At 58.3% G+C, this 57,671-nt stretch carries 53 protein-coding genes (2 of these 53 cut by a window edge); 33 read left to right on the top strand and 20 right to left on the bottom strand.

Features of this window, described 5'->3' with window-relative positions:
- The 7 genes from FHW77_RS00800 to FHW77_RS00770 all read left to right on the top strand — a co-directional run.
- Nucleotides 1–777 carry the 3' portion of an NAD(P)/FAD-dependent oxidoreductase gene (locus FHW77_RS00800; protein ID WP_022563112.1) on the top strand. It extends 597 nt beyond the left edge of the window, so the window shows 777 of its 1,374 coding nt (coding positions 598–1,374); its start codon lies beyond the left edge, outside the window; it ends in the stop codon at nt 775–777.
- On the top strand, nt 774–1,592 hold the full coding sequence (locus FHW77_RS00795; RefSeq protein WP_022563113.1) for a DUF1365 domain-containing protein: 819 nt from the start codon (nt 774–776) through the stop codon (nt 1,590–1,592). Before FHW77_RS00800 ends, FHW77_RS00795 begins: the two co-directional genes overlap by 4 nt.
- Nucleotides 1,579–2,811: an SAM-dependent methyltransferase gene (locus FHW77_RS00790; protein WP_022563114.1), complete on the top strand. Its 1,233-nt coding sequence runs from the start codon at nt 1,579–1,581 to the stop codon at nt 2,809–2,811. Before FHW77_RS00795 ends, FHW77_RS00790 begins: the two co-directional genes overlap by 14 nt.
- Before the next feature lie 27 nt (nt 2,812–2,838).
- Nucleotides 2,839–3,216 (top strand): DUF2147 domain-containing protein, encoded by a 378-nt coding sequence (locus tag FHW77_RS00785; protein ID WP_004445928.1) that lies wholly within the window; start codon nt 2,839–2,841, stop codon nt 3,214–3,216.
- A gap of 73 nt (nt 3,217–3,289) precedes the next feature.
- The gene (locus tag FHW77_RS00780) at nt 3,290–3,721 is read left to right on the top strand and encodes a DUF2177 family protein (RefSeq protein ID WP_004445929.1); all 432 of its coding nucleotides are present in this window, start codon (nt 3,290–3,292) and stop codon (nt 3,719–3,721) included.
- A 125-nt stretch (nt 3,722–3,846) separates the two neighbouring features.
- Complete coding sequence (locus FHW77_RS00775) at nt 3,847–4,389, top strand: sigma-70 family RNA polymerase sigma factor (RefSeq protein ID WP_037092120.1); 543 nt, start codon at nt 3,847–3,849, stop codon at nt 4,387–4,389.
- Nucleotides 4,386–5,096: an anti-sigma factor gene (locus FHW77_RS00770; RefSeq protein ID WP_111814643.1), complete on the top strand. Its 711-nt coding sequence runs from the start codon at nt 4,386–4,388 to the stop codon at nt 5,094–5,096. The genes FHW77_RS00775 and FHW77_RS00770 overlap by 4 nt, the downstream gene beginning before the upstream one ends.
- A gap of 156 nt (nt 5,097–5,252) precedes the next feature.
- Here FHW77_RS00770 and FHW77_RS00765 read toward each other — a convergent pair whose 3' ends face one another.
- Nucleotides 5,253–5,669 carry a hypothetical protein gene (locus FHW77_RS00765; RefSeq protein ID WP_111814645.1) on the bottom strand — a complete coding sequence of 139 codons (417 nt, stop codon included), beginning with the start codon at nt 5,667–5,669 and terminating at the stop codon, nt 5,253–5,255.
- A 433-nt stretch (nt 5,670–6,102) separates the two neighbouring features.
- On the opposite strand from FHW77_RS00765, the gene FHW77_RS00760 reads away from it, so the two are divergent.
- Entirely contained in the window at nt 6,103–7,185 is a 1,083-nt protein-coding gene (locus FHW77_RS00760) for an ATP synthase subunit B family protein (RefSeq protein WP_111814647.1), read from the top strand.
- 78 nt (nt 7,186–7,263) lie between these two features.
- On the opposite strand, the gene FHW77_RS00755 is transcribed toward FHW77_RS00760, so the two are convergent.
- The 3 genes from FHW77_RS00755 to FHW77_RS00745 all read right to left on the bottom strand — a co-directional run bounded on the left by FHW77_RS00755 (nt 7,264) and on the right by FHW77_RS00745 (nt 11,044).
- Nucleotides 7,264–9,093, bottom strand: coding sequence for a PAS domain-containing HWE histidine kinase family protein (locus FHW77_RS00755; RefSeq protein WP_111814649.1), 1,830 nt, complete (start codon nt 9,091–9,093; stop codon nt 7,264–7,266).
- Between the two features lie 311 nt (nt 9,094–9,404).
- On the bottom strand, nt 9,405–10,085 hold the full coding sequence (locus tag FHW77_RS00750; RefSeq protein ID WP_044459092.1) for a hydrolase: 681 nt from the start codon (nt 10,083–10,085) through the stop codon (nt 9,405–9,407).
- Nucleotides 10,086–10,177: 92 nt separating this feature from the next.
- A complete protein-coding gene (locus FHW77_RS00745) occupies nt 10,178–11,044 on the bottom strand; it encodes a pirin family protein (protein WP_044459091.1) in 867 nt (288 codons plus the stop codon).
- Nucleotides 11,045–11,183: 139 nt separating this feature from the next.
- Here FHW77_RS00745 and FHW77_RS00740 point away from each other — a divergent pair, with 139 nt between their 5' ends.
- Nucleotides 11,184–12,104, top strand: a complete 921-nt coding sequence (locus tag FHW77_RS00740; RefSeq protein WP_044459090.1) for a LysR family transcriptional regulator — start codon at nt 11,184–11,186, stop codon at nt 12,102–12,104.
- 245 nt (nt 12,105–12,349) lie between these two features.
- Here FHW77_RS00740 and FHW77_RS00735 read toward each other — a convergent pair whose 3' ends face one another.
- Both FHW77_RS00735 and FHW77_RS00730 read right to left on the bottom strand, forming a co-directional pair.
- Nucleotides 12,350–12,619, bottom strand: a complete 270-nt coding sequence (locus FHW77_RS00735) for a hypothetical protein (RefSeq protein WP_044459089.1) — start codon at nt 12,617–12,619, stop codon at nt 12,350–12,352.
- Nucleotides 12,620–12,679: 60 nt separating this feature from the next.
- Nucleotides 12,680–13,453: an SDR family oxidoreductase gene (locus tag FHW77_RS00730; RefSeq protein ID WP_035208649.1), complete on the bottom strand. Its 774-nt coding sequence runs from the start codon at nt 13,451–13,453 to the stop codon at nt 12,680–12,682.
- Nucleotides 13,454–13,587: 134 nt separating this feature from the next.
- On the opposite strand from FHW77_RS00730, the gene FHW77_RS00725 reads away from it, so the two are divergent.
- The gene (locus FHW77_RS00725) at nt 13,588–14,511 is read left to right on the top strand and encodes a LysR family transcriptional regulator (RefSeq protein WP_035208651.1); all 924 of its coding nucleotides are present in this window, start codon (nt 13,588–13,590) and stop codon (nt 14,509–14,511) included.
- A gap of 322 nt (nt 14,512–14,833) precedes the next feature.
- Nucleotides 14,834–16,591 (top strand): gamma-glutamyltransferase, encoded by a 1,758-nt coding sequence (gene ggt / locus FHW77_RS00720; protein ID WP_044459088.1) that lies wholly within the window; start codon nt 14,834–14,836, stop codon nt 16,589–16,591.
- Between the two features lie 98 nt (nt 16,592–16,689).
- Here the strand turns inward: ggt and FHW77_RS00715 are convergent, their stop codons facing one another.
- Nucleotides 16,690–17,271, bottom strand: a complete 582-nt coding sequence (locus FHW77_RS00715) for a TetR/AcrR family transcriptional regulator (RefSeq protein WP_022563124.1) — start codon at nt 17,269–17,271, stop codon at nt 16,690–16,692.
- Between the two features lie 228 nt (nt 17,272–17,499).
- Here FHW77_RS00715 and FHW77_RS00710 point away from each other — a divergent pair, with 228 nt between their 5' ends.
- The 4 genes from FHW77_RS00710 to FHW77_RS00695 all read left to right on the top strand — a co-directional run bounded on the left by FHW77_RS00710 (nt 17,500) and on the right by FHW77_RS00695 (nt 22,427).
- Nucleotides 17,500–18,489, top strand: coding sequence for an XdhC family protein (locus FHW77_RS00710; protein ID WP_082055393.1), 990 nt, complete (start codon nt 17,500–17,502; stop codon nt 18,487–18,489).
- 118 nt (nt 18,490–18,607) lie between these two features.
- Complete coding sequence (locus FHW77_RS00705; RefSeq protein WP_044459087.1) at nt 18,608–19,141, top strand: 2Fe-2S iron-sulfur cluster-binding protein; 534 nt, start codon at nt 18,608–18,610, stop codon at nt 19,139–19,141.
- Complete coding sequence (locus FHW77_RS00700) at nt 19,138–20,127, top strand: FAD binding domain-containing protein (RefSeq protein WP_044459086.1); 990 nt, start codon at nt 19,138–19,140, stop codon at nt 20,125–20,127. The genes FHW77_RS00705 and FHW77_RS00700 overlap by 4 nt, the downstream gene beginning before the upstream one ends.
- Nucleotides 20,124–22,427, top strand: coding sequence for a xanthine dehydrogenase family protein molybdopterin-binding subunit (locus tag FHW77_RS00695; protein WP_052808803.1), 2,304 nt, complete (start codon nt 20,124–20,126; stop codon nt 22,425–22,427). Before FHW77_RS00700 ends, FHW77_RS00695 begins: the two co-directional genes overlap by 4 nt.
- 340 nt (nt 22,428–22,767) lie before the next feature.
- Here FHW77_RS00695 and leuA read toward each other — a convergent pair whose 3' ends face one another.
- Complete coding sequence (leuA, locus tag FHW77_RS00690) at nt 22,768–24,438, bottom strand: 2-isopropylmalate synthase (protein WP_044459363.1); 1,671 nt, start codon at nt 24,436–24,438, stop codon at nt 22,768–22,770.
- Between the two features lie 308 nt (nt 24,439–24,746).
- Between leuA and FHW77_RS00685 the strand changes: the two genes are divergently transcribed.
- The gene (locus FHW77_RS00685) at nt 24,747–25,490 is read left to right on the top strand and encodes an AraC family transcriptional regulator (RefSeq protein ID WP_022563130.1); all 744 of its coding nucleotides are present in this window, start codon (nt 24,747–24,749) and stop codon (nt 25,488–25,490) included.
- A gap of 366 nt (nt 25,491–25,856) precedes the next feature.
- Entirely contained in the window at nt 25,857–26,513 is a 657-nt protein-coding gene (locus FHW77_RS00680) for a nucleotidyltransferase family protein (protein ID WP_111814651.1), read from the top strand.
- Between the two features lie 67 nt (nt 26,514–26,580).
- On the opposite strand, the gene FHW77_RS00675 is transcribed toward FHW77_RS00680, so the two are convergent.
- A complete protein-coding gene (locus FHW77_RS00675; RefSeq protein ID WP_107340254.1) occupies nt 26,581–27,507 on the bottom strand; it encodes a LysR family transcriptional regulator in 927 nt (308 codons plus the stop codon).
- 158 nt (nt 27,508–27,665) lie between these two features.
- On the opposite strand from FHW77_RS00675, the gene FHW77_RS00670 reads away from it, so the two are divergent.
- Together FHW77_RS00670 and FHW77_RS00665 are read left to right on the top strand one after the other, a co-directional pair.
- Entirely contained in the window at nt 27,666–28,658 is a 993-nt protein-coding gene (locus FHW77_RS00670) for an MBL fold metallo-hydrolase (protein ID WP_107340273.1), read from the top strand.
- Nucleotides 28,659–28,688: 30 nt separating this feature from the next.
- Nucleotides 28,689–29,771: an aldo/keto reductase gene (locus tag FHW77_RS00665; RefSeq protein WP_022563134.1), complete on the top strand. Its 1,083-nt coding sequence runs from the start codon at nt 28,689–28,691 to the stop codon at nt 29,769–29,771.
- Nucleotides 29,772–29,919: 148 nt separating this feature from the next.
- On the opposite strand, the gene FHW77_RS00660 is transcribed toward FHW77_RS00665, so the two are convergent.
- Nucleotides 29,920–31,794 carry a methyl-accepting chemotaxis protein gene (locus FHW77_RS00660; protein ID WP_107340253.1) on the bottom strand — a complete coding sequence of 625 codons (1,875 nt, stop codon included), beginning with the start codon at nt 31,792–31,794 and terminating at the stop codon, nt 29,920–29,922.
- Nucleotides 31,795–32,467: 673 nt separating this feature from the next.
- On the opposite strand from FHW77_RS00660, the gene aspT reads away from it, so the two are divergent.
- The 5 genes from aspT to FHW77_RS00635 all read left to right on the top strand — a co-directional run bounded on the left by aspT (nt 32,468) and on the right by FHW77_RS00635 (nt 39,964).
- Nucleotides 32,468–34,153, top strand: a complete 1,686-nt coding sequence (aspT, locus tag FHW77_RS00655) for an aspartate-alanine antiporter (RefSeq protein WP_107340251.1) — start codon at nt 32,468–32,470, stop codon at nt 34,151–34,153.
- An 18-nt stretch (nt 34,154–34,171) separates the two neighbouring features.
- Nucleotides 34,172–35,761, top strand: coding sequence for a bifunctional aspartate transaminase/aspartate 4-decarboxylase (locus tag FHW77_RS00650; RefSeq protein WP_107340250.1), 1,590 nt, complete (start codon nt 34,172–34,174; stop codon nt 35,759–35,761).
- 418 nt (nt 35,762–36,179) lie between these two features.
- Complete coding sequence (gene dinB, locus FHW77_RS00645) at nt 36,180–37,277, top strand: DNA polymerase IV (RefSeq protein ID WP_107340249.1); 1,098 nt, start codon at nt 36,180–36,182, stop codon at nt 37,275–37,277.
- Between the two features lie 358 nt (nt 37,278–37,635).
- Entirely contained in the window at nt 37,636–38,625 is a 990-nt protein-coding gene (locus FHW77_RS00640) for a phosphotransferase enzyme family protein (RefSeq protein WP_107340248.1), read from the top strand.
- 10 nt (nt 38,626–38,635) lie between these two features.
- Nucleotides 38,636–39,964 (top strand): aspartate aminotransferase family protein, encoded by a 1,329-nt coding sequence (locus FHW77_RS00635; protein ID WP_107340247.1) that lies wholly within the window; start codon nt 38,636–38,638, stop codon nt 39,962–39,964.
- A 58-nt stretch (nt 39,965–40,022) separates the two neighbouring features.
- Here the strand turns inward: FHW77_RS00635 and fabG are convergent, their stop codons facing one another.
- On the bottom strand, nt 40,023–40,796 hold the full coding sequence (fabG, locus tag FHW77_RS00630; protein WP_004445966.1) for a 3-oxoacyl-ACP reductase FabG: 774 nt from the start codon (nt 40,794–40,796) through the stop codon (nt 40,023–40,025).
- 305 nt (nt 40,797–41,101) lie between these two features.
- On the opposite strand from fabG, the gene FHW77_RS00625 reads away from it, so the two are divergent.
- From FHW77_RS00625 to FHW77_RS00595, 7 genes are all read left to right on the top strand, one after another.
- Nucleotides 41,102–42,241, top strand: coding sequence for an ABC transporter substrate-binding protein (locus tag FHW77_RS00625; protein WP_006697825.1), 1,140 nt, complete (start codon nt 41,102–41,104; stop codon nt 42,239–42,241).
- Between the two features lie 29 nt (nt 42,242–42,270).
- Nucleotides 42,271–43,401: an ABC transporter ATP-binding protein gene (locus FHW77_RS00620; RefSeq protein ID WP_107340246.1), complete on the top strand. Its 1,131-nt coding sequence runs from the start codon at nt 42,271–42,273 to the stop codon at nt 43,399–43,401.
- Between the two features lies 1 nt (nt 43,402).
- Nucleotides 43,403–44,299 carry an ABC transporter permease gene (locus tag FHW77_RS00615; RefSeq protein WP_107340245.1) on the top strand — a complete coding sequence of 299 codons (897 nt, stop codon included), beginning with the start codon at nt 43,403–43,405 and terminating at the stop codon, nt 44,297–44,299.
- A gap of 3 nt (nt 44,300–44,302) precedes the next feature.
- Nucleotides 44,303–45,109, top strand: a complete 807-nt coding sequence (locus FHW77_RS00610) for an ABC transporter permease (RefSeq protein WP_107340244.1) — start codon at nt 44,303–44,305, stop codon at nt 45,107–45,109.
- Between the two features lie 10 nt (nt 45,110–45,119).
- The gene (locus FHW77_RS00605; protein ID WP_052114230.1) at nt 45,120–45,872 is read left to right on the top strand and encodes a cysteine hydrolase family protein; all 753 of its coding nucleotides are present in this window, start codon (nt 45,120–45,122) and stop codon (nt 45,870–45,872) included.
- A gap of 141 nt (nt 45,873–46,013) precedes the next feature.
- Nucleotides 46,014–46,775 carry a DeoR/GlpR family DNA-binding transcription regulator gene (locus tag FHW77_RS00600; protein ID WP_004445980.1) on the top strand — a complete coding sequence of 254 codons (762 nt, stop codon included), beginning with the start codon at nt 46,014–46,016 and terminating at the stop codon, nt 46,773–46,775.
- A 26-nt stretch (nt 46,776–46,801) separates the two neighbouring features.
- On the top strand, nt 46,802–47,923 hold the full coding sequence (locus FHW77_RS00595) for a DmpA family aminopeptidase (protein WP_111814655.1): 1,122 nt from the start codon (nt 46,802–46,804) through the stop codon (nt 47,921–47,923).
- Between the two features lie 402 nt (nt 47,924–48,325).
- Here FHW77_RS00595 and ctaD read toward each other — a convergent pair whose 3' ends face one another.
- The gene (gene ctaD, locus FHW77_RS00590) at nt 48,326–50,824 is read right to left on the bottom strand and encodes a cytochrome c oxidase subunit I (RefSeq protein ID WP_111814659.1); all 2,499 of its coding nucleotides are present in this window, start codon (nt 50,822–50,824) and stop codon (nt 48,326–48,328) included.
- The gene (gene coxB, locus FHW77_RS00585) at nt 50,824–51,492 is read right to left on the bottom strand and encodes a cytochrome c oxidase subunit II (protein ID WP_162696269.1); all 669 of its coding nucleotides are present in this window, start codon (nt 51,490–51,492) and stop codon (nt 50,824–50,826) included. The genes ctaD and coxB overlap by 1 nt, the downstream gene beginning before the upstream one ends.
- Nucleotides 51,493–51,543: 51 nt before the next feature.
- Between coxB and FHW77_RS00580 the strand changes: the two genes are divergently transcribed.
- Nucleotides 51,544–52,041 (top strand): DUF2231 domain-containing protein, encoded by a 498-nt coding sequence (locus tag FHW77_RS00580; RefSeq protein ID WP_004445991.1) that lies wholly within the window; start codon nt 51,544–51,546, stop codon nt 52,039–52,041.
- On the opposite strand, the gene FHW77_RS00575 is transcribed toward FHW77_RS00580, so the two are convergent.
- A complete protein-coding gene (locus tag FHW77_RS00575) occupies nt 52,019–52,519 on the bottom strand; it encodes a CopD family protein (RefSeq protein WP_286086087.1) in 501 nt (166 codons plus the stop codon). The two genes, FHW77_RS00580 and FHW77_RS00575, sit on opposite strands and share 23 nt — an antisense overlap.
- The gene (locus FHW77_RS00570; RefSeq protein ID WP_286086086.1) at nt 52,516–53,265 is read right to left on the bottom strand and encodes a cytochrome c oxidase assembly protein; all 750 of its coding nucleotides are present in this window, start codon (nt 53,263–53,265) and stop codon (nt 52,516–52,518) included. The genes FHW77_RS00575 and FHW77_RS00570 overlap by 4 nt, the downstream gene beginning before the upstream one ends.
- 111 nt (nt 53,266–53,376) lie before the next feature.
- Between FHW77_RS00570 and FHW77_RS00565 the strand changes: the two genes are divergently transcribed.
- Nucleotides 53,377–53,694: a hypothetical protein gene (locus FHW77_RS00565; protein WP_162696270.1), complete on the top strand. Its 318-nt coding sequence runs from the start codon at nt 53,377–53,379 to the stop codon at nt 53,692–53,694.
- Nucleotides 53,695–53,734: 40 nt separating this feature from the next.
- On the opposite strand, the gene FHW77_RS00560 is transcribed toward FHW77_RS00565, so the two are convergent.
- The 5 genes in view from FHW77_RS00560 to FHW77_RS00540 are tightly spaced (at most 10 nt apart) and all read right to left on the bottom strand, a layout consistent with a single transcriptional unit that may run on beyond the window.
- A complete protein-coding gene (locus FHW77_RS00560; protein ID WP_004445998.1) occupies nt 53,735–55,072 on the bottom strand; it encodes an MATE family efflux transporter in 1,338 nt (445 codons plus the stop codon).
- On the bottom strand, nt 55,073–55,651 hold the full coding sequence (locus FHW77_RS00555; RefSeq protein WP_004445999.1) for a peroxidase-related enzyme: 579 nt from the start codon (nt 55,649–55,651) through the stop codon (nt 55,073–55,075). It lies immediately after the preceding gene.
- A gap of 1 nt (nt 55,652) precedes the next feature.
- Nucleotides 55,653–56,159 carry a CMD domain-containing protein gene (locus tag FHW77_RS00550; RefSeq protein ID WP_004446001.1) on the bottom strand — a complete coding sequence of 169 codons (507 nt, stop codon included), beginning with the start codon at nt 56,157–56,159 and terminating at the stop codon, nt 55,653–55,655.
- 7 nt (nt 56,160–56,166) lie between these two features.
- Entirely contained in the window at nt 56,167–56,760 is a 594-nt protein-coding gene (locus tag FHW77_RS00545) for a 2-hydroxychromene-2-carboxylate isomerase (protein ID WP_022563159.1), read from the bottom strand.
- A gap of 10 nt (nt 56,761–56,770) precedes the next feature.
- Nucleotides 56,771–57,671 carry the 3' portion of an NAD(P)-binding domain-containing protein gene (locus tag FHW77_RS00540; protein ID WP_111814663.1) on the bottom strand. The gene runs 581 nt beyond the window's last position, so 901 of the gene's 1,482 nt are visible here — the last part of the coding sequence; its start codon lies beyond the right edge, outside the window; the stop codon is at nt 56,771–56,773.

Below are 57,671 nucleotides of genomic sequence, written 5' to 3'. Positions count from 1 at the left end.
CGCAATCACGGTTTGCTGTTGCTGCGCAACCGGCCGGTCTGGCGCACCGTCGTTGGTGGCTCGCGCGAATATGTAAAACGCCTCACGGCACCGTTTGCAGACAGAATTCGCCTGTCAACGCCAGTGACGCGTATTCGCCGCCTGCCGCACGGCGTCGAAATTACAACTGCGCAGGGTGAGATTGCCCGCTTCGATGACGTGGTCATCGCGACGCATGCGGATCAGGCCCTGGACTTGCTGGCGGATGCGACACGTGTCGAAAAGCGCATTCTCGGTGCCTTTGGTTATACGCGAAACCGGGCCGTGCTTCACACTGACAACACCTTCATGCCGCGCCGCCGCGCCGCCTGGTCAAGCTGGAATTATGTGGCCGACACGCGCACCGAAGCGGGCCAGCCCAGCATCACATACTGGATGAACCGGCTCCAGCCGCTCGGCGAAGCCGAGGATATTTTCGTGACCTTGAACCCGGCGCGGGAACCGCATCAAGGAAAGATCATCGCCGAAGAAACCTATCACCACCCCGTCTTTGACGCCGGAACCGAACAGATGCGTCAGGAACTATGGGCCTTGCAGGGCTTGCGAAACACCTGGTTCTGCGGCGCCTATTTCGGTTCCGGTTTTCATGAAGACGGCCTCCAGGCCGGGCTTGCCGTCGCTGAAGATCTCGGTCGCCTGTCCCGCCCATGGAAGGTGGCGGACGACAGCAGCCGGATCATCCGCCTCGATTTGGAGACGATTGCCAGGGACACGCGATCCATGGAGGCGACGGCATGAAGCCTCCCCTCGTCTCTGCGCTTTTCCCGGGCCATGTTACCCACGCCCGGTTCAAGCCGAAAACCCACAAACTGGACTATCGAATCTATTCGCTGTTTCTCGATCTCGATGAGTTGGAGACGCTGGACCGGAAATTGCGGTTTTTCTCGGTGGACCGGTTCAACCTGTTTTCATTTCATCGCAGGGACCGCGGCAACGGCAGCGGGCTTGGGCTGCGCCAGCAGATAGATGCGGCAATGACGGCGGCGGGCATGACGGCGGATGGAGGGCCGGTGCGCCTGCTTACCATGCCCCGTTTGCTTGGCTGGGCCTTTAATCCGCTCAGTGTGTTCTTCTGCCATGGCCGCGACATGGAACTCAAAGCCATCCTCTGGGAAGTGGACAACACTTTCGGCCAACGGCATTCCTATCTGATCCCCGTAGAGTCCGGCATGGGCGCGGAGATCGTACAGCGCTGTGACAAGGCTTTTTATGTCTCGCCCTTCATGGACATGGACCTTCACTATGTTTTCCGCGTCATCCCGCCTGGGGAGAGGCTGAAGATCGTCATTGAAACATTCGACGAAGATGGCGCCGTCCTGACCGCCAGGCATCTTGCCCGAAGGGTCGAACTGACCGATCGAGCCTTGCTGAGAGCCTTTGTCACCATTCCTTTCCTGACCCTGAAAGTCGTTCTCGGCATTCACTGGGAAGCGCTGAAAATCTGGCTGAAGGGGGTGGGACTGAGAAAGCGCCCGCCGCCACCCGCACAGCCAATATCCTTCGTTCACCCTTCATCGTCGCAAATCGAGGCCAGAATTCATGACCCCGTTTGACAATCTCTCGGAATTACCGGTGCAGAACACCCGCGTCAGCGGCCGTATGGGCCTCGGCACTTGGCTCATCACCCGGCTGCTGAACAATATTCACCGCGGCCGGCTTCGCATCACCCTCCCCGGCGGCGGAACCATCGAAAAATCGGGGACATCGGAAGGCATCGACGCCATTCTCGTTCTGCATAACTGGCGGGCAATCCGCCGTCTGTTCGTCAATGGTGATATTGGCTTTGCGGAAGGCTTCATTGAGAACGACTGGTCCACACCGGACCTGACCGCGCTTATCCGTTTCGCCGCGCAAAATCGTGATGCTTTCACGAAATCAATGCGCGGCAGCCTGCCCATGCGCCTCATCAACCGGCTTGCGCACGGGCTGAACGCCAATACCAGACGTGGCAGCCGACGCAACATCGAGGCGCATTACGATCTTGGCAACGAGTTTTACCGGCAATGGCTCGATCCCTCGATGCTTTACTCCTCGGCGATTTTCGACCTGATGACACCAACCCTTGAGGCAGCGCAGCAGAAGAAACTCGAGCGTATTGCGGAAAAGTTGCAGTTGACCGGCAACAAGGATGTGCTGGAAATCGGCTGCGGCTGGGGCGCGCTCGCCATTCACCTCGCCACGCAGCACAATGCCAACGTGACCGGCATCACCCTGTCGCCCTCCCAGTTGCGCTGGGCGGAAAATGCTGCGGAAAAAGCAGACAAGGCTGACCGGATCAAACTGAAGCTGCAGGACTACCGCGACGTCAAAGGTCAATTCGACAACATCGTCTCCGTGGAAATGTTTGAAGCCGTCGGCGAAGCCTATTGGCCAAGCTATTTCGGGACGCTGAAGCGCTGCCTGAAACCCGGCGGTCGGGCGGTGCTGCAAATCATATCCATTGAAGAAAACCGCTTCGATACGTATCGGCGCAAGGCCGATTTCATTCAGAAATACGTGTTTCCTGGCGGCTTCCTGCCCTCCGATTCAGCTCTGGAAAAAGCCGTGGGGCAAGCCGGCCTCAAACTCACGGAAAAGGAGCTTTTCGGCCAGTCCTATGCGCTCACACTGGCGGAATGGCGCCAGCGTTTCCATGCCCGGTGGCAGACTATTTCCCTGCTCGGCTTCGACGAGCGCTTTCGGCGGATGTGGGACTATTACCTCTGCTATTGCGAAGCAGGTTTTGCCGAGGGAACCATTAACGTCGGGCTGTACACAATAGAACACGGATGAGGCGGGACTAAAAAACGGAGAACCACGATGAAGATCCTTGGATTGGCAATTGCATCCGCCCTGTCTCCGTTGCTGGCAGGGACAAGTGCGACGGCAGCCGATATCAACGGCAACTGGGCGCGGGGCGACGGCAAGGCGAAAGTGCTGATCGCTCCCTGCGGCGAGAAAATATGTGCGACAAACACATGGATCAAACCCGGCACCCAGAAAGAGAAGACCGGCGACCGCCTGATCATGGACATCAGGCCGGGCGAGACGGGCAATTACACCGGCACGGCCTTCGACCCGCAGCGGGATAAATCCTACAAGATAACGGTGACGGTGGCAGGCAACAACATGACTACGAAAGGCTGCATCATCGCCGGTCTGCTGTGCAAGGGCATAAGCTGGACCAGGATCGACTAGCCACGTCCCAGATCCTCCCTCTCGAGTCAACCAGACCAAAAAGTCGCCTGATCAATGGCAAAGGAAAAAATCGATGAAGACATATCTTGCCGCCTATTTCTTCACCCTGGTTGCCTTTCTGGTGATCGATTTCATCTGGTTGAGCACCATGGCGTCACGACTTTATCGACCGGCCATCGGCGATCTTCTGGCGGAAAATTTCCGTCTCGCTCCGGCGATCATCTTTTATCTCATCTACGCCGCCGGCCTTACTTTTCTCGCCGTGCGTCCGGCACTTATTTCGGGACAATGGAGCACGGCGCTGCTTTACGGCGCTGCCGTGGGCTTCATGGCTTATGCCACATATGATCTGACCAATCAGGCGACGCTGAAAAGCTGGTCGACGACCCTGACCGTTGCCGATCTGCTGTGGGGCACCTTCGTCTCCGCGGCAGCGGCCGTCATCGGCTTTCTTGTCACGGTACGCATCATTGGCCCGTTGGAAAACTCGGCAGGCTGGCCATGATGACCGTCGCCTCCTGCAGCCTGCGCCCGATGATCACAGGGCGTGTCCGGAACGAACTTCCCAAGCATCTCTTGTCTTCCTTCGAAAGACGATCCTATAAAGGAAGAATAGCAAGGAAGGTTCGAATGCAGGGCACAGAGATCGCAAGCCTTATCCACCGCGTCGGCATGGGTGATCGTTCAGCATTCGTCTCGCTTTACCAGGCAACAAGCCCGAAGCTTTTTGCGATCTGCCTGAAAATCCTGCGGGACAGAACGGACGCCGAGGAGGCGCTGCAGGAAATTTATATCAAGGTGTGGCAGCGCGCCCGCACATTTGCCGCAAGTGCCGGCAAACCGGCGACATGGCTCGCCACCATCGCGCGCAACCACGCCATAGACACGATTCGCGCCCGCAGACCTGCTGGCAATGACATTGACGAGGCATATGACCTCGTCGACGAAAGCGTTCGCGATCCTGAACAGCATGTTGTTCTGGCGGATGAAGGCCGCAGGATCGACGACTGCATGCGGGAACTTGAGACTGTGCACGCACAGGCAATACGCCGGGCCTACGTCGAGGGTCTGAGCTATCTCGAACTCGCCGACGAATTACGCGTGCCACTGAATACGGTTAGAACCTGGCTGCGGCGCAGTCTTCTCAAACTCAGAGAGTGCATGCAGCGATGACGACGGGCGACCACAGCGGCGGAATGCACTCGCGCGATGAAATACTCGCAGGCGAATATGTGCTCGGTGTCCTGCCGCTTGAAAAGCGCCGCGACGTGGAACAGCGTATCCAGGAGGACAGGGTCTTCGCGCAACTGGTGCAGCGCTGGGAGACCGAGTTTTCAGACTTTAACGCCGATTACCAGGAAGAGACGCCCAGCGCCGCTATTCTTGCCCGTATTCAAGAGCGTCTGTTCGGCAGCAGAGCGGTCAACACGAATGGCACCTTGTGGAACTCCGCATCTTTCTGGCGCTGGATATCCGTAGCCACCAGCGCAACCGCCGTGGCTGCCGTCGTTTATGCCGCGTTCCCGGAACAACGGGACGGCACAAGCCCGCTTGTGGCCGAGCTTGCGACAACCGACAGCCAGGTCAATCTCCTCGCGTCCTACGACGCGGAATCGGGCCGAATGCGTATCGTTCCCGTGGCGACCGGAAAGACGGACGAAAAGTCACTGGAACTGTGGCTCGTCATGGACGGCGGCAAGACCCGCTCGCTCGGCGTTTTCCAGCCCGGCACGAATGGCGACCTCGTCATTCCCGCCGACATGCGCGGCAATATAAAGGAAGGTACGACTTTTGCGATCAGTGTCGAACCATTCGGTGGTTCACCGACCGGTCAGGCAACCGGTCCGGTCATTGCTGTCGGCACCGCCCGGTGGGGTTGATGCCCCTCTGGGCCGTCTGCAGCCGTGATATTGTCATGCTGCCGCCGGAAAAGAAAGACGCAATTCCGTGTCCAGCATGGCGCAGAACCCAGGACTGGCAAGGGTGATCCGCCGTATCTGAAGCGCAACGCCGCGCTGCTGCGGCCGTTCTCAATTTTACCGCCACCGCCATCCGTCTTTTCGCAACGTGCTGCAGCCCAACACGTAACCCACACCCGCGGCCAGGCAAAGTGAAGCCCAAGGACTTCTGCCGATCGCGCGGCGTGCGGCGCGGCGATTGATCCGGGCAACCGCATTTACAGACACCAAAGCCCGTGAAGCGGTTTCGCCAGCACGGACTTTCAAACTGTCGATCTCGGCGCGCAGTGCGTTCATCTCATCGCTCAATTGCGCTGCAAGGCTGTCATCGCGCTCCGCTACCTCTGCAAGCGCCGCGTCAACGAGGGGAGCGTCGGAGATTTGCGGCTGGACACCCGCGGGGTTCGGCTGTCCGTTGCCCTCTGATGCCGCGGGAACAGAACTGCCATGTTGTTGAAAGGTATTTTGGTTCATCGAAGCCTCCTTGATCAGCATCTAACCCGCGCCTCTCTCGGATGTTCCAGCAAGAATGATTGCTTTGCGTCGCGTAAAGCCCTGGCCGGTGGGTCTTGCGAACACTTGCTTCAGCTATCGCATAACACCGGGACCGCGCCTCGTCAGACGCCGCCGTCAATGGGTCTAACTGTCGAAGGTTCTTTAGAGGCCGGCGACGCGAGATAAGACACATCGCAGACAGGGAATCCGTCTTGAATCCGGTTTTGCCGGCGACGGCGATCGGGGGTGAAACTTTTTTGAGCGCGACGAGTTTGGTTCACGAGCAATGAAGCTCGCATTTCCCACAGCATGCAGTCATCCGCCATGCGGAGAATCTGCCCCCTTTCGGAGGAGATACCGTGAACTCTATCATTTACCTAGTCGGGCTGGTCGTGGTCGTCCTGTTCATTCTCTCACTGTTGGGGTTACGCTAATGGTTGATCCAATCGTTACTGACGCCAATCGGAGCTACGTCGACTGGCCTGCCATTTTTGCCGGAGCGTTTATTGCCTCCGGGGCAATGGCGGTTCTCACCGCGTTTGCCAGCGGATTGGGACTGAGTTCAATCTCGGCGGACAATGGCGGTGAGATCAGTTCAGTCTGGCTGATCATAACCGGCCTCTTCGTGGTCGTTTCCATGGTCGGCTCTTACATGCTGGGCGGTTACATCACCGGCCGGATGCGCAGACCCGCAGGGCAGGCGGACCGAAACGAATTGACCGTTCGTGACGGCCTGAATGGGCTGGTGGTTTGGGGGATTGGAACGGTCGTCTCGGCATTCCTGGCCCTGGGCGTTCTTTCAGGTGGTGCAAGAGCTGTTGGAAGCGCCGCCCAGACAGCAATTGAGGCAACGGGAACGGCGGTTGGTGGAGCGGCGCAAGGCGTCGGACAGATCGCCGGGGGAATCGTTTCGGGAGCCGGCAGTGCCGCTGGCGGTATCGCGCAAGGGGCCGGGCAGGCAGCAGCGCCCAGCATCGAGCAGATGCTTCCGCAGGGCCTCAGGGCCAATCCCCTCGATTATTTTACTGATACGCTGTTGCGAACGGATGGACAGGCAGCGTCGCCGCAGGCCGATCAAACGGTCGGTGACTACCAGCGGCAAATAAGCGGCATCCTGGGAAATCTGCTGTCGACAGGCGAAATTTCCGACGCTGACAGAAACTGGCTCACGACACAGATTGCTACGCGTACCGGCATCAGCCAGACCGATGCCCAGAACAGGGTCAATCAGACGGTGGAGCGGGTGCAGGCCGTACGGACGGAAGCGCAGCAAAAAGTCGATGAGGCCCAAAAGCGCGTCGACGAAATGAAGGCGCAGGCAGAGAAAGCGCTGGAGGATGCCAAGAGGCAGGCGGCTGACGTTGCGGAGAAAGCACGAATCACCGGCATTCTGACCGCGTTTTTATTGGCGGCTTCAGCAATCGTGTCCTCTGCAGCAGCTTACATCGGCGCTGTTCACGGTGGTCGACATAGGGATGAAGGAAGAATCTGGGGCGGACTCGCCTACAGGAGATAGCCCTTCATATCTGCAAAGGAGTCCCGCCCGTCTCGGGCGGGGCCCCGATCATAAGCCATTCCGCGCTCTTCGGCCTCATTACGCCGCGCCATCATCATCCTTCGACATTTCCGCCTCAATGACGCAGATCACACCGCTCTTCTCGTAGACGAATTTCGTCTCGCCCTTCAATTCGGCGGACAGAAGCCGCTCGATGAGAGTCGAACCGAAACCCCTGCGCCGGGGCGGAGCAACCTCCGGCCCCCCTCGCTCCTCCCACACAATCCGCAGGCGGTTGTCTGCAAGAGGCTCGAATTGCCACGAGATGGATACCTGGCCGCCAGGCGCGGACAGTGCACCGTATTTTGCCGCGTTGGTCGCCAGTTCGTGGAGAGCAAGGGAAAGTGACACGACCGCTCTCGGGGGCAAGGGAACGCTAGGCCCGCCAATCTGAAAGGCGTCGACGGGATAAGGTGACAAGGCCTGCTGCATGACGGCCTTGAGATCTGCGTGCTGCCAATCGGCGTGCACCAGCAGGTCCTGCGCTCTGCTCAGCGACGCCAATCTGCTGGTGAAGGCTTCCACCTCCTCGTGGTTTGCCTTGTCGCGACCAAGCGTTTGTCTCGCAATTGCCGTCACAGTCGCAAGGACGTTCTTGACGCGATGATGGAGTTCATTGACGAGAATGGATTTCAGCCGCTCTGCATCCTTGCGGGCGGTGATGTCATGCGCCGTCTTGGAGGCGCCTATAACACGTCCGTTGGCGTCGCGGATCGGCGACACGCTGAGAAGCACCTCGACAAGCCGCCCGTCCTTTCGACGACGCTGCGTCTCGTAGGGTTCAACGAAACGGCCTGCCCTGACCTCCGTGAGGATCCTCGGCTCCTCTTCCTGCCTCCCATCCGGCACCAACATCAGCACCGACCGGCCGACGACTTCATCCTGCGAATAACCATAGAGCTTTTCCGCAGCTGCGTTCCAGCTGGTGATCTTCATATCGAGATCGATGCCCATAATCGCGTCATTGGAAGAGGCGATCATCGACGCGAGGTGTTTCTCGATCTCCTGCGCGTGTCGTCTCTCGCCGATATCGACCGAAATGGCGACAGCTTGCGACATGTTTCCCCCGTCATCGCGGATTGCGGAGACCGAGTTCGCGACCCACACCAGACTTCCGTCACCACGGACGTAGCGCTTTTCTATCTCGAAGCTTTCACCGGTCTGAACCATGTGCTGGAACAGGCGCTGGTTTTCGGGAAGATCGTCGGCAAACGTAATCTCCTGCATGCGGATGCCGATCAGCTCGTCCCTCGGCCGACCGACGATCCGACAGAAATGATCGTTCACGCTGAGGAGTTTTCCGGTCAGATCGCCGAGGGCTATGCCAGCGGCTGACTGCGCGAAGATGGCCCTTAGACGCTCCTCGCTCTCTCGCAAGGCCGCATCCGCCTTCACCCGCTCGGTCGTTTCGTTGACGATGCAGAACACACCACGCACGGTGCCATCCTGATCCGCGACCGGAGAATACGAAATGTCGAAGTACACCGTTTCGGGGTAACCGTGTCTTTCGATATAAAATGGCCTGTCTTTTGCGGCGACCGTTTCTCCCTTCGCGAGGACGCGCTTCAGCAGCGGCTCGAGGTCATCCCAGAGTTCGTTCCAGTATTCTCGGGCGGGTCTGCCGAATGCGTGTGGGTGCTTATTGCCTATGGTTGGCGCGTAGGCGTCGTTGTAGAACGCGACAAACTCCGGTCCCCAGAACATCACGATCTGCGCCTGTGAGGGAAGCATGATGCCGATGGCGGCATGCAGACAGGCAGGCCATTCCGATTTCGGACCAAGTGGCCCTGATGCCCAGTCCACTGTGTCGAGGAGGCTGGATACGGGAACTGCGAGCGTGTTAACCTTGTCCAGGACGACGATCTCCACCTGAGGATTGACAGAAGCAGCCTATAGAACTTTCGGGTGCGAGCAAAGTGTCTGTCACGGTTGTGGCATGTTTCCTGTGTCTGACCGTCGATATCAGCCGAAAGTCATCATGGCCGATCCTATCTCAATCAAAGCCCCATATATCTCAATCCGAGCGGTCCACCCCCGATCACCTCCGCCAGCCTCCTGCAGTCCAGAGTCCTTTTCGGTGTGTCACTGGACCGTCTCGCTGCCCTGCATGAATACACGCATGAAGGAACGAGATGAAATGCAGGGCGGCGCGGACTCCGCCGCCCTTTTGCCATTTGAGATCAGCCACGTTGTGAATCGAGCTGTTCGTTGTTCTTTTCGACTTCCTGCGCCTTCATGTAGCTTTCGATCAGAAGCTGATAGGGAGGGAAGATCTTCGTGTAGACTGCCGCCCATTCCTGGGCATCGTCCCGGTGCCACGTCTTTTGAAGTTCGGAAGCCACCGCGGCGGTGTCCATTGGCACCACACCCGCCTGAACGACTCGGGCCAAAGTGATTTCCTGGGCCATCTTGGAGTAGGTTCCGGATGCATCGACCACGGCAAAAACCCTGTAGCCATCCTGAACGGCACTGATGGCTGGAAAGGCCATGCATACGCTGGTGATGGTACCGGCAATGATCAGGGTCTTGCGACCGGTCGCCTTGACGGCGGCGACGAAATCCGGATTGTCCCAGGCATTGATCTCGCCACGACGCGCCACATATTGCGCATGTGGTGCATTTTCATGAATTTCCGGGATCAGCGGACCGTTGGGCCCCTGCGGTACTGATGCCGTGGTGATAACAGGCATCTTCGTCAGCGTCGCCATTCTGGCAAGTGCTGTGGCGTGGTTGCGCAGAACAGGCATCGGCATATCCGCCACCGTCTGGAACAGACCGCTCTGGTGGTCGATCAAAAGCATCACCGCATCATCGGGATCGATGACCGGCCGCTGGCCGTTAAAATTGGCTGGTGTACTCATTTCAAGTCTCCGTGGTTGGTAAGCATGGACTTGGGGAAGGAAATCACTTGCCCCGATAAGGCCCGCGGCCCTTGCAAAGCCGCGGGAATGGCTCATGCAGGAATGCCGCCAAATTTTCCGGCTCGGAAATCCACGAAGGCTTCGCGCAATTCCTCAGGCGTGTTCATGACGAACGGCCCCTGCATCGCAACCGGCTCGCTAAGTGGCATACCGCTCAGCAGAAGCACCGTCGCGTCGCTGTCGGCGGTGATGTCAAAGCCACCTCCCTCGCGATCAAGCATGACGAACTGGGCATCTCGCGCCGATCGCGTGCCGTTTACGGTGACAGTTCCGCGAAGTACGGCAAGACCGGCGCTGTGGCCCTCCGGCAGATCGAATCTCGCGAGTCCGCCCTGCTTCAGACGCAGATCCCAGACGTTGATCGGCGTGAAAGTGCGCGCCGGTCCGTTGTGTCCGGCATACTCGCCGGCGATGACACGAACAGTTCCGGCATTGGCAGGCAACACCACGGCGGGAATATCCCCGTCGAGTACGGTCTGATAAGCGGGCGGCGCGGACTTGTCCCTCGCGGGCAGGTTCACCCAGAGCTGCACCATTTCCAGCGTACCGCCCTGTTTCGTAAAGGCACGGGAATGACGTTCCTCGTGCAGGATACCCGCAGCCGCGGTCATCCATTGAACATCGCCCGGGCCGATCAGACCACCGCTTCCGGTCGAGTCGCGATGTTCCACTTCGCCCTGATAGACGATGGTCACTGTTTCGAACCCGCGATGCGGATGGGCGCCAACGCCCCGCGGCGCGTTACTAGGCTCAAACCGTTGCGGTCCGGCATAATCAAGATGCAGGAAGGGGCTGATATGTTCGCCCTGGGTCATCTGGGAAAGCATGGAGCGGACCGGGAACCCGTCCCCGACCCAATGCGGCGATGTGCTGCTGTAAACGCCAAGAACCTGTCTCATCATTGTCTCCTGAGTGCCCTTCTCTTTGCGAAGAGCCGCTGGTGATCGTGTGAGAGCAAAATAATTCTGGAACAAACTGGCCGGTAGATCGGAAATCAGGATATACTGTCCTGAAAACAGGACAATTAAAGGCCGTACCATGCCCGATCTGAACGATCTGCGCCTCTTCGTCGACGTTGTGGAACAGGGCGGTTTTTCGGCCGCCGCAAGGAAACTGGACGTCCCCCGCTCACGGCTGAGCCGCCGCATCGGCCTGCTGGAGGAGGATCTCGGCGTGAGGCTGGTGCAGCGCACGACCCGGCAGTTTGCAGTTACCGAAATCGGCCAGGAATTTTACCGCCATTGTCTGGCGATGGTGGTGGAGGCGGAAGCGGCACTGGAAGCGATCGACCGCCGGCGAGCGGAACCGCAGGGCACGGTGCGGGTGAGCTGTCCCGCATCGGTGATCTATTTTCAGGTTGGAGAAATGATCGCCCGCTTCATGGCCGAGTACCCCAAAGTGAAAGTCCATCTGGAAAGCACGAACCGACGGGTGGATGTGATCCGCGAGGGTTTCGACCTTGCCATCCGGGTGCGTTTCCCTCCGCTTGAAGACAGCGATCTCGTCATCCGCAAGCTGGCGGAAAGCGAACAGCGGTTAGTCGCAAGCCCCAGCATTGTCAAATCACGCATCACCATTCCGGCCGATCTCGTCAACATGCCCGGCCTCGCCTGGGGTTCATCCCACAGCAGTTTCGAATGGAACCTGCTTGGTCCCAATGGCGCCTCCGCGGCCATTCCCTATCAACCGCTGCTGATTACCGACGACATGGTAGCCCTGCGGCTTGCCACACTCCGGGGCATCGGTGTCTGCCAGTTTCCCACCATGGTCATCAGGGAGGATATGGCGATGGGGAGGCTGATCGACCTCCTGCCAGACTGGGCGCCACGAAGCGGCATCATCCATGCCGCCTTCCCTTCACGGCGCGGGCTGCTGCCATCCGTGCGCGCGCTTCTGGACTTTCTGGCGGATGAATATGCAAGACTTTCGGCTTTCGAGAGACAGCAAATTTTACCGTGAACCCCGCACAGGTGACCGTTGAACGTGCACGCTGGTTTCTGCGCACGTTGCGTAGTCAACGGTCAAACGGCCCCAATCCAGTATCAGTTTCTCCCGATCCTCACCTTTGGACTGCTGCCTGGATGCCGCTTGCAGCTATCGATCAAGTTCCGCCGACCGAATGGAATGGCGTTATTGTCGCCCGCGCCAACCATACGCAAGACAAGGAATCGTGCGCCGAACCGGCAGCTACGTGCCGCTACGTATCAGGCCCTTGCGATTTGCCATACAGCGATCGCAGCTATTGCAGCCGGTATTGCGGCGACAATCACGAAGATGGGCAGTTCCTGCATCACCGTGTAACCCGCTTTGGTCACGCCCACCCACAGGTTGACCAGCGCCATCGCAAGCCAGAGGGGAATGAAAGCTTTCGCGGCGACAGCCACACTTGCCGGATCCTCGCCCCACAGCCAACCGAACAGGCAGAATACACCGAACAGGGCAATGCCGCCCAGAATCACCAACATCATATGCATGATGCCAACCTTTCATGCCTCGCAGGCGAGAACGGGCGCTGAAGCCCGTTCCCCCAGTCGTTACTTGGTCGTATAGCCGCCGTTGACGAGAATGGTTTGGCCCGTCATCCACCAACCATCCGAGACCATAAAACGGATGTAGGGGACGATGTCCTCGATGTCGGTAAGTCCCGTCTTGGAGAAACCGGAGAGCGCCGCCGCGGTCTTGTGGTAGGCGACGGCATCCGCTCCCTCGGCGGGATAGAAAAACGGGGTGTCCATCGGGCCGGGCCCGATCGCCGTGACCGAGATGCCGCGCTGACCGAACTCCTTCGAGGCTGCGCGGGTGAAATGCTCGACCGGCGCCTTGGTGCCGGCGTAGCTCGCATAGAAAGGTGTGAACGCGCCGAGCAATGAGGTCACCAGCGTTACCAGCTTGCCGTTGTCATTAAGGTGCCTGCCAGCTTCCTTGATGAAGAAGAATGCGGTTTTCGCGTTGACGGCACTCATTTCATCATATTCGGCTTCAGATATCTCCAGAATTGGCTTTTTGAGGACCTTACCCACCGTGTTGATTGCAATGTCAGGCCGGCCGATGGCAGCCACAGCCTCGGCGTACAGCTTTTCGACGGCGCCCGCCGTTGTCAGGTCGGCTTGCAATGCCACTGCCTCGGCACCGGCCGCCTTGACTGCGGCTACTGTTGCATCCGCCTCCCCTTTGGTGGCAGCGCTGTTATAATGGATCGCGATTGCTTTTGCGCCGTGTGAGGCGAGATCGCGTGCTATCAGCCCGCCCAAATTCTTGGCGCCCCCGGCGATGATGACGGTTTTACCCTTGATGCTGTGATCGGTCATGGATGGCCTCCTTTTGCAGATGGGCAGCCGCATCTGCGCCCGCCGTCGCCAGCCAGAGTATCGTCTGGATTTTCGTGATAAAGTCATCCATTCTGGTTTCACTTGTTTGAAACCCCGCACAATCTGAGGCTCTTGTGGATCGCATCGACCTCTTTCGTGTGTTCACCCGCGTTGTGGAGTGCTCAAGCTTTACACGTGCAGCAGACACACTCGGCCTGCCACGGTCTACGGTTTCAGCTGCCGTTCTGGAACTGGAGGCGCGCGTCGGCGCCCGCCTGCTGCACCGGACCACCCGCAAGGTTTCAGCGACGCAGGATGGGTTGGCTTTTTACGAGAGGTGCCAGCGCATTGTCTCGGATGTCGAGGACACCGAGAACATCTTCCGACAAACCATCTCACGGCCATCGGGCAGGCTGAGGATCGACGTTCCGGGCCGGATCGGCCGGTTGATAATCGCGCCCGCCTTGCCGGATTTCCTTCATCGATTCCCTTTGATCGATATCGAGCTGGGGGTTACCGACCGCGCAGTCAATCTCATTGAAGAGAGTGTGGATTGCGTTTTGCGGGTCGGTGCATTGACCGACTCCGGTTTGATCGCGCGACAGATAGGCAGGCTGCCACTCATCAACATCGGCAGCCCAGCCTATTTTGCCGCGCATGGCACACCTTTCGCCCCGGACGATCTGTCGCAACATTGGGCAATTAACTACGCATCTCCTTCCACGGGGAGAATTGAAAGCTGGGAATGGCTGGAAAACGACACCGTTCGCTCGATGTCTATGCGTGCCCGCGTGACGGTCAACAGTGCAGAGGCCTATATTGCATGTTGTCTGGCAGGAATGGGTCTTATTCAGATACCTGCCTACGACGTCCGAGATCACTTGCAAAACGGCGCCCTGATCGAGGTGATGCCGGATTACAGGGCCCAATCTTTGCCCATGGCGCTGCTCTATCCACACAGGCAGCACCTCTCCCATCGTTTGCAGGTCTTCATAGACTGGTTGGAGGCACTGCTTAAGCGGGAGCTCCTGAGCGACGCCATTCTTCTTGAGGATTGACCTGGGACCGAGATAAAAATGAGATTGTCCGCCAGCGGACCGATCACGCAAGACAACTGACGCCCAGGCAAATCACCACCGCGACAGTGCTGGCGGCGGAGGCTCCATGACGCGCCCTCAACGCATGTGTCACCTTCCGGCATGATGGACACAGGCCGAAACAGTCATCATAGTGCAGCAATAGAGCGACGCTACGGTCCGTCACTGAATGGCGTCACGGGCAGAGGCCGGCTCTTCCGAGAGCGAAGAGAAAGTTCGGGCAACCATCCCTGCCTCGGCCATTATGGGATTCACTGGCGCGCCGCGCTGGAGGACAAGGCGAATGAAAACGAGATTTCTCGGTGGGACTGTCCTCGCTTTGGTGCTCTCCACCGCAATTGCCTCCGCTCAGCAGGCCTCTGACACTGTCGCGCCCGAAAAAGCGACGGGAGCTGCAACTGCCAGACGTGTCGAGTCAAAGAGCTTCATGGTCGCCGCGGCCAATCCCCTCGCGGCTGAGGCGGGACGCGAGGTGATCGCAGCGGGCGGAAACGCCATAGATGCGATGGTGGCGGTGCAGACCGTGCTGGGCCTTGTCGAACCGCAGAGTTCCGGTCTCGGCGGCGGTGCCTTCCTGGTTTATTACCATGCAAAAAGCGGCAAGTTGACGACGTTGGACGGCCGTGAGACGGCGCCACGGGAAGCTACGCCTAAGCTCTTCCTGGATGATAAAGGTCAGCCGCTTAAATTCCTGGACGCAGTCATTGGCGGCCGTTCCGTTGGCACGCCGGGAACGGTGCGACTTCTGGAGGAAGCCCATAAACGGTATGGAGAAGCGGAATGGGCGAGCCTTCTGAAGCCCGGCGAAAAGCTGGCGACCGAGGGGTTCAAAGTATCACCGCGTCTTGCCTCCCTCATCGCTTCGGAGGGCGACCGGCTGAAGAAATATGCAGAAGCCCGGTCATATTTCTTCGACGCCTCAGGGGCCGCCCTGCAAACCGGTGCCGTGTTGAAGAACCCGGCCTATGCCGAAACGCTTGCCGTGCTTGCCAAAGGCGGCGCCGACGCTTTTTACAAGGGGACAATCGCCGAGGCGATCGTCAAGACCGTGCGCGAAGCCGCCGACAATCCGGGCGTCTTGTCGCTGACCGACCTGTCCAACTATCGTGTGATCGAGCGCGCACCGGTCTGCTTCAATTATCGCGCTCTTGATGTGTGCGGGATGGGACCGCCGTCTTCGGGTGCCGTCGCCATCGGTCAAATACTCGGCCTGTCGGAGAATTTCGACCTGAAGAGCCTGGGGCCGAAGAATGTCGAAAGCTGGCGCATTATCGGCGATGCGCAACGCCTCGCCTTTGCCGACCGCGAGCGTTATGTCGCTGACGCCGATTTCGTTCCCCTGCCGATCAAGGGCCTGCTGGACAAGAGCTACCTAAGCGAAAGGGCAAAGCTGCTCGATGGCGACAAGGCGTTGGCCAAGGATGCCGTCAAGGCCGGCGAGCCTGAATGGGACCACGCGCTCCTTTTGGGCCGGGATGCCGCGCTCGAGTTGCCCTCTACGAGCCATTTTGTCATTGCCGACAAGGACGGCAATGTGGTCTCTATGACGACGACAATCGAAAACGGCTTCGGCTCGCGTCTGATGACGAATGGTTTCCTGCTCAATAACGAGTTGACAGACTTCTCGTTCAAGACTCACGACGGCGGCCTGCCGGTCGCCAACCGCGTTGAGCCCGGTAAACGGCCGCGCTCGTCGATGGCCCCGACTATCGTGATGAAGGATGGAAGACCCCTGCTCGCCATTGGTTCACCCGGCGGCAGCCAGATCATCGGCTATGTGGCACAGGCGCTGATCGCCTACATTGACTGGGGCATGCCCGTTGAGGCGATCGTCGCCCAGCCACATCTCATCAACCGGTTTGGCACATACGATATCGAGGCCGGCACCAGCGCAGAAGATCTGGTGGGATCGCTCAAGGCGCTGGGTTACGAGGTAAAACCGGGTGAAATGAATTCCGGTTTGCATGTCATTGAGATGACCCCCAAGGGGTTGGCCGGCAGCGCCGATCCCCGGCGCGAGGGAGCCGTTGTCGGAGAGTGAATGCGTCACGGCCACGAGCACCAGAACAGCGTGGAGGGTGTCTATCCGCCAAGATTGCAGGCACGAGGCGACAGTTCCCATATGATCTGGATACCTGACTAACGCCGCAGCCCATCCATGACCAGCCGGACGATCCTGTGCGCGCGGTCACGCCAATCCGGCCCTTCCGGTATGGAATAGATGCCGAAGAGCGCGTTCAGGACATCCGCACCTGCGATGTCTCCCTTTACGGCGTCAGCCTTGACGGCATTGTCGAGTAGCTCCTCGAACGCCGTATGCAACAGCTTCGAGCCCTCCGCAAAAAGGGCGGAGTTGGAGGTGAACAGGAGTTTCAGACTGTTGGCCATGCCCCTTTTTGCCGCCATGTAGCTAACAAACCGGTTCATCCATTCTTCAACGGCTTTCGCGGGCTCTTCTTCCCGGATCAGGTCGCGCGCGGCCGTCGCAAGAATTTCCAGCTCGCGCCGATAGACGCCCTCCACCAGATGTTCGCGCGTCGGGAAGTGCCGGTACAGCGTCCCTATGCCAACGCCTGCACGCCTGGCAATATCTTCCAGCGAAGCCGCCGCGCCCTGCTCTGAAAATGCCAGCGCCGCGACTTCAATCAGCTTTTCCCGATTTCGCCGGGCGTCTGCACGCAAAGGGGCCGGTTCAACCGGAGGCGTTTGCTCCTTGGGCACGTGAAAGGCCGCTCCATTAAAAAATAGCTTGACGGACGACTGCAAGCCACTAAGTTAAACGGAGGCGCCTCCGTTTATGGGTGCGCCATTCGCTTCTTTAAATCAGTTATGAGGCGGATGTCATGCTGAAATCAACGATTGGCGCTGATGAGCTCCCGACAACTCCAGAGTTCCTGAGGAACTTAACCTTCTGTCGCTCATTCTGATGTCACAATGCAGGAGGCACTTATGACACGATCGGCCGATAGCATCAGACATAACGATAATCCCGCAGATTGGTTGCGTCGCAGTGCAGATGCCTCAATCTTGGCAACACCGCAGCAAGCTTTTTCCACTGACAGGGCCTACGACGTCCTGAACTTTGCCATCGAGACCATGGAGGCAGGGCTTGAGGTGGCGCTGTGCACCTTGGTGGAAATACGCGGAGGCTCGTCCCGGCCGCTTGGCGCGCATATGGCGGTCGCTGAGGATGGCAGGTACTGCGGATATGTTTCTGGCGGATGCACGGAAGCGGCTATCGCCGCTGAAGCCTTGCAAGCGATGAAGAGCGGCCATGATCGCTTCGTCATGCTGGGCGAAGGCTCGCCGTTCTTCGATATCGTGCTGCCCTGCGGAGGCGGCATTACGGTTGCGATTCATCTTGTCAGGAACGTTGAACCGCTCTGTTCCACCAACATGCAGGTCGATCACCGGCAATGCGCATCGCTTTGTTATGCACCGGGTCTCGAGCAACTTTCGCCCGGCCTCCAGAGCAAGCCGACCGGCTGGGATGGCGATGTCTTTGTCACCCACTATCGGCCAAAAGTACGGACGGTTTTTTCCGGGCGCTCGCTCGAAGTGGAAAACGCCGCCAGCGTCGCGAGAGCTGCAGGATACGACGTTGTTCTCCTTGAGGATTCGCCGGGAACCAACATCGATGCATCGTTGATTGATCCCGACACGGCCGTTGCAGTTCTCCAGCATGACCTGGATCGGGAAATCCCGTTACTTGAGGCCGCTCTGCGCGCATCGCCTTTTTACATAGGCGCACTCGGCAGTTCCCGCACCCATGAGAAACGCGTCGAGCGATTGCGCCAGAGGGGTCATTCGGATGAGTCAATCGCCCGGATCAAGGCCCCGATTGGCGTTTTCGGGCGGGCAAGAGACGCTCAGTCACTGGCGCTGTCGGTCATCGCCGACATCGCAGCGTCGCGACAGCTCAACGTAACAAACAGCTAGAGCAGAAGGCCGTCGCATCAACAAGCCGACGGCTGGTCACAGGCAAACCATTACCGTGAGTTCCATGGGTGCCGCGACAGATCCTCCAGCGCGGGCCTTCAGACGAGGGAGATGTCCAATGCGATTTAACATCAACGGAACGGCAGTGGAGGTCGAGGCAGACATCCGCACTTCGCTGCTTGATCTCATGCGCAACTATCTGGGATTTACCGGCACCAAGAAAGGGTGTGATCAAGGCGCATGCGGCGCATGCACCGTTCTGGTGGATGGCGAGCGCATCAATTCCTGTCTCGCGCTCGCGGTCCAGTATCAGGGCCGTAACATCACGACTGTCGAGGGCCTCGCCGCAAACGGCAACCTTCATCCCCTGCAAAAAGCCTTCATAGAGCATGACGGCTTTCAATGCGGCTATTGCACACCCGGCCAACTCTGTTCCGCCGTCGGCATGGCGGGAGAAATTGAACGAAATATTCCGAGCTTCGTCACCGCCGATCTTTCGAGCGACAGCATCGCCGTCGATGACACCGAGATTCGCGAACGCATGAGCGGCAATCTCTGTCGCTGCGGAGCCTATAACGGCATCGTTGAAGCCATATCTGAAACGCTGGTGCAGCAGACGGCGGTCCCAACCGATGAGAGGGCACGGGCATGAATATCTTCTCCTATCACCAGGCATCTGATGCTGGGTCGGCGATCGCGCTCAAACAGGCCGGGCCGGCAGCGAAATATTTGGGCGGCGGCACCAATCTTGTCGATCTCATGCGCGAGACGCTCGAAAGACCGGAAACGCTGATCGATGTCACGCGGCTATCGAGCAGCATCGAACAGCGCACCGATGGCAGCCTGCTGATCGGAGCGGGGGTGAAGAACACGGCGCTCGCGGCCCATGGCGCGGTACGGATCCAGTTCCCGGTTCTCTCCCGGGCCATCCTGGCAGGAGCAAGCGCGCAGATTCGAAACGTCGCGACTGTCGGAGGCAATATCCTCCAACGCACCCGGTGTCGGTATTTCTATGACAATGCCGCCCATTGCAACAAGCGTGAACCGAGTTCGGGCTGCGACGCGCTGGAAGGTTTCAACCGCTACCACGCAATCCTTGGGGCATCTCAAAGCTGCATCGCGACCCATCCTTCCGACATGTGCGTTGCGCTCGTCGCACTGGATGCAATGGTGCACCTTGAGGGGCCATCCGGCACGCGCAGCCTGCCGCTGCGCGATCTTCACCGTCTGCCGGGCGACACACCCCAGATAGAAACGGCACTTCATCCGGACGAGCTCATCACGGCCGTCGAAATCCCAGCGCTGCCTTTTGCAAAAAGATCCGCTTACCGAAAGGTCAGGGACCGTGCGAGTTACGCCTTCGCTCTCGTTTCCGTCGCCGCGGCGCTTGATGTCGATAGCGCAGGTAACGTGAACGACGTGAGGCTGGCGCTCGGCGGCGTCGCGCACAAGCCGTGGCGCGCTCTCACTGCTGAATCGCATCTTAAAGGTCAGCCGGCAAACGCGAAGACTTTCCGCGCTGCGGCGGAGGCCGAACTCGCGGACGCTGTCGGTCTGCGAGACAATGCTTTCAAGATCGAACTGGCAAAACGCACTATTGTCGCCGTTCTGGAAGAACTGAAGGGAGAAAACGCATGAGCGCTGATACCCACACGCTGCCGGAAGCGGGCAGACAAGGTCGCTGGCAACCTGCCGTTACGAAAGACCCGCTGCTGCGCAAACATGGCGCCCTCGGGCAATCCATATCGCGCATCGAAGGTCCCATGAAGGTTCAGGGCAGGACGCGATTTGCGGCGGAGTTTCCCTATGACAACATCAGCTATGCGGCGCTCGCTTTCAGCACCGTTGCCCGCGGTCGCATCTCCGAGCTGAATGTGAGTGCAGCGGAGGCCGCGCCCGGCGTCATTCTCGTCATGACCTACAGAAACGCACCGAGGATGAAGGCGCCGTCGCTGATGATGTCGTCTCCGACAGCTGCCGGGGCGAGCAATCTTCCCGTCATGCAAAACGACGAAATCCACTGGAACGGTCAGCCGATCGCTCTGGTTCTGGCCGAAACGCAGGAACAGGCGGATTACGCTGCATCGTTGGTCACGGCAAAGTATGAACTGCTGCCGGCGGTCACGTCCTTCGATGAAGCCAAGAAATCGCCCAGGCAGCTCGAAAACCTGCTTGGTCAGCCTCCATTTGTTGAAATCGGCGACGCGGAAGCCGCGCTTGCAGATTCGCAGGTGAAGGTCGATCTCATCTACAGAACACCACGCCACAATCACAATGCCATAGAACTGCATGCAGCAACGATCGTCTGGAACGATGATGAGCTGCGCGTTCATGATGCGAGCCAGCTGCTAGACCTTACCACAGGCCAGCTCGCGGATATATTCGGGCTCGATATCAGCAAGGTCCATGTAACCTCGCCCTATGTCGGCGGTGGCTTCGGTGGGAAATGTTTCTGGGATCATCAGATCCTGGCTTGCGCGGCAGCCAAACTTGCGGGGCGCCCCGTGCGCATCATGCTGTCGCGGGAAGGTGTCTTCAGGATCATCGGCGGTCGCACTGTAACCGAACAGCGCGTGGCCTTGGGTGCCAGGACCGATGGAACACTTAATGCGTTGATCCACACCGGAACCGCGGCGATGACGACGCACAATTCCTGTCCGGAACAATTCACCTTTCCGGCCCGCCATCTCTATGGCGCCAGAACGTTCCGCATTGGTCAGGATGTCGCCGATCTGGACATGCTGGCAAATACTTTCATGCGTGCGCCGGGCGAGTCCGTCGGGACTTTCGCACTTGAATGTGCACTGGATGAACTCGCGGAGAAATTGGAACTGGATCCCATCGAGCTGCGCCGGCGGATCGAGCCGGAAAAGGACCCGACGACCGGCAAGCCGTTCTCGTCGCGCTATCTCATCGAGGCTTACGACAAGGGCGCAGAGCAATTCGGCTGGGATAAAAGGAGCCGGACACCACGTCAAAGACGTGAAGGCGAATGGCTTATCGGCATGGGATGCGCCACCGCGACCTATCCTTACCACCGCTTTCCCGGCGGTGCGGCCCGGATCAAGCTGACTGCAGACGGCCATGTTACCGTGTCGACGGCCGTCCATGACATGGGTATGGGCACCGCCACGGCTCAGGTGCAGCACCTGGCGGCACGACTGGGCCTGCCGCTCGAGCATGTCACGTTCGAGTATGGCGACAGCAGACTGCCGAGAGGCGTGATCGCCGGAGGCTCCACTCAGACCGCCTCCATAGGCGGGGCGATCATTGCCGCAACCGAGGTCTTCATGGAAGAGTTGATCAAGCTTGCCGGGAATGACTCGCCCCTTGCGGGGCTGTCGCTTCCTGAAGTCGAGGCGAGAGATGGTGGGCTATCGCATGTCAACGATAGCAGCCGGTTTGAGAGCTACCAATCGATCCTCCAGAGGGCGGGTCGAGAAGAGCTCGTCTGCGAGGCAGAGGCACCAGCCCCAGCCGAAATGGAAGCTTTTTCAATGCATTCCTATGGTGCGCAGTTCTGCGAGGTGCGCGTCAGCGCACTCACCGGCGAGACGCGCATCTCCCGCTTCCTGGGTTCCTTCGACGCCGGGCAGATCCTCAATCCCAAAATGGCGACCAGCCAGTTCAAAGGCGGCATAATAATGGGCATCGGGCTTGCCCTGACCGAAGAAACCTATTTCGATGAGCGGACTGGACGCATCGTGAACGCCTCCCTGGCGGATTATCATGTGCCGGTGCAGATGGACGTACCGCCTATTGAAATCCTCTACACCAACAAGCCCGACCCGCAGGCGCCGATGGGCGCTCGCGGCATCGGTGAAATCGGTATAACAGGGGTTGGCGCAGCCGTTGCAAATGCAGTCTATAACGCAACGGGTATTCGTGTTCGCGATCTGCCCGTCACCCTGGACAAGCTGATGGCCGGTCTCGACTGACGCGTTCGACAACATCAACGCCCTCAGCATTTCCGCCACGGTCCAAACCGCTCGCCGCCGACACGGAGCGCCAAAATTCGAGGTCCAGCTTGGACCTCGACCCCGCCTGCAAGCGACAGCAATGTCGGTAAACAGTCCACAAAATCTGTCTGTCTGGATGGGCAGTAAGCCCTGCCCATCGGCAAAGAGCGCAGAGACCACCGGCATTACCCTTCGCCTATGGTTTTTGCGGTTTGCATACCGTCGAGTTGGCCGCTCTGGCGGCCTCCCTAGCGCTCCGGGCATGACCTACGACATTCGTTTGTTCCTGGGCGGATCACGCGGCAGTCATAGCGAGAGGTTAGCCGTTGTTGGCTGCGCTGAGGACGGCCTTGACCGAAGCCGTGGCGATGTCATCGTCGATGCCGATCCCGAAAACCGTGACGCCATCACGAGTGCGGCATTCTAGGTAGGCGACCGCTTGGGAATTCGCGCCGCGTTTCAGAGAATGTTCGTGATAGTCGAGGACTTCCAACGTCACCCCACAGCCCTCCTCCAGCGCCGAGACCGCACTGGAGATCAGGCCATTCCCACGACCTGTGATCGCAATCACACGACCTCTGTGACGGATGCGCCCGACAAAAACGCGTTCCTTCCCGGCGCTCCGACGGCTTTCATCCTGATAATCAACCAGTTCAAACGGCTGCGGCCCGGTTAGATGGTAAGCATCTTCGAAGATCGACCAGATCATAGCGGCCGTGATTTCCCTGCCGGTGCTCTCAGCGAACTCCTGCACACGGCGGCTGAGATCGATCTGAAGGGAGCGCGGCAGTTTCAAACCCTTGTCCTGTTCAATCACCCAGGCAATACCTCCTTTGCCGGACTGGCTGTTGACGCGGATGACTGCCTCGTATGTCTCGCCTATGTCGGCCGGATCAACTGGCAGATACGGCATTTCCCAGATACCGTCATTGCGTTTTCTGTGGGCCGTGAACCCTTTCCGGATCGCGTCCTGGTGCGAGCCCGAGAAGGCCGTGTGCACCAGTTCGCCGGCATAGGGATGGCGCGGGTGCACCGGCAGTCCGTTGCAATGCTCGACGGTATTCACGACATCGCGGATCGCGGGAAAATACAGTTTCGGATCGATCCCTTGGGTGTAGAAATTCATTGCCAGCGTCACCAGGTCCACATTGCCGGTCCGCTCGCCATTCCCGAACAGGCATCCCTCAACACGGTCGGCCCCGGCAAGTAACGCCTGCTCGGCCGCCGCCACGGCCGTTCCCCTATCATTGTGGGGATGCACGCTGATAACCACCGCATCACGGCGCGAGATGTTGCGGCCGAACCACTCGATCTGGTCTGCATAAACGTTGGGTGTCGCGACTTCGACCGTTGCCGGCAGGTTGAGGATCGCTGGACGTTCGGAGGTCGGTTGCCAAACGTCCAACACCCGTTCACAAATCTCAAGCGCAAAATCAGGCTCGGTGAAGCAGAAGGTTTCGGGCGAATACTGAAAGGTCCAGTGGGTGTCGGGTCGCTTCAGGCTTTCCTCCAGCATCGCCGTGACGCCGGTGACGGCCAGATCGATGATCTGATGCCGCTCCATCCCGAAGACCACGCGGCGGAACAGCGGAGCCGTTGCGTTATAGAGGTGAACGATCGCCCGGCGCGTGCCCTCGAGTGCTTCGAAGGTGCGGACAATAAGATCTTTACGGGATTGGGTGAGCACCTGAATCGTTACGTCGTCGGGAATCCGATCTTCTTCGATCAGCGCACGGACAAAGTCGAATTCGGTCTGTGACGCCGATGGAAAGGCGATCTCAATTTCCTTGAAGCCTACGGCGAGCAGCATGTCGTAAAAGCGTAGCTTGCGTTCCACATCCATCGGATCGGCAAGCGCTTGATTGCCGTCGCGCAGATCGGTGGACAACCAGCGGGGCGCTTTCGTAAGCCGGTTGGACGGCCACTTGCGGTCCTGCAGCTCGATGGGAGAGACGAAAGGGCGGTATTTGATTTCAGGATTGGTCAACATGGCGTGATCCGTTGCGATGCGTTTTGTGAAGGATTCGACACGGCCATTACGATCGCCGGGAAGCCGTCAGGCCCGACGATCGCCGGTAAGTCGCAACACGTCGCAAACCGTTAAACAGGCAAACGCATGGGCCGCGCGTCCAACGGCCACGCCGAGCGCCGCAGGATACGGCTCTTCGATGCAGTCAATAAGGCGGTTGCGGTCGGTCACCTGGCGAAAACTCTCTGCTGTTAGATGGCCTACCGTAGTGAGCGCGAAGCTGATATTCTAACGCCGGATGATCATCGATCGTCGCAAAAGGATTAGTTTTGAAAAGCGGCATAAACATTACCAACGAGATCGCCGTCATCACCCACGACGAAAACCGCTTTTCGGGGCCGAGGCACAGTCACGAAGAGGCTCAGCTTCTATATGCCGTCAGCGGGGTTGTATCGATCAGGACGGATCGGGGCACCTGGGTCGTTCCGCCAAGCCGGGCGGTCTGGCTACCGCCCAAGCTGGCGCACGAAACGTCGAGCCATGCAGGCGTGCAGTTCCGGTCACTTCTGATTGACACAAGCGAAATAGGGGGGCTTCCCGACGAATGCCTTGTGGTGACGATCACCCCTCTTTTGCGGGAATTGATTCTGAAACTTGCCGAGCTTGCTGAGAAGCCACAAAGTCGGGAGCAAGCGGACGCCGTCGTCAGGCTGCTTCTGATGGAACTTTCCTTTCAGCCAGCGCAGCCGCTCAACCTGCCGATACCGAAGCATTCCGGCTTGGCGCAAATGTGCGAGCAGGTCCGTACCAATTTGGCGGAAAATCTCTCCATCGAAGATGCAGCGACCAGGCTTCACATGAGCAGAGCCACCTTTATGCGGACATTCAGGCGTGAAACCGGCATGAGTTTCGGGCAATGGCGTCAACAGGCCCGGATGCTTGATGCCTTGACGATGCTGGCAGAAGGCAGAAGCGTCCTCGATGTCGCCCTTGAGTGTGGCTACAATAGCCCAAGCGCCTTTTCTGCCGTGTTTCGCCGATCACTCGGGTGCCCGCCCAGCACTTATTTTTAAGCCAGCCCGGATTCTGGTCATCACCTCGTTTAGCGCATCGACTGCGCGTTTGCATGCCAGACGATCAAGCCTCCGCAATTCAGTTGCAGTCAATCCCGCATGGGGCTGAATTCGGCTTGTCGCGCTGATCCGTCCACCCCTGTGCAATCCGCATCGCCACCACCGGTCAACAACTTGAACGCCGTAACGGGGCCGCCAAACCCGCGAGGTTAAACCGACAGACCGAACGGTTGCTGAGCGACGAGATGCACGACTTCCGCTCCCCGCGGAATCCAGCCATTGATCACGTCCATAGGATATTGCAGGTTCCAGCAGCGCCTCGTCACAGAGGCTCATGGAAAGCCCACAAACCATGGGAGGAAAACTGTGTCCAACAGAGACGACAATGAGCCGCCGCCCAAAGAACGCCCCGTCGGCCCCCGTGTTTTCGTTATCCTGCTTGCCGCAGGGCGTTCCAGTCGCATGGGAGAGACAGGTGCATCCAAGTTGCTTGCGGAATTTGACGGCGTTGCTCTCGTACGACGTTCTGCGCAGGTCGTGCTCGGTTCAACTGCCGACAGTGTGGTCGTTGTAACGGGGCACCGCCGGTTTGAAATCGAAGCTGCGCTTGATGGCCTGGGAGTCGAGTGTCTCGAAAACCCGCTATACGGCCGCGGCATGGCGACGTCGATTGCGGCGGGGGTCTCATACTGCCATGCTCGGGGAGCGGATGCAGTTCTGGTCCAGCTTGCCGACATGCCGGGCTTGGCAAGCGGCGATCTCGATCGGCTCATTGCGGCTTTTCGAACGACCGATGGTGAGGCGGTTGTACGTGCGACGGGAAACGGGAAGCCGGGGAACCCCGTAATACTTCCTAAATCGCTGTTTGAGGCCGTCACCCACCTCGAAGGCGATGTTGGGGCTCGTCGGATCATAGAAACATCCGGCCTACCCATCATTTATGTGGAGATCGGAGAAGGTGCGTTGCTCGACGTAGACACGCCCGATGCGATACACGCCGCGGGCGGAACGCTGAAAGGTTAGTCCTAGCGCCATCGTCGGTCAGCGTAGCAAGACCCGTCGTTGTTCATCAGTGCAATGTCAGGGACCCTTACGAAGCCCTGTAGATTGAAGATCTCGCCTTCTCCCATTTATAGTTCTTCATATAGTCGAGGAACGCACGCATGGCCGCGCTCGGAAGGCGGCGGCTGGGATAATACAGGAACCAGTGCGGCAGGGTCGGGCTCCAGTCGGGGAGTAACTCCACCAGTCGACCATCCTGAAGGTAGGGCCTGGCGTAGTCATCAAAGACATGGGCGATACCTCTTCCCGCAAGTGCTGCCTGTAGTTCATTGTGCGCCGAACTGACCGTCAGGCGGCCGGTTGGGGTGACTTCAATTTCCTCGTCGCCCTCGGCAAATCGCCAGGTGACCAGCGTGCCGCCGGGAAAGCGGCGTTTGACACAGTCATGACTGACAAGTTCGTGCGGCGTCTGTGGTTGCCCGCACCTCTCGATGTAATCAGGAGAAGCAACGATTGCATAACGAAGTGCAGGACCAAGCGGCAGAGCGATCATATCCTGCGCCAGTTGCTTGCCGAACCTGACACCGGCATCGAAACCCTGTTCCACGATGTCTATGACGGCCGCGTCGCTGATAATTTCGATCTTCACCTCGCGGTATACCTCCATAAAATCGAAGACCAGTGGGCAGAGGAAGTGATCGACTGCAGGCGCAGGCGCGTTGATCCTGAGGGTCCCCGACGGGCTATCGCGTAATTCATCGACCTCTGCGATGGCGAGCCTGATGTCGCTCAACGCAGGCGCAAGACGCTCGAGAAGACGCTGCCCTGCCTCGGTCGGAGACACGCTCCTCGTTGTTCGATTAAGAAGCCGGATGCCCAGAGCTTCCTCCAGAGCATTCATCGTTTGGCTCAAGGCCGATGAAGAAACCCCCCGTTCAAATGCCGCGGCTCGGAAGCCGCCGCAGCGCACGATGGCGACAAACACGTCGAAGCTGTCTAGCCGAACAGGATCCATTGCTAAGTTTTTCTAATCAAGTTGATAAAGTTAATGCAGGTTATCAGATCAATGACGCCATGTCATGGTTCCCTGAGTTAAGGCCTGCGCTCTGGTGCACCTCTGCCCCATTTGAGGGGCAAACCGAGGCAGTGCGCTCAATGAAAGAGGAAAGAAAGATGAACGCCTTCACTCTGAACAGACGTGCCATCATGCTGTCCGCGGTTGCAGGCGCGTCAAGCATGATCCTCCCAAGCCTGGGCGGCCCGGGCAATGCCCGTGCCCAGACGGCTTCGGCAGCGGCCGGCAATGCCGGTCATTATCGCTTTCGGGTGGGAGAGATCAGCGCAACCGTCTTGAGCGATGGGGTGATTGGTGGTCCGCCACGCATTTACGCCAGTGATACCCCGGAGGCCGAGCTTCAGGATGTGCTGCGACAGGCATTTCTGCCGACCGACCACATGACACTCAATCTCAACACGCTGCTGATCGAAACTGGTGGCCGGCGGATTCTGATCGAAGCCGGCGCTGGCAAGACCATGGGTCCGAACGGTGGCCGCATCTTCGATAACCTCGCGGCAATCGGTCTCGATGCCGCTGACATTGATGTGATCGTCATCTCGCATACCCACCCGGATCATGTCGGCAACCTAAGAACTGCAGACGGTGGCAAGGCCTTCCCTCGTGCCACAGTCTTTGCCCCGAGGGCGGATTGGGACTTCTTTGTCCGCACCGATCCAGACCTATCCTACATGCCTGTCCCGGAGGATTTCCGGACAAGATTTGCGGCAAACGTCAAGAACAGCCTCGAACCCTTCAGGAACGATGTTGAACTATATGAGGCCGGCACCGAGATTGCGCCGGGTCTGGCGACGATCGTCGCGTCTGGCCACACACCCGGCATGGCGACCTTCCTCGTTCATTCCGGAAATGACCAGCTGCTGCTGACGGCAGACCTTGCCTATCACCCTGTCGTCAACGTCGACAGGCCTTGGGTGCCAGGCCCCGACCGCGATAAGGAAACAGCCCTTTCCTCCCGTCGTCGCATATTTGACAGGGCGGCCGCCGAGCGTATGCCGGTTCTTGGCTTTCATTATCCTTTCCCCGGTCTTGGCCGGATGCTGAAGACCGATGGCGGCTATGCCTGGGTCCCCGCCAACTGGCAGTTTTGACGTCAACAACAATCGAGCAGGAAATCTCCCATGGATCAGTCAAAGATCAATCGTCGCGGCTTTCTCGGCACGGTGGGTGCGGCGGCAACCGGACTTGCACTCGCCAGCAGCACTACCGCGCAGGCTCAAGGCACGAACGTGTCGTCGGCCGCATCTGCCTCAAACCCGGAGGTGCTGACCCGGACCTTGCCTCGCACCGGGGAACGGGTCACAGCCCTCGGTCTCGGCACCTTTCTGACATTTGATCTAAAGCCCGGGGATCGCCGCGATGCCCTGCGACAGGTCTTTGAGCGATACGTCGCTGCAGGCGGTCGCGTGGTCGACACATCGCCTCTCTACGGCTCGGCGGAGGTCAGCGTCGGTCAGTTCATGGGCGAATTTGAGGGATCGGATGAGATGTTCCTCGCCAACAAGGTCTGGTCGACAGGAGAATATCTCGGAGACGAAAGCCATGCCGTTGAAAGCTTTCGGCAATCACGCATGCGGACATGGCGTGACACGATCAACCTGATGCAATGCCACAGCATCACCAATGCGCCGGTCGTTATTCCGCTGATGAAGGCATGGAAGAAGGAAGGTCTTATACGGCATGTCGGCGTGACCCATCACGAGTCGGCGGCACAGGACCAGCTGCTGGCGATTGTTCAACGCGACGATGTCGATTTCATTCAGACGAACTACTCGATCTTCAATCGCGATGCGGAGCGACGCCTCCTTCCAGCCGCCGCCGACAAGGGCGTTGGCGTCCTCATTAATCTACCGCTGGAAAAGGCACGTTTGATGAAGGTCGTCGAGGGGCGACCGCTTCCCGGATTCGCAACCGAGTTTGGAGCGACCAGCTGGGCGCAGTTCTTTCTGAAATGGGTCATGGCACACCCCGCCGTTACGAGCGTGCTCTGCGGTACGTCAAACCCTGACCATATGAGTGACAATGTCCAGGCGATGACAGGCCCGCTTCCGGACGAGCGCATGCGTGCCCGGATGGTCGCGCATATGGAAACAATTTCCGGGTTCGGCTCCATCGGCACGATGCCATGGTACCCGGGCAAGGAGAATATGTATTCCGGCCTCATCCGCGAGGCGCAGGCCAATGCGGCGCAGCGCCTGCGGTAAAATACGCGGCCAGCTCGCCTTAGAGTATTTCGCCTCACCCTGTATTCTCGAGATAGTTTTTGGCATTCGGCGGGCCGGATGGTTTCGACCAGCCTGCCGATATATCGCTTGCGCTTGAGTTAGGATGCCCCAAAAGACCGTAAAAGAGTCACCTAACGGCTGCCACGACGGGCACAACGCGAGCTGCTGGCTCTGCCATGGCGCGGGCGGTTTGTCGAAGCGCTGCAGAGGTAACGGAGCCGGCCGCCTCCAGGTGGAACTGCGAGACGAGCTCCCGCAGCTTTCTCGCCTCGGTCGCGAGCGCAGCGGATGCCGCCGTTGACTGCTCGACCATCGCCGCGTTCTGCTGCGTCGTCTGGTCCATCGTATTGACCGCCCCATTGACTTCGGAAAGACCGGTCGACTGTTCCCGGGCCGCCGTCGCGATGGCTTCCATATGCCGGTTGATGCCGGAGATGCGCTCACCGATTTCCTTGAGTGCCACACCAGTTTCGCGCACAAGCTTCACGCCGCCGTCGACCTCGGCGGTGGAGGTATTGATCAATGTCTTGATCTCCTTTGCCGCCGTCGCGGAACGTTGCGCCAGCTCGCGCACCTCCTGTGCAACGACCGCAAAACCCTTGCCGGCGTCGCCGGCCCGGGCAGCTTCCACGCCGGCATTGAGCGCAAGGAGATTCGTCTGGAAGGCGATCTCATCGATCACGCCGATAATATTGGAAATCTGCTGCGCGGAATTCTCGATGCGCTGCATGGCTTCCTCAGCCTGGCTGACCACAGCAGCCGAGCGGGAGGCGCTCTGATCGGCCTCCGTCGCCGCTCCGCGTGCCTCCTCTGTCCGTCTGCTGGCATTGGTCACATTGGCGGTGATCTCATCTAGGGCAGCAGCAGTTTCCTCCAGCGAGGCAGCCTGCTGCTCCGTTCGACGCGAGAGGTCGTTGGCACCGGATGCGATCTCCCGCGTGCCGTTGTCGATGACCGTAATGCTCTCGGAAATCGCGCTCAGCGTCCTACCCAGTTGCTTCAGTGACGTGTTGAAGTCATGCCTGAGGGCTTCGAAATCCGGAGCGAAAGGCTCATCGAGCTGGAAGGAAAGGTCACCGGAGGACAGTCTTTTGAGACCATTGGCAAGACCGGATACCGCCACCTGCAGCCGTTCTGCGGCATCGGCCTCAGCCTGCTGCTGCGCCTCGAGCCTGTCAGCTTCGGCTTGCCCGCGTGCACGCTCCGCATCCTCCTCCAGCTGCCTGTTGACGATTGCCGCCTTGCGGAAGACCTCGACAGCCGCCGCCATCGTCCCGATCTCGTCTTTCCGTCCGGTACCCGCGCAGGTGATGTTGGTCTCACCCTCAGCCAGCCTTGTCATGTCGGCAGAGAGCGCGAGGATGGGTTTGCTCACGGTGCGGCGGAACAGGACAAAGAGCAAGATCGAAAACAATCCTGCCAGACCGAGAAGAGCTTGCAGCACATCCTGCATGGCAGCGGCTGTCTGGGCGCTTTCGGCGGAGATAGATTCCGACACTTGCTCTATCTGGTCGCCCGTCTCCGCCATAGCGGTTTCCAAGGCTGAGAACTGCTTCATAAAATCGGGCAATGCCGCCAGGGCGACGATCGGATCCTTTTCTGCCGTACCGACGATCTTGTTCGCACTATCAATGTAGGCGAGCAAGGGTTTCTCGACCCCGGCGAGTACCGTCTGGGTGGCCGCATCCGTTGCAAGCGCTTTGTTGGCGGCAATCATTTTGAGAAATGACTCAACGTGTTCTGAAAGATCGGCCTTGACGCTGTCGAATGCGACGCCGGCCGCTGGATTGGAAGCAAGGAGAGACGCAAACACATCTGCGCGCAGGGCGTCATGCATCATGTCCGCCTGCATATGGTTGCGAAGGATCTGAGCCGATCGGGTTACGTTTTCAGAGTTGTGCGTCAGCGTCGATGCCGACCATATCCCCACCCCGGCGGTGCCCCCGGCTATTGCAAATATTGCCACGCCCGCAAAGATGATCTTCTGCTGAATGGATGCCATGACACTGTTCCCAAGGTTCGGCCTTGGAAAATAATACGCCGTTATTCTTAATTATCTGTCACAACAATTATCTACGGTGTCTCCGAGCAATCTGATGCCTCGGATGGAACAATAACATTTGCGCTGTCCGATCTTTAATTAGAGCTGTCGGCGCAAATATTCTATGGACTACGCGTGATACAAACCTTCACTCAAAATTCTACCGGCAATGTGAAAGCCGGCCGCCTTTAAACTTCGATCGTGGAAAAGAAGAGCCCTTTCAAAGCCGCGATTTTGGCCACTGGGCCAGTTGCGTGGTTCCGACGGGGTGCCGACTTGTCTCGGCTTACTTTTAAGGGCCTTGGTTGCTTCGTTCCGCATCTCGAAATGAACCGCCGCTCCAAGAGGCTCACGCCATTTCAGGTCAGTCTCTTCGCTCGCGATCAGTCGATGATGTTGTTTAGTCGCTTCGCGACCATGGAACTTTTGGTTGCTAAAATACTTACTGATACGTTTTCCTGTGTCTCGATCGCTGCATTTGGTAGCACAGACCGCTCAGCCGTCATGTTTTGGTAACCACGATCTTCCTGAAGGGGATTTTTGCAGGGCATTCCCTAGACAATTTGCTCGTCATGCGCGTAGCTCTAGCCCGGCCGGTTTGTACGCTTGATTACACATCTTGAGAGGATGTCGAATGTCGTTCGTTGCCGAAATTTTCCGCCAGTCCCCTGAAATCGCGCTCTTTTTATCTCTGGCTTTTGGCTATTGGATCGGAAAGGTCCAGTTCGGCAGGTTTCAGCTCGGAGGCGTCGCGGGCTCCCTTCTTGTAGCGGTCGTGATAAGCCAGGTGGGAGTTCAAATCGACAATGGGATCAAATCCGTTCTCTTTGCCCTCTTCATATACGCGGTCGGTTTTGAAAGCGGGCCGCAGTTTTTCCGCTCCTTGGGAAAACAATCTATACGAGAGATCGTCTTGGCTGCGGTTCTTGCGATCAGCGGTCTTGCCACCGTGGTCGTGCTCGCAAAGTTGACAGGCCTTGATAAGGGCATCGCCGCGGGGATTGCCGCCGGGGGACTGACACAATCCGCCATTATCGGAACGGCGAGCTCCGCTATTGAAAAACTTGGCCTTGCCGCCGATGAGACGCAGAGGCTCCAGGCGAACGTCGCGATCGGTTACGCGGTCACCTACATATTTGGTTCTTTTGGAGCGATCATCGTCTGCGTGAATATTCTTCCCTGGTTCATGAAACGGGGGATACGGGATGACGCCGTGAAAGCGGAAGCAGAGATGCTCAAGGGCGCCCGAGTATATGGCGTCGGTGAAGCACCTGCCCTTCCGGACCTCGTCGGACGGATATTCAGGGTCGAGGGTGCGGCTGGGAAAAGCATTGCCGAATTGGAAGCACTGTCGACAAAAGGGCCCATCACGATCGAACGCGTGAAACGCGGCAGCGCTCTGGTTGGCGTTGAACCCGAGCTTCGTCTGCAGAACGGTGATCTTGTGCTGATAGTCGGACGTCGTGCGGGCGTCGTCGGTCTTGAAAACCTGATCGGCAGGGAGGTGGCCGCGGCGGAAGGCCTGGAACTCGTGGTCACAACGCGCGACATCGTCGTAAAAGACAGGGACTTCGCCGACCAAACCGTCGCCCGGATATTGGAGCGAAGCAAAGACCTGCGCCATGGGATCTACGTGATCCAGGTAACTCGGGCCGGTGTAAAACTGGAATTGACCAACGATACCGTTATACGTGCCGGCGACATAGTGACCGTGCACGGAGTACAGGAGGATTTACAGCGCCTCTCGAACAGAGTTGGCAGCGTCATAACTCCCAGTGACAAGACAGACTTCGTATACCACGGGTTTGGTGTGGCCATCGGCCTGCTGGTTGGTCTTCTCGTGTTGAGGATCGGTTCGGTCCCACTGACGCTTGGCGCGGGCGGCGGGGCTTTGCTCGCCGGTCTCGTATTTGGCTGGTATCGCAGCCGCAATATGACGCTTGGCAACATGCCAACACCCGCATCAACTCTCCTGAGAGATCTCGGTTTGGCAGGGTTCGTGGCCGTGGTCGGGCTACAGTCAGGTCAACAAGCGGTACATACCGTCGCGGAAAGTGGTCTTTCGATATTTGCAATAGGCGTCGTCGTCACGGTGCTCCCGCTGTTGATAACAATGCTCGTCGGTCGTTACCTTCTAAAGTACGACAACGTCGCGGTTTTCGCTGGTGCTCTGAGTGGATCTCGAAGCGCCAATCCCGCCTTCGGAGAAATCCTCGATAAAGCCGGAAACTCCATTCCCACGACCCCTTTTGCCATAACGTATGCACTTGCCAACGTTTTCCTGACGTTGCTGGGCCCACTCGTGGTGGCACTCGTTTAACAGACAGGAGAGAGAAGTATGAACGATTACAGTCAGTTCGCAAAACTCAGCCCCTTCGAACTCAAAGACGAGCTCATCAAACTGGCGTCCACGAAAAAAGAAAAACAAATGCTGAACGCGGGACGCGGCAACCCGAATTTTCTGGCAACCCTGCCCCGGCGAGGCTTTTTCAGGCTCGGCCTATTCGCTGTTGCGGAATCAGAGCTCTCATACTCCTACATGGAGCAGCACCTAGGTGGCTTACCGCGCATAGAAGGCATCGAAGCGCGATTCGAACGCTTCGTCTCAGACAATCGAGACCAGGAAGGCGTCGTGTTTCTTGGTCGCGCCATAAGTTACGTGCGTGACCAGCTCGGACTTTCCGCTTCCGATTTCCTCCACGAGATGGTGGAAGGCATATTGGGCTGCAACTATCCTGTTCCGCCGCGCATGCTGCGTGTCAGTGAACAGATTGTCCGTCAGTATTTAGCGAAAGAGATGATCGGCGGACAAATATCGCCCCAGGACATAGACGTTTTTGCCACTGAGGGCGGAACGGCAGCAATGACGTATGTTTTTGACACGCTGCAGAAAAACCGTCTGATCAAAAAATCGGACAAGGTGGCTATCGGTATGCCTGTGTTCACGCCGTATATCGAGATTCCACAACTGGACGCATACGGGCTTGAAGAGGTTTCGATCAGTGCGGACCCAGAGGCTGGCTGGCAGTATCCGGACTCCGAACTCGAAAAGCTTAAAGACCCCTCGATCAAGATCTTTTTCTGCATCAACCCAAGCAACCCTCCATCGGTAAAGCTCGATCAACGGAGCCTGGAAAAGATCGCCGACATCGTCGACAATCATCGGCCAGACTTGATGATACTAACCGACGACGTCTACGGGACTTTCGCGGACGACTTCAAATCGCTGTTCTCCGTCTGCCCAAAAAACACGATCCTGGTCTACTCTTACTCGAAATACTTCGGAGCTACGGGTTGGCGGCTGGGAACCATCGCATTAAGACGGGACAACGTGATCGATCACGCGATCAGGAACTTGCCGGAGGAAGACAAAGCGTCGCTCGACAGGCGGTATTCATCGATTGTCACAGACGTTTCCGCATTAAGGTTTATCGACCGCTTGGTTGCTGACAGCCGTACCGTGGCGCTCAATCACACCGCAGGGCTCTCAACGCCTCAGCAGGTCCAAACGGTGCTGTTTTCGTTATTCGCGCTTATGGACGAAAACGACAACTATAAGAAAACACTGAAGCGACTTATCCGGCGTAGACAGGCAGCCCTCTACGCTGAGCTCGGCCTGGACACTCCCGACGACGAAAATTCGGTCGATTATTATACCTTGCTGGATCTTGAGAAGATTTCCCGCCGGCTTTTTGGCGACGAGTTTGCAGCATGGGTCAGACACGAATTTTCGCCGAACGAGTTGCTGTTCAGAATTGCCGATGAGACCGGAATCGTTTTGCTGCCGGGACGCGGCTTTGGAACCCAGCACCCTTCTGGTCGGGCGTCGCTTGCCAATCTCAACGAGTACGAGTACGCGGCGATTGGCCGATCGCTCCGTAAGATGGCTGACGAGTACTACGCGAAATTCCAGCAAACGCATCGATAACGCGCTTCCTGCCATCGTCCAGATGGCGGGACGCCTCTGTCGCCGATCACCCTGATGATCAAGAGAGTGTAAGAGTGCTCTCGCGGATCCTCATGGTGGACAACGGCTATGTCGTGCCAATCGTGATCATGAACAGGTTCATCGGCACGCCGCCAAACTGAATCTTAACCTCACAGCATGGACACGCCATAAGGAGAGTGAATTGCACGGCACACGATCCTCGCAAATTTGTCCGCGCCTCCTGGGATGCCGCCCTGACCGATTTCGGCAATGTATGGGTTCTGAAACCCGTCGTAAGCAGACGACGTCGCTTCCGTTCCGGCAACACCATTATGAGCCGAACTGCGAATGGTGACTTGGATGTCACGTCGCAAGCTGTTATGTTCTTGTTTCGTTTCTCCCAGCCAACTTGGTTGCAATGGACCTCACCACCGCCTCAGCCGTCAGAAAAATCATCCATGTCGACATGGATGCCTTCTACGCTTCGGTTGAGCAGCGCGACAATCCTGAACTGCGTGGCAAACCCCTCGCTGTTGGCGGAGCGGCTGCCCGTGGCGTCGTTGCAGCAGCAAGTTACGAGGCACGGGAATTTGGGGTGCGCTCGGCAATGCCGTCGGTCACGGCGGCTCGAAAATGCCCGGATTTGATCTTCGTGAAACCACGATTTGAAGTCTACCGCGCCGTCTCACAGCAGATACGCGAGATTTTTGCGGAATATACGCCGCTCATTGAACCTCTGTCGCTCGACGAGGCCTATCTCGACGTCACCGAAAATCTCAAGGATATGCCAATTGCCACTGAAATCGCTCTGGAAATCCGCGCCCGGATTAAGGCGGTGACCGGGCTGAATGCTTCGGCCGGCATCTCCTATAACAAGTTCCTGGCCAAAATGGCGTCCGATCTGAACAAGCCGAATGGTCAGGCGGTGATTACGCCGAAGAACGGTCCGGCCTTTGTCGAACAGCTCGCAGTCAAGAAATTCCATGGCGTCGGCCCGGCTACGGCGGAAAAGATGCACCGGCTTGGTATTGAGACCGGAGCGGATCTGAAAGCAAAATCCTTACCGTTTCTGGTCGAGCATTTTGGGAAGTCCGGTCCGTACTTCTATGGCATTGCCCGGGGCATCGATGAGCGGCAGGTCAGACCGGACCGCGTGCGTAAGTCGGTCGGCGCGGAAGATACATTTACCGCGGACATCGATGACCTCGAGCTCGCAACCAGGGAACTCCGGCCACTTGCGGAAAAGGTTTGGTCCTATTGCGAGGCAAAGGGTTTCAGCGGCAAGACGGTGACCGTGAAAATCAAATATTCCGACTTCACCCAGGCGACGCGGAGCAGGACAACTGCCATCCCCTATTCGAACGCCGAAGACATTCTAGACGCGGCCAATACCCTGCTGGCCGGTGTCTATCCATTCAAACGGCCGGTCCGGCTCCTTGGGGTAACGTTATCGTCGCTCACCAATGACAAAGATGCTGAAGACCAGGACCAATCGCAGCTGGGCCTGGGTTTTTGATCAGAAGAATGTGCTTCGGGGCCTGAGTTGATTTAGGCGACGGGCGCGTCAGCTGGGTCGGCTTGATCGCGTCGCTGCCTCCGCAGGCAAAGCGAGGAAAGAACAGTATCCCAGAGTCCTCGGAGCGGCGACCCTGATCGATCGCCCCCGGAGCGCCGAGGCGGCCGCTGATGGCGACCGGACGCCGGGCGGTCGTCACCACCCCACTGATGTTCATCAGCCTTCCGGTGATGTCGCGAACGTCGCGACGAGCAGCCGCTTTGAAGATCCAAAAACATCGATGGGTTCGGATTAAATGTTGCAATTCCAACATTAATATTGTTGGATTTGCCAATCATGATCAAAACGGGCGCGATAAATGTTGTATCATACAGATTTTCTTTCCAGGTTGGGACAAGGCCTCAAAGACCTCTCGCCAGTATGGGGCGTCTCGCCGGATGCAACCCTGACGCTCCTGACGATTTCCGAGAACGCGACCTTCCGTATCGCTGACGAGACCACTGGAAGCGATCTGATCGTGCGTGTGCATCGCCCTGACTATCATACCCAAGCGGAGATACTGTCCGAGCTCGCATGGATTGATGCGCTACGGCAAGATGGGGTGGTTGTTACGCCGCGGCCAGTCACGGCAAACGACGGCAGCCTCCTCCAAGTCTTCTCGGACGGCGAAACCATGCGCCATGCCGTCGCTTTCGAATATATGGCGGGCAAGGAGCCAGATGCTGAGTCAGACCTCGTCCACTGGTACAGGACACTCGGTGAAATCAATGCGAAACTGCACGCCCACAGCCGCGGATGGACGCGACCGGAGAACTTCGTCCGCAAGACATGGAGCTTCAACCGGATTCTGGGGGACGGTGCCTATTGGGGTGACTGGCGTGACGCCCTCGGACTGACGCTCGGCGGCAAGTCCGTTTTAGAGAGAACGCACAAGCTGCTCGAAGCCCAGACCTCCGCCTACGGCTATGGTGAGGACCGCTTCGGCCTCGTTCATTGCGACATGCGCGCCGCCAACCTTCTGGTCGATAATGGCAGACTGGGAGTGATCGATTTCGATGATTGCGGTCTGTCCTGGTACGCCTACGATTTTGCAGCCTCGATCAGCTTCATGGAACATGAGCCTTTCATCCCCGATCTCAAAGCCGCCTGGCTCGAAGGTTATCGGCGCGTCACCGCTCTTGATGAGCAACATGAGGCGGCCCTGCCGATGTTCATCATGCTTCGCCGCATGCAGCTCACCGCGTGGATCGCTTCCCATGCTGAAACGCCGACGGCCCAATCCATGGGCACAGGCTATACCGATGGTACCGTGGCGCTCGCGGAGCGCTATCTGGCCGAACACCGTTGAGGAGAGCCCGATGAGCGTCGCCACCAAGGAAATTCTAGATCTCAACCGTTTCGATGCAAGCCGTGCCGAGGGCTTCCCGGCTGAACTTGCGCAGCGCGTCGCCAAGCGCCAGGCAACGTTTGGAGCGTCATCCGTGCTCTTTTACGAGCAGCCGATCGAGATGGTGCGTGCACAGGGCGCCTACCTGTATGACGCCGGCGGACGCAGATATCTCGACGTCTACAACAATGTACCGTCGGTCGGCCACTGCCATCCACGGGTGGTCGAGGCCGTTGCGCGCCAGATTGGCGAACTCAACATCCACACGCGCTACCTCAGCCGCGTCGTCGAGTCCTATAGCGAAGAGCTCCTGTCAAAATTCCCGGCGGCGCTCAGCAATGTGGTTCTGACCTGCACCGGCAGCGAAAGCAATGACCTCGCCATGCGCATCGCCCGCATCGGAACTGGCGCCGAAGGTTTCGTCGTCACCGAAGCAGCCTATCACGGAAATACTGCGCTGGTGACCGAGATTTCCCCCTCGTCCCTACGCAAGCGCAAGCCCGCACCCTTTGTGGCGGTCATTCCGGCGCCGGCGCCCCGTGACGGCATGAGCGTTGCTGCAAGCTTTGCCGCATCTGTGGAACAGGCGATTAACGAACTCAAATCGCGCGGCATCAAGTTCGCCGCCTTGATCGTTGATACGATCTTCTCCAGCGACGGTATCTACGCCGATCCTGCCGGCTTTCTCAGGGAGGCGACAGATGTGGTGCACCGTGCTGGCGGCCTGTTGATCGCCGATGAGGTCCAGCCGGGTTTTGGGCGGACGGGAGGCAGTCTTTGGGGCTTCGAGCGCCACGGCGTGACGCCCGATATCGTGACGATGGGCAAGCCAATGGGAAACGGTTTCCCGATGGGTGGCGTCGTAACGCGACCTGACTTACTCCAGCGATTTTGCGAGGAAACCGGATACTTCAATACTTTCGGCGGCAATCCCGTGGCGGCCGCCGCTGGCCATGCCGTGCTCAGGGTGATCGAGGAAGAAAATCTGATCGAACGTTCGGCCGCTGTCGGTGGTCATTTCCAGCAATCGCTCCAGGCTTTACAAACCCGACATCCGGTCATCGGCGGCGTGCGGGGGGCCGGCCTCTTTATCGGCCTCGATTTTGTCGACCCCGCCACGGGGGAGCCGGACACGGCGTTCGCAACGACAGTGATCAATAAATTGAAACAAAACGGTATCCTGATCGGGGCAGCAGGCAAGTATGGCGCAACGCTGAAGATCCGCCCGCCACTGTGTTTTTCGAATGAGGATGCCGATCTTTTTTCGGGTACGCTGGACAGTATCCTGAACGCGCGTTGAGCCGCCTGAAATCTTTCAGGTACACCGGGCGACGATGTCGCCCGGACTTCTTCCGGTTTCAGCCCATCGCGTCGAGTGCTCCGAGCGATTCCGGAAGGGTTTGGCCGCCATCGACAACAATTGACTGACCGGTGATGTAGGCAGCCTCTTCAGATGCGAAGAACAGAGCGGCGTTCGCAATATCCGCCGGCGCGCCAAGACGACGCAACGGAACAGAGGCCGCCATCGCGGCGATATAGTCTGGGCCGTTGTCCTCAAGCCCCTCGGTCATGATATTGCCCGGCATGACCGCATTGATCGTGATGTTCTTCGGCGCCAGTTCGATCGCAGCCGTGCGCATGAAACCGAGCTGACCCGCCTTGCTCGCCCCATAATGCGACCAGCCGGGATATCCAGTGATCGGGCCGGTAATTGATGAGGTTATGATGATACGGCCTGAGCCAGCCTTCGTCATTGCTGGCAAAACGGCGGAAACACTGAAAAAGGTGCTTTTAAGATTGGTCGAAATCACCTGGTCGAAGTCGGCTGCCGTCATTTCGCCCAGCTTAGCCGCCGGAAAGATGCCGGCATTGGCGCAGAGGATCGCGACGCCGCCATAGCGGGTTATGGCTGCATCGACCATCGCCCTGCAGCCCTCCTCTGTACTCACATCCGCGGCAAATCCCGAGCCATTGGCTCCGATTTCGGACGCCACTCTGTCGGCATCGACCTGGCTGCGCGAGACAACGAGGACGTTCAGGCCGGCCTCCCCGAAACGCAATGCTATGCCCTTGCCAATCCCCCGGCTTGCGCCGGTGACAATGACCGTTTTCCCTTGCAGTGACTTCAACATGTTCCACTCACTTTTTTGTTGCAATTTCCACAAATTCGCGTGCCGCTACTGCTTTAATTTGAGGCGTCAGATTAAAACATCGGCACACGACCGGCGCTACCTGCACAAAACAAATGCACAGTAATATTAGGAGTTTAGCACTGCGTTTTTGCAAAAGTCACATTCGCCTCCGGGTGCTACCGCTCCAATCACGCTCCGCACCATGAAGCAGAAAATAGATGTTGTAAATCACACATTTTTACGACAAGGTTCCAACATAAGCGATCCACGAGCCACGGAAGCGGCCAAGAAAAAGGGGAACAATTATGATGAAAATCTCCAGACGCAACATGATGCAGATGATGGGTGCGGCCGCTTTTACCGGCCCAATGGCAAGCGCGACCCGCGCTTTTGCGGGTCGCGAAAAAGAGCTCAATATCCTTTGCTGGGAAGGCTACAATTCCGCACAGGTCCTGGATCCCTTCCGATCCAGCCAGTCAGCGACCGTCAAGGCTGAAAGCCTGACCAACGACCCGACCATGATCAACCGCCTGCGCGCGGGCGAGACCAAAATCTGGGACCTGATCAACGTCAACAATCCCTGGGCCCGAAAGGTGATGGGGCCGGCCGGGCTTATAAAGCCGCTGCCGCGCGCCGAGTTCGAGCCCTATTTCGAGACCATGCTCCCCAACTTCAAGGCGCCATATCGCTGGGCAATGAGCGACGACGGCAAGGACCTGCTCGGCATGGCGCAGCGCTTCGGGCCCTACAGCTTTGTTGTCAACACCGACAAAGTCAGCAAAGCAACGGCGGAGGAACAGGGCTGGGACCTGTTCAACGACGCCTCGATCGCCGGCAAGTACGGCATACAGGAATCCGACGACTGGAACGTCTTCAACATCTTCCTCATCGCCGGAATTGACCCCTTCAGGGAGCACACGGAGGAGGAGTTCAAGGCCTTTGCCGAAACCGCAGAAAAAGTTTTCAAGGGCGCCAAGATGGTCGGGGACATGGCGTCACTCAATCAGGCTCTCGTCTCGGGCGAGATCGACCTTTATATGACCGGTGGCACTTATTCCGTCTCTCCGGCGCGTGCCGACGGCTATGCGAACTTGCGCGCCATTACGCCACTCAAGGGCCCGATGGATGGCAAGGGCGGTATTTCCTGGATTGAGATCACCTCGACGGTCAACAATCCCGAACTTTCGCCACTCGCCCTGGAATTTCTGAAATACGTCCAGGATCCGCACGTCGCCCACACCGTCGCCTTTGCTGAAGGCACATTCAACCCGGTCAGCCAGATGGGCAACCCGAAGTGCTACGAACTCTTCACCAAGGACGAGATGGAAGCCATCCAATGGGACAGCCTCGAGGAGGATATGGCGCGTTCGGCGCAATACGACATCGTGCCTGACTATGACAAGGCACTGGAACTGATGACCGCCGCCAGGCGCCTGCGCGGCTGAGCAAAGCCTGTCCCGACGGAGAACAGAACATGAGCCTTGCGATGATCTCGCCCACCCTATCCGACGTCTTGCCGAAAATCGAGGATCCGATCCATCCAACGCCGAAACCGGTGCTGCAACTTGTCGACGTTCGAAAGATTTTCGGCGATTTTGCCGCGGTAGATGGCATAAGTGTCGATATCAGAGAAGGCGAATTCGTCACCATTGTCGGACCCTCCGGGTCCGGCAAGACCACACTCCTGCGCATGCTGGCCGGCATGGAATCACCATCAGAAGGCTATATCACGCTACGCGGTGAAACGATCAATAACGTGCCGTCCGACAGGCGTCCGACATGTCTCGTCTTCCAGTCGCTTGCGCTTTTCCCGCACAAGAGCGTCGGCGAGAACATCGAGTTCCCGCTGAAGGTCCGCAAAATGCCGGCCGCCGAACGTAAGGTCCGCGCTCTCGAACTCATGCGCATGGTGCGCCTGCCGGAGAGTTACTACTCCAAAAACGTGATGCGTTGCTCGGGCGGCGAAAAACAGCGCGTGGCGCTCGCCCGCGCGTTTGCTTATGACCCGGACGTCTTGTTTTTCGACGAACCGCTGTCGGCGCTGGACTACAAACTGAAGAAAGTTCTGGAAAAGGAGCTCAAGGACCTGCACCGCGAAAGCGGGAAGACCTTTGTCTACATTACCCATTCGCTCGAGGAAGCCATGGTCATGTCTGATCGCGTCGGGGTGATGAGCGGTGGCCGCCTCGTTCAGATTGGCACACCTGAGGAAATCTACACCAAGCCGGCAACGCGCTTCGTCGCGGAATTTTTTGGTGAGGTGAACAGTTTTGAAGTCAGGCGCGGCCACCAAGGCGTGTGGACGCTCGCCGACGGCAGGCCAATCACTGTAGCCCCGGTAGCACAAACGATTGGCGAGACGGCAACTGTCATCGTTCGGCCCGAAACCATGCGCTTCGTCACCGGCTCCTCGAGCGCTGACAATCTGATCTCCGGCACGATCTACAACGAATATTCTCTCGGCTCGCGCATGCAATATCAGATTCATTCCGGCGACCGGATATATCTGGTCGAGGCCGCACGCGCCGCCGCGACCGGCATCACGTCGGGCAACACGGTCACTATCGGCTGGGACGCCCGCGACGCGATCGTGGTGGGAGACTGATATGGTAACCATGACCCATGCTGAAATGGCCGGTGAACAAAGGCATTTTCCGTCTATCCCTGCAGGACTGCGCGCGGCCGCTCCTGTCACGATCCTGCTGCTGCTTGGCTTTCTGGCACCGCTTCTTACGGTAGCTGCCTATGCCTTCGCCACGCCCAAGAGCTTCGACGTGTTTCGCTCTTTTACCCTCGCCAACTTCACGGTGATCCTTGATCCTTCCAATACCGTTTGGATGTCGTTTGCCTGGTCGATCGCCTATGCCTTTGCGACAGTCATATTGCTTGCGATGATCGCCTATCCCATCGCCTACGGTCTCAATCGCATGTTCGGCAAATGGTCTGGCCTGGTCGGCGTGCTGTTCGTCTTCCCGCTGTTCGTCTCGGAAAACGTACGCCTCTACGGCTGGGTGCTGTTCTTTATCAAGAACGGGGTGCTCGACGGCGGCCTGAAATGGCTCGGCTTCTCGGGTGGACCCGAGGTACTTTACACACCCGGCGCCATCCTCTTCGGCATGACATATGTCTATCTGCCTTTCATGCTGTTCCCGATGTCGCTTGGCATTGCCATGATCCCCCGGGACCTTGTCGATGCGGCCCGCGACCTTGGGGCTAACAGGCTGATGATCTGGCGAGAGATCGAGCTGCCGCTCGCCATGCCGGGTATCCTGATCGGGATGTTACTCACCTTCGTGCTCGGCGCCGGCGCGATCGCCGAATCCAAGATTCTCGGCGGCCAGTCGGTCATTACCATCGCGCAGGATATCGAGGTTGCTTTCACGTATGCACAGAACTGGCCGCTTGGCTCGGCGCTCGCCCTCCTGCTCGTCGTCATCGTCAGCGGGCTTGCCCTCTACGTTCTGTCCAAGCTCGATCTCGACCGCATTCTGGGAAAGAAGTGAGACATGGAAACCCGCTCGCAAATCCGCGCCCGAGCCTTCGTCAAGGTCTGGACATCCTTTGTCGTCCTTGCCGTTTACCTTCCTATCCTCTGCGGAGCGATGGCCGGCCTGTCCAGGGGACGCTATTTCGGCTTCCCGATTAACGCCTTTTCGACCGAATGGTGGGGCAAGACCCTTGGCTCGCTCGAGATTCAGGCTCTCGTGCAGAACTCCCTCCTGATCGCTTTCATCGTCACGCTTGTCTCCGTGATATTCGCCTTCGTCGGCGCGCTCGCCTTCGCCCGCTACGACTGGAAGGGGCGCAAGCTTTTCCAGAAGGCGATCCTTCTGCCAGTCTTCTTTCCGCAGCCGGTGCTGGGGCTCGCTCTCCTCCTGTGGTTCAACGCGCTTGGCATCAACCCGAGCTGGCAGACGGCCGTTATTGCGCATCTCGTCTGGATCGTTCCGGTGGTCACGCTCGTCATTGCCATCCAGGTCTATTCCTTTGATCCAACACTGGAAGAGGCTGCGCGTGACCTCGGAGCGGGCCGCTGGTTCATTCTGCGCGACGTGACCCTGCCTATTCTGTGGCCGGGCATCTGGTCCGGCGCGCTCTTCGCGTTCCTGCTTTCCTGGGGCAATTTTCCGTTGTCGCTTTATACAGCCGGCGTCGACTCTACGATCCCGAAATGGCTCTATTCGAAGATGGTCGCCGGGTATTCGCCAATGGTGCCGGCGCTCGGCACGATGAGCACTGTATCGGCTGCCATATTGTTGCTGGCTGGCGGTCTCGCCATCATGCTGGTCCGCCGTCGTCAGGCGGATACATGAGGACGCCTCGATGAACTGGAAAACCGACCGCCGTTCCTTCTACTATCAGGGCGCTCCGGAACCCGACGATCCGACGCTTGAAAAGGGCAAGGTGGCGCTTCTCGTCATCGACATGCAGAACACGTATCTCGATCGCCCAGCTCCCGACACGCTCTCTGGTGATGATCTTGTCCGCTATCACGCCTGGACGCCGTTTCACGAGCGCATGCATGACACCGTCATCCCCAATACCCGGCGTCTCATGGAACGGTTCCGCGCACTCGGCCTCGACGTGTTTTTCGCGCGAATTGCTTGTCTGCGCACCGATGGCCGGGATCGTTCGCTCAGTCAGAAGAAGCCGGGATGGAACAATCTTTTGCTTCCGAAGGATGAGCAAGCTTCGCAGATCCTGTCGAAAATTGCCCCGCAGGACGGCGAGATCGTTGTCACCAAGACCACAGACAGTGCGCTGACGGGTACGAATCTCAGGCTTTTGCTGACCAATATGGGCATCACCCACGTTGTTTGCGCCGGGATTTTTACCGACCAGTGTGTATCTTCCACCGTCCGCAGCCTCGCTGACGAGAGCTTCGACGTCATCGTCGTCGATGACGCGTGTGCAGCAGGCTCCATAGAACTCCACGTCAGTGAACTGACCAGACTGAACATGATCTATGCCAACGTGATGACCACGGAAGAGTTGATCGGCTATCTGCCGCAGCCAAAGCATGAAACAATCGGGGACGAAAGTCGCCCCGGGCTTGTTCGCCCAGAGTGTTCCTGACACAACTTGGTCGATGAAAGCACTCGAAGCCCTTTATGCCGACAAGAATTCCTCCGTCTCTGCTGCAGTTGAACACGGCGCACTGAGCTGCTCCTCACGCGGCCGAGTTTTGCGCTGGAAAGCCATTGGGAGTGAGGCGCGATGAAAAAACCAAAAAGCGTGCGCCAGTCGCGCATCCTGACTGAACTTAACCAGGCACCGAGCCTGCGCGTTGCTGAACTTGCCCGGCGCCTAGACGTCTCGACAGAGACAATCCGGCGCGATCTGGACGAGATGACCGAACAGGGTCTGCTCAACCGCACCTATGGCGGCGCCGTGCGTTCGCTTTCCACCGAGCCTTCGGTGACCGAGCGCCATGCGCTCTTTGTCGGCGAGCGCGAAAGGATCGCCAAGGCGGCCGTCCAGATACTTAAAGGCGCTCAGGTGCTTATGATCGGCTCGGGCTCGACGACAGTGCACACCGCGCGGCGCGTAGCAGTCGAGATGAAGAACATCACTGTACTCACTCATTCCTTTGGTGTGGCGACCGTGCTTGCCATCAACCCGACAATCAAGGTGGTCATGCTCCCCGGCGACTACCACGCCACCGAGGGCGCGACGGTCGGTGCCTATGCCGTGTCATTCCTCAATTCCTTCTACGCCGATTTCGCCATTCTTGGCGCAAGCGGTCTGGGTCCAGACGGCCCTTCGGACGCCCTCCTGGAGTGTGGCGCGGTCTACAGCGCGATGGTCTCGCGCGCAGCGCGCACCGTCGTGGTCGCCGATCATTCCAAGCACGACCGCCTCTTCCCCGCGCGCTATGCCGCTTGGCGGGACATCACGCACGTCGTTACCGATAAGGCGCTGGGCGAAGATTTGACAGAAAGCCTGGACAACAACGACGTGAAACTGACCATTTGTTGAAAGCTGCCTGAAAATCGGAGGGACCAATGATCAGCGAGACGACCTCAGCAGGCAAAAAACGCGCGCGTGACTTCGGTATTGCCTTCGACGGCACGCCCGGCCCACTCAACGCCATCACCGACATCGCCGGTATCCATGTCGGCTTTTCGACGATCCGTGAAGAGACACCCCGCCCCGGTCGCAGGTTGCCGGTGCGTACCGGCGTGACGGCGATACTGCCGCACGCCGCAGCGGGCGAACCAGTACCGGTATTCGCTGGCATTCATCGTTTCAATGGCAATGGTGAGATGACGGGATCTCACTGGATCGAGGACGGGGGCTACTTTGTCGGGCCTGTCCTGATTACCAACACGCACAGCGTAGGTATCGCCCATCAAAGCGCCGTGCGATGGATGATTGACCGATTTGCATCGACCTACGAGGGAGACGACCACCTGTGGATCATGCCCGTGGTGGCAGAAACCTATGACGGCATGCTCAATGACATCAACGGCCAACACGTCGCGGTCGAGCACGTCCTGGAGGCGTTGGACGCTGCCAGAAGCGGTCCGGTCGCTGAGGGCAATGTCGGCGGCGGCACGGGCATGATTGCTTACGGTTTCAAGGGCGGCACGGGCACTGCCTCGCGCCTGATCGCAATTGACGACAAGGAGTTCACCGTCGCGGCGCTGGTGCAGGCCAATCACGGCCAGCGGGACTGGCTGACAATTAGCGGCCTACCCGTTGGAAAACTGCTGCAACAAGAAAACCCGGGGCTGTCCGAACGAGGCTCGATCATCGTTGTGATTGCCACGGACCTGCCACTTGCGCCGCACCAGCTGCGGAAGCTGGCGCGGCGCGGCGCGATAGGCATCGGCCGCAACGGCACAGTCGGCGGCAATAGTTCCGGCGACATTTTTCTCGCTTTTTCGACGGCCAATCCACACCCGATGCGCCATAAGGCCGGACCGTTGTTGAGCATCGACATGGTCAATGACGATGTGCTTGATCCGGTCTATCAGGCCGTGGTGCAGAGCGTGGAAGAGGCGGTGATCAATGCGATGGTCGCCGCGGAAACAACTGGTGGCACACCCCACGATCGATACCGCATCGAGGCAATAGACGCCAACGCGGTTGCCAGACTTCTGGCTCAGCGTTCACCCCGCTGATCCCATCGCGCCGCTTCCGTCCCGCCCGCTGGAAGCGCAGATGCAGCTCTGAACATGCGGCGACGGATGTTATCGCCTTAACACAGGCTAAGCCAAAACACGCCGGGAAAAACCAAAGCGGTGGAAGCAAACGCCGCGAGCGCTGCCGCATGAGAGATTACCGAAAGGATATCGCTCCCCGACTTTTGATTGCTCCGCAATTTCCTCATCCACAGCACAAGCAGGAAAAGCGATAAGCCGAACAGAGCAAGCAGTACGGATCGAAGGATCGAAACACCGGCCCAGGAGCGCGTATCCCACCCCCAGGCACAGCCGACGAATTGCACAGCATATAATGTGAGAAAGCACAGGGCCCAGGTGATGAAGGGCCCAGCAAGACTGAAGGCTGTTCGGTAGCGCATCTCAGCCTCCCTCCGTTAATGACCGTAGTGTCTGCAGGAAAAGAAACGATATGCCTGTCGCGAAAAGCAAGTGAACATGCCAGAGGGTGCCTATGCGAAGGTCGTTTCGGCGACGGTCCGAGACGTAGCCATTCGACAGACGCCAACACCCGAATGCCACAAGGATCAGGCCGACAAATCCGTGCAAAAGGAGATAAACGTTGACCGCAGTCGAAACACCGTGGATTGCATGGCTTACCGCCGCATATTCCTCCCGCAGCACCATTGCACCACAGACGATCGCCGCCACGTAGGCAATCGTGCTGATGATCGACATCGTCACAGCCGCTCTCAGATGTCTCGCCAGTGCGCCAAAGATGGCGGCTACAGCGGCGCTCAACAGGAAAACCGTCTGCAGTGATATCGACTGCGGCCAGACGATCTTTTCGCCACCAGCGGAAATCCAGAGGAAAAGCCCGCCGAAAAGCAATGAGGAAAAAAGCGTCGTATCCGCAATCAGGGCAAGTTTCACCGCCATGACGGACGGAGCATCGGCGCATTCGTAATGAAGCGGAAAACGTTCTTCTCCACGCGCGACGACGGGTCCGCGTTCCTGTCTGGCATCATCGTTCGGCGTCCACGCCAAGAAGAGCAAAGCAATAATGACGAGAGCGAAAACCGCCACCGGATACGCCTTGAGAAGCAATGCGATGAAAAAGGCGGCCGTGGACATGGCGGTCAGCAAGGGAAGAAAGCTTGGCCCTGGCAACACGACGATCTGCAGCGGCGCACCGGTTACGGCATCCGTCCCCATGGTCTCCATTTTCCCGGATCTCACAAAGCCGAGGTACCCTTTACCCGCGGCGAGCGTCGCCGCGATCCGGTTGATCGGAAGGCTGTCCGCTCTAGCAGTCACTTCCGGCTGTGACGCAAAGGCATAGGCCGCTGGCGGGGTCGGCATGGCCCATTCAAGGGTACCGGCATCCCACGGATTGCGCCTGAAGGCGCGCCCGTAGCGAAACAGCAGCGCGAAGTCCAGCACCACCAGCATGAAGCCCGCGGCCATTATGAAGCTGCCAATTGAGGAGAGAAGATTGAGCCACTCCCAGGGGGAAGCCTCTGGATAGGAAAAAACACGCCTCGGCATGCCGAGCAGCCCGGTCAGGTGCATCATGAAGAATGTGAGATTGAAGCCGATGAAGATCATCCAGAACGCGGCCCTGGAAAGGTGCTGGACGGGCTGGCGCCCGCTGATATGCGGCACCCAGTAATAAAGCCCAGCGAGCATGGGAAAGAGAAATCCCCCGACCAGGACATAATGAAGATGCGCCACCACAAAATGTGTATCATGCGCCTGCTGATCAAAGGGCACCATGGCCAGCATGACGCCGGTCAGGCCGCCGATGAGGAATACGCAGAAAAACCCGAGGATGTGGAGCATGGGAACACTCATCGTCGGCTTGCCGCTTGCGATGGTTCCAAGCCAGGCGAATATCTGGATCGCTGTCGGGATGGTTACAAGTGCACTCGCGGCAGAAAAAAACGACAGCGCCACATGGGGGATGCCCACCGTGTACATGTGGTGCACCCACAGTCCGAAGGACAGGAAAGCCATGGCGATCAACGCCGCAACGATGATGTGGTAACCGATCAGGCGCGTTCCTGCCAGAACGGGGATAATTGTCGACAGGGCTCCGGCCGCCGGCAGAAAGATGATGTAGACCTCGGGGTGGCCGAACAGCCAAAAGAGGTGTTGCCACAGAAGCGGGCTACCGCCGCGTTGCGGGTCGAAAAACGGGATATCGAAGGCCCGTTCAGCTTCCAGCAATATCGAACCGAGGATCAGCGGGGGAAAACCGATCAGCATCATCGCGGCGACAACGAGCATGTACCAGGCGAAGACCGGCATCCTGTCGAGGGACATGCCGGGTGCACGCAACCTCAGGATCGTCACGATGATTTCGATCGCCGCGCTGATAGCGGAAATCTCCACGAAGGTAATGCCAAGAAGCCAGATGTCGGCATTGATCCCGGGACTGTATTGCGATGACGACAGCGGTGTGTACATGAACCAGCCCCCCGAAGGGGCAGCCCCGCCAATAAGGGCGAAAATCAGCATTCCGCCACCGAAGAGGTAACACCAGTAGCCATAGGCGGACAGGCGGGGAAAAGCGAGGTCCCTGGCGCCGATGAGCTTCGGCAGGACGTAGATCGAAAGTCCTTCAAAAAAAGGAATTGCGAACAGAAACATCATGATCGTGCCGTGCATCGTGAAGACCTGCGCATATTGCTCGGCATCCATGAAGGCGTTTGATGAGGTGGCCAGTTGTGTCCGGATGAGCATGCCCAGGAACCCGCCGATGGCGAAGAAAACAAGCGCGGTCACCATGAAGCGTTTGCCTATGACGGTGTGGTTGACCGCTGCGAGACGCCGAAATCCGGTGCCCGAACTCCAGACCTCATTGAGCTCCCGGTGAAGCCTTAATGACGAGTGTTTCTTCGGTGTGCGCACATCATTCATCAGCGTTGTCCCAAACCCCCGATCACCTTTGAAAACTCGCTCTCCGTGTGAGCAACAACGCGGAAACTCATGCCGGCATGGCCGGTACCGCAATATTCCGCGCAGATGCCGCCGAAAGTGCCGGTCTGATCCGCCGTGAGGGCAATCTTGTTGGAAAGTCCGGGAATGGCGTCGATCTTTCCGCCAAGCCTTGGAACCCAGAAGCTGTGAATGACATCGTCACTGGTGACCTCTACAATGACATCACGGCCCACCGGCATATGCATCACGTCGGAAATGCGGACTTCTCCGGTCGGTGTTTCGTAAGCAAACTCCCATTTCCACATGCGTGAAACCGCATATATGCGAAGCGGATCGCTCCCGGACTGTGGCAGGAGGGATTCTCCTTGCATGAATGAAAAAGCCACCAGGGCCGTCAGGATCGGTATGGGGAACCCGATGCCGCCGCCGATCAGCCAATGGTGCGTTTTCACCCGAGCAAGGGAGGCCGGGCTGAAAAAGACCAACGCCAGCAGAACGGCAATCAGCATGAAGATTGCGCAGGCGCCGCCCAACATTACCCACCACAGCAGCGCGACCTTGCGACTGGCCGGGCCTGCCGGCGCCAGTGTCGAGAGGTCACCGGAGCAAGCGGAAACCAGCAAAAGCAGAGGAATGAGCGCTATCAAACGGAACCCCGCGCTTCTCCCGCGGGTTAGCGCTCGAAAAGGAAACTTCAGATGGAAAAAAGCGATGCACCCAACCCGGTCATCTCCAAGGTGGAGGAGAAGACGACGGACTCCGCAATCGCCGTTGCCGGCCATCCACTGCACGCAATGACCGTTCATTTCCCTATTGCCCTTGTCATCACGACATTGGCTTGCGACCTCCTTTATTGGTGGTCCGCAGACGAGTTCTGGGTTCGCGCCGGAGTCTGGGCATCGGGAGGCGCTTTTTTCAGCGGCGTCGCAGCCGGCATCATCGGCACGGCGGAACTGCTTCTTGTCGCGGGAATTCGCGCCCGGGTTGCCAGCTGGGCGCATGGTGTGGCCGCAATAGCGCTGATCTCCGTGGCAGGCGCCAATTGGGGAGGGAGGACATTCGGCATGATCGAGATTTTGCCGCATGGGCTCGGCCTGTCCCTCCTTGCTTCGGTCCTTACTGCGCTCGCGGGCTGGCACGGCGGAAAGCTGATATTCGATCACGGCATCGGCCTCATGGTGTCTCCCAAGGAATGAGGGGGGCGATGTTACGCTTTAGTGCCCCAGGCTCATGGAACCAGTCAGGCAGCAGTGCGGGTATCTCCGGTTTTGCGAGCGCCAGATAGACGATGCCAACGGCTATGATGCTGGTGAACGCCGTGACGACAATGAAACGCCACACAGGATAGATCTCGCCGTCGTTAAAGAGACGGAGAATGACCAAGCCCGTAAGCACGTGTAGAAACACGAGAATAGCCACAAGGGCGAGCTTTGCGCTGAACCATGATAAATACGTGGATTGCAGGAAAATAAGCGTGGTTCCGGACGCGACTGCGAAAAAAGCGGCTGGCGACAATACCTTTACATAGGAAAACCGCACGATCTTTTGCAGGCGGAAACGATCGTCATCGTTTTGAACATGCGCACGTTGCACGTAGAGACCGGGAAGACTGACAAGGCCTGCGATCCAGACAGAGATCGCTAAAAAATGGACAAACTTGAAGAGCGCGATCATTCCACCCCCCGCCATGCAGTCATGTGCAGCATGGTCCGGACGGAGGAAAGCGCAACGACGAGATAGGGGACAAGACCGAATGTCCACATGATGAGGCCCGAAAGCTGCTGATCTTCGAGCGCTGTCATCCCATAAGACTCGGTCGTGAGCAGATGCTCTGCAAAAAGCGGATAAGGAGCAAATGTCAGGATGGCTGCGAGGAAGCCCATCTGCGCCATCGTTGCAAGTGCGAGCGCAATTCTCCTTCCCGGTCCGGCAGAGACGAGCATCGTCCTCCATAGCCAGACAGCGGTTACAATCAAGGCGAGCTGCATGCCCCAGTAAGCAAGGGAGTTTGAAAGCGCGAATGAATAACCCGGCGGCAGATGCCAGGCCCAATAGACGATGGTATGCGCGAGAAACGGAATTTCCGGCAGGGCTGGGAGCCGCCAGGGTAAGCGCGGCAGGCGTCCTTCAAGATTTAGCGCAAGCAATGGCGCAAGGACGGCGATCAATATGAAATGATGGAAAACCCGTGCGGAGAAAAGGGCCGTCGTCAGCGCACAAAGCGGCGATACGAACGCAACGACAAGAATGCAGATTATGGCGGCACGCTGCAAGAAGGCCCCCTGTCGGGTCGCTATTCCAAACAGCAGAACGGTTGCGAGCGCTATCATCGCGATGAGAACCGGATCAAGGTTCCATGCATATGCAAGGTCGGTGAAATCAGGTGCTGGTCCGCAGTACGGAACAGTTGTTTCGCTCAAAGTCTCGAGCCCCCATGTCAATTCTACCCCTCACCCAACTCCGCTTGCGGAGATGCGTTCCCCTCTTTGCTCACGATCGGGACAACAACCCGTGATCAATGTGAAGGAACGATGAGGCATGCCCGTGGTTCACCATCAGGGCGGGACGCGAGGAAGGAGGAAACAATGCCAATCGTTACGGGACTATTTGAAGACGAAGAAGGCGCCAAGCGCGCCGTCCAATATCTCGAGAACATCGGCGTGGATCGCCGCATCATTAAGGTCAAAACCTACGATCAGGGATCGGAGGAAAACGCCGGCCATACCCCTGAAAATATTGACAAAGGCGGAATTGAGCAGGGCTTGATTGTCCGCGCCGACGTTTCACATAAGCATCTGGTGAGGGCGTCGGAAGCCTTCCTCAATCTGGCAAGGAAGAAACAGCCGTGATGTCCCGGTAACATTGGGTAACGCTCCGTTTGTCCCATCTTTACCGGAACGTCGCCGCCGCAAGTTTCGGAAGCATGAACCGGAAGGCGATGCTGCGGGCGCCCTGAAACAAGAGAAGCGAAATCCACAGGCCGTCATTGCCATAAAGCGGCTGCAGGACTGCCCAGGCGGCGAAATAGATGATCAGGGATGCCACCATGAGGTTGCGCATTTGCCGAGACCAGGTGGACCCGATATAGACGCCGTCCATCTGAAACGCGATGATGCCGACAACAGGCAAAACCACCACGTAAATCAGGTAGGTATCGGCCAGTCTCGCAACGGCGTCGGTGGGCGCCGTCAGCGCAATCACCCAATCCCCGGCGGCCAGGAAGGCCAAGGAAACCAGCGCTGCAAAAATCAGGCCCCAGAATGTCGTCAGCTTGATCGTGCGGTCAAAGGCCGGCCGATAACGTGCACCGACAGCGCGGCCGGCAAGCTGTTCCGCCGCCGTAGCGACACCGTCAAGGAAGGCGACCCCGAAGAAATAAAAACGCAGCAGAATGGTGTTGGCGGCAAGCACGTCGATCCCAAGGAAGCCGCTCTGGCGGGTGAAGAAGGAGAGGCCGATCAGCAATGCGAACGAGCGGATCATCATGTCGCCGTTGACCGCAAAGGATCGTCTGATCGCCGGTATATCAGGAAGCAGCCAGGAGGAGCGATCGGTCTTGGCCAGGATCAAAGCTGCGCCTGCCACAGCGGTCACGGCTTCTGCAACCAAAGTGGCGATCGCAACACCTTCCACTCCCCAGCCGAGCCCTATGACCCAATGAACGCTGAGGGCGGCATTCAGGCCATTCAGCAGCGTCTGGAGGATCATGCTCCACATGGCCTCACCGCGGCCAATGAGCCAGCCGAAGGCGACAAAATTGAAGAGAACGAAGGGGGCCGACCAGATTCGCCAGTGGAAATAGGTCGAGGCGGCTTCGGCGACAATCCCTTCTGCGCCCATAACGCTCATGCCGAGCGCACCGATCGGGCCCTGGAGCAGCAGCAACAACAGACCGGCCACCAGTGCGATGATGAGGCCGCTCAGCAACATGCGCTGTTCACCTACCCGGTCGCCGGCACCCATTGCCTGTGCCGTAAAGCCGGTGGTGGCACCGCGCAGAAAATTGAAGGTCACGAAGATGACATCGAAGATCACGGAGGCCAGCGCCACCCCGCCCACCAGCGCCTCGTTTCGCATATGCGCGATGACGCCCGTCGCCACAAGACCCACAAGCGGGGTCGACAGATAGGCGATCATCATTGGTATCGCGATTTTGAGGACATCGCGATGCGCGACGCCGAACGGGCGGACAGCTGCCTCGGTCCCAGTGATTGCCGTTGCCTTCACTTATTCTTTCCGATGTGGTTCACCCAACGTATGCATCAGCCGGTTCGCCCAGCCGAAGATGGCGATGGAATGGATGAGATCGAGAATTTCAAGATCATCCAGGCCGATTTCCCGCAAGTGATAAAATTGGTAGACCCCCACATTGTCTGGATGGGCGGTCAGATCGACACCGAAATTGAACAGCGCCTGCTCGAAATCAGGAAGGTCCGCATCCAGCCCGTTCTTGTATATTTCGTCCACGACCTCGGGCCGTTTCTCCAGCTGGATATAACGGTTGGCGTGAACAGCGGCGCAGTAAATGCAGTGATTGACGAAGGATGCCGCCAGCGCGCCGATCTCGCGCCCACCGCGTGACAATCCGCCTTCACTATACATGATATCGTTGAAGAGCGGGGTGCGCTCGTTCAGCGCCTCCGCCTCGTTAGCGAGCACGAGGACATAGGCCGATACCTTGGTATTGGAAGGGGTGACCTTCAGGGCCGACAATTGCTCGGGGGTCGCGTTTGCAAGGTCCACAGGCTGGACGTAAGGATGCCAGTCAAGTGCATCGAGGGTGAATTCATGGACGGGCTGTGACATATCAATTGTCCCTCATCATCTTGAGGCCGGCAACGACCAGCACCTGATAATTCACATAGGCAATCAGGCCGGCGAGCGTGACGATATCGCGGTCGTCGAGACCAACGGCATAGAGTTTCTCAATGTTTTCCCGGGTCGCGTTCTTCGGCGTAAGGGTCACGAGATCGACGTGGTTCAGGATGGCTTGCAGGCGGGAATCCGCGTGCTGAAGGACCGATGACGGATCAGCGACTGATGCGTGGTCGGAGCCTCCCTCCTCCTCGGCAAGCCGCTCGATGTAGTGCGCATGAAGTTCTTTCGCCTTCCACAAAGCGGACATACGCGCGGCAAGTGCCGCCCGCAGGGCGTAGGAAAAGTTGCGTGGCTCTGCCGGCCGCAAAGCCGCAAGATAGCTGGTCTGCGTCAGGTGTTTGAGCTTAGACCGCCGCTCGCGGAGTTTCAGCAGATCGGAGCTTTCATCAAGGCCGAGGACGCGGTCGATCACGTCTTCTGGAGGTGTAGCTGTCATTGTTTTTTCAATCCTCGGAAAGAGCGTCATCCAGGAAGGTCAGGCGGTCCTGCCCCCAGTAAAGCGTGTCGCGGTAAATCCAGGTGGGGGTTCCAAAGACACCACGCGCCTGTGCTTCGGCGTGGCTGTCATGCCAGGCTGCCATGATCTCGGGCGTGTCTTCGAGCGCACGCAGCGCACGACCATCAAGACCCAGGCCGTTTGCCACGGCGATGCGAACGTCCGGATCGGTCACGTCCTGCTCCTCCGCCCACAGTGCCCGCAGAAGCGCATGACTGAGTTCCAGTGCAGGCAAACCCTGCCTGTCGGCCGCAATCACCATGCGCGCGGAAAACTCGTTGTTGGTGGGATAATATCTGGGCTTCAGCACCAACGGCATACCGAGACGCTTGCGCCAGCGCTCCAGTTCGACGGCGTGGTAGTCCTGCCGCGGCTGCGGTCTGGAACGAAGTGGAACACCACCGTTTTCGGTGACGATGCGGGTAGGGCGGACGACGACATCGAGATCGTGCTTTTCAATCAGCGCCTTGAACTGTGGCCAGCCCAGATAGGCCCAGGGCGAACTGAGCGCATGGTAATAATAAACGGTTTTTCTGCTCATCGCATTAACCTCAGGCTGTCTTCTGCATGGTGGGGTCGGCATCCGCATCGGTCCATTCGGACCCATCGAGTTCGGGCTTTTCGTAAGCCTTCAGCGCCTCCCAGTGATGATCGATGTCGGCGATGAACAGCGAAGCGGCGATACCTCGCGCAAGCCAGAGCGCACCTTCGCTGATGGCCGGAATATCGCCGCTGACTTTGCCCAGACTGACCGATGAACCGTAATTGAAACAATGGATCTGCTGCAGCCAAGGGGCGGTACCCGGCTCTTTCTCGGTGAAAGAGAAGTCGTCTTGCAGCCAGGGGAATCGCCCGAGCCCAGGGTTTTCCTCACCTGTTGGCGGCGTGTAGCGGTCGTCCCAGCAGGCGATCTGCCCGTTGAACATCTCGAGTTCGGGACGACTGACGGGGTCGATTGAGAATCCCGTTCCCAAAATCACGAAATCGGTCCGAAAAACGCGGCCGTTGATTGTGGTGATCACAACCTCGCCGGCCTCTTCCTTCATCGATTGGATACCGCAGTCGAAATGGAAATAGGCGTTGGGATGTCGGCTCACCCTCAGGGTTGAATTGTGTGGCGCGGGGGTCTGCTGCTTGACGGAATAATCCATGAGACGCCAGCGCCACTCAGGGTCAATTTTCGCGAAGCCGGCGGTGACACCGTATGATCCGATGCCCATCAACTTGTTGATCGTCGGCATTGTCTTGCGTCTGGCAAGAAGACGCACCTCACCGGCCCCCTGCTCGAGCGCTTCCGCTGCATTGTCCACAGCGGACGCCCCTACCCCGATGACAACGACGCGTTTTCCCTTCAGACGCTGAAAATCAATCATGTCGGCGGAATGCGCCCAGCTGACGTCACGTTGCATGCCCTTCACAAAATCCGGGATCGTCGGTTCTCCCAGGCCATCA

The organism is Agrobacterium sp. RC10-4-1, assembly GCF_014138475.1.
In the GTDB taxonomy this organism is placed as follows: Bacteria; Pseudomonadota; Alphaproteobacteria; order Rhizobiales; family Rhizobiaceae; genus Agrobacterium; species Agrobacterium pusense.
The sequence above is the reverse complement of the archived record's forward strand: the minus strand, read 5'-3'. Positions and strand labels throughout refer to the sequence as shown.

Bases quoted from the DNA above. Each gene is read 5' to 3' on its own strand.
- FHW77_RS00670 (WP_107340273.1), top strand. From the start codon at position 27,666: ATGAACGCCTTCACTCTGAACAGACGTGCCATCATGCTGTCCGCGGTT.
- FHW77_RS00550 (WP_004446001.1), bottom strand. From the start codon at position 56,159: ATGACAGCTACACCTCCAGAAGACGTGATCGACCGCGTCCTCGGCCTT.
- FHW77_RS00650 (WP_107340250.1), top strand. From the start codon at position 34,172: ATGAACGATTACAGTCAGTTCGCAAAACTCAGCCCCTTCGAACTCAAA.
- FHW77_RS00740 (WP_044459090.1), top strand. From the start codon at position 11,184: ATGCCCGATCTGAACGATCTGCGCCTCTTCGTCGACGTTGTGGAACAG.
- FHW77_RS00565 (WP_162696270.1), top strand. From the start codon at position 53,377: ATGAGGCATGCCCGTGGTTCACCATCAGGGCGGGACGCGAGGAAGGAG.
- FHW77_RS00635 (WP_107340247.1), top strand. From the start codon at position 38,636: ATGAGCGTCGCCACCAAGGAAATTCTAGATCTCAACCGTTTCGATGCA.
- FHW77_RS00710 (WP_082055393.1), top strand. From the start codon at position 17,500: ATGACACGATCGGCCGATAGCATCAGACATAACGATAATCCCGCAGAT.
- FHW77_RS00750 (WP_044459092.1), bottom strand. From the start codon at position 10,085: ATGAGTACACCAGCCAATTTTAACGGCCAGCGGCCGGTCATCGATCCC.
- FHW77_RS00595 (WP_111814655.1), top strand. From the start codon at position 46,802: ATGATCAGCGAGACGACCTCAGCAGGCAAAAAACGCGCGCGTGACTTC.
- FHW77_RS00780 (WP_004445929.1), top strand. From the start codon at position 3,290: ATGAAGACATATCTTGCCGCCTATTTCTTCACCCTGGTTGCCTTTCTG.
- FHW77_RS00640 (WP_107340248.1), top strand. From the start codon at position 37,636: ATGTTGTATCATACAGATTTTCTTTCCAGGTTGGGACAAGGCCTCAAA.
- FHW77_RS00610 (WP_107340244.1), top strand. From the start codon at position 44,303: ATGGAAACCCGCTCGCAAATCCGCGCCCGAGCCTTCGTCAAGGTCTGG.
- FHW77_RS00775 (WP_037092120.1), top strand. From the start codon at position 3,847: ATGCAGGGCACAGAGATCGCAAGCCTTATCCACCGCGTCGGCATGGGT.
- FHW77_RS00665 (WP_022563134.1), top strand. From the start codon at position 28,689: ATGGATCAGTCAAAGATCAATCGTCGCGGCTTTCTCGGCACGGTGGGT.
- FHW77_RS00605 (WP_052114230.1), top strand. From the start codon at position 45,120: ATGAACTGGAAAACCGACCGCCGTTCCTTCTACTATCAGGGCGCTCCG.
- FHW77_RS00790 (WP_022563114.1), top strand. From the start codon at position 1,579: ATGACCCCGTTTGACAATCTCTCGGAATTACCGGTGCAGAACACCCGC.
- FHW77_RS00695 (WP_052808803.1), top strand. From the start codon at position 20,124: ATGAGCGCTGATACCCACACGCTGCCGGAAGCGGGCAGACAAGGTCGC.
- aspT (WP_107340251.1), top strand. From the start codon at position 32,468: ATGTCGTTCGTTGCCGAAATTTTCCGCCAGTCCCCTGAAATCGCGCTC.
- FHW77_RS00795 (WP_022563113.1), top strand. From the start codon at position 774: ATGAAGCCTCCCCTCGTCTCTGCGCTTTTCCCGGGCCATGTTACCCAC.
- FHW77_RS00580 (WP_004445991.1), top strand. From the start codon at position 51,544: ATGGAAAAAAGCGATGCACCCAACCCGGTCATCTCCAAGGTGGAGGAG.
- ctaD (WP_111814659.1), bottom strand. From the start codon at position 50,824: ATGAATGATGTGCGCACACCGAAGAAACACTCGTCATTAAGGCTTCAC.
- FHW77_RS00555 (WP_004445999.1), bottom strand. From the start codon at position 55,651: ATGTCACAGCCCGTCCATGAATTCACCCTCGATGCACTTGACTGGCAT.
- FHW77_RS00745 (WP_044459091.1), bottom strand. From the start codon at position 11,044: ATGAGACAGGTTCTTGGCGTTTACAGCAGCACATCGCCGCATTGGGTC.
- FHW77_RS00785 (WP_004445928.1), top strand. From the start codon at position 2,839: ATGAAGATCCTTGGATTGGCAATTGCATCCGCCCTGTCTCCGTTGCTG.
- FHW77_RS00700 (WP_044459086.1), top strand. From the start codon at position 19,138: ATGAATATCTTCTCCTATCACCAGGCATCTGATGCTGGGTCGGCGATC.
- FHW77_RS00675 (WP_107340254.1), bottom strand. From the start codon at position 27,507: ATGGATCCTGTTCGGCTAGACAGCTTCGACGTGTTTGTCGCCATCGTG.
- FHW77_RS00600 (WP_004445980.1), top strand. From the start codon at position 46,014: ATGAAAAAACCAAAAAGCGTGCGCCAGTCGCGCATCCTGACTGAACTT.
- ggt (WP_044459088.1), top strand. From the start codon at position 14,834: ATGAAAACGAGATTTCTCGGTGGGACTGTCCTCGCTTTGGTGCTCTCC.
- FHW77_RS00615 (WP_107340245.1), top strand. From the start codon at position 43,403: ATGGTAACCATGACCCATGCTGAAATGGCCGGTGAACAAAGGCATTTT.
- FHW77_RS00575 (WP_286086087.1), bottom strand. From the start codon at position 52,519: ATGATCGCGCTCTTCAAGTTTGTCCATTTTTTAGCGATCTCTGTCTGG.
- FHW77_RS00545 (WP_022563159.1), bottom strand. From the start codon at position 56,760: ATGAGCAGAAAAACCGTTTATTATTACCATGCGCTCAGTTCGCCCTGG.
- dinB (WP_107340249.1), top strand. From the start codon at position 36,180: ATGGACCTCACCACCGCCTCAGCCGTCAGAAAAATCATCCATGTCGAC.
- FHW77_RS00625 (WP_006697825.1), top strand. From the start codon at position 41,102: ATGATGAAAATCTCCAGACGCAACATGATGCAGATGATGGGTGCGGCC.
- FHW77_RS00760 (WP_111814647.1), top strand. From the start codon at position 6,103: ATGGTTGATCCAATCGTTACTGACGCCAATCGGAGCTACGTCGACTGG.
- FHW77_RS00735 (WP_044459089.1), bottom strand. From the start codon at position 12,619: ATGCATATGATGTTGGTGATTCTGGGCGGCATTGCCCTGTTCGGTGTA.
- FHW77_RS00730 (WP_035208649.1), bottom strand. From the start codon at position 13,453: ATGACCGATCACAGCATCAAGGGTAAAACCGTCATCATCGCCGGGGGC.
- FHW77_RS00705 (WP_044459087.1), top strand. From the start codon at position 18,608: ATGCGATTTAACATCAACGGAACGGCAGTGGAGGTCGAGGCAGACATC.
- fabG (WP_004445966.1), bottom strand. From the start codon at position 40,796: ATGTTGAAGTCACTGCAAGGGAAAACGGTCATTGTCACCGGCGCAAGC.
- FHW77_RS00770 (WP_111814643.1), top strand. From the start codon at position 4,386: ATGACGACGGGCGACCACAGCGGCGGAATGCACTCGCGCGATGAAATA.
- FHW77_RS00660 (WP_107340253.1), bottom strand. From the start codon at position 31,794: ATGGCATCCATTCAGCAGAAGATCATCTTTGCGGGCGTGGCAATATTT.
- FHW77_RS00620 (WP_107340246.1), top strand. From the start codon at position 42,271: ATGAGCCTTGCGATGATCTCGCCCACCCTATCCGACGTCTTGCCGAAA.
- leuA (WP_044459363.1), bottom strand. From the start codon at position 24,438: ATGTTGACCAATCCTGAAATCAAATACCGCCCTTTCGTCTCTCCCATC.
- FHW77_RS00765 (WP_111814645.1), bottom strand. From the start codon at position 5,669: ATGCTGATCAAGGAGGCTTCGATGAACCAAAATACCTTTCAACAACAT.